General features: G+C 64.0%; 51 protein-coding genes and 2 tRNA genes (2 of these 53 cut by a window edge). 24 read left to right on the top strand and 29 right to left on the bottom strand.

The annotated features are described in order from the left end of the window. From msrP to ACQ5BL_RS15555, 5 genes are all read right to left on the bottom strand, one after another. Positions 1–776, bottom strand: the 5' portion of a protein-coding gene (msrP, locus tag ACQ5BL_RS15575; RefSeq protein WP_207882820.1) for a protein-methionine-sulfoxide reductase catalytic subunit MsrP. 235 nt of this gene lie to the left of the window's left edge; 776 of the gene's 1,011 nt are visible here — the first part of the coding sequence; the start codon lies at positions 774–776; the stop codon falls past the left edge of the window. A gap of 57 nt (positions 777–833) precedes the next feature. Then, positions 834–1,658, bottom strand: a complete 825-nt coding sequence (pssA, locus tag ACQ5BL_RS15570) for a CDP-diacylglycerol--serine O-phosphatidyltransferase (protein WP_207882818.1) — start codon at positions 1,656–1,658, stop codon at positions 834–836. Positions 1,659–1,807: 149 nt separating this feature from the next. Further along, positions 1,808–2,824, bottom strand: a complete 1,017-nt coding sequence (gene ilvC / locus ACQ5BL_RS15565) for a ketol-acid reductoisomerase (RefSeq protein WP_207882816.1) — start codon at positions 2,822–2,824, stop codon at positions 1,808–1,810. 44 nt (positions 2,825–2,868) lie between these two features. Next, entirely contained in the window at positions 2,869–3,360 is a 492-nt protein-coding gene (gene ilvN, locus ACQ5BL_RS15560) for an acetolactate synthase small subunit (RefSeq protein WP_017516326.1), read from the bottom strand. Between the two features lie 2 nt (positions 3,361–3,362). After that, positions 3,363–5,093, bottom strand: a complete 1,731-nt coding sequence (locus ACQ5BL_RS15555) for an acetolactate synthase 3 large subunit (RefSeq protein WP_207882814.1) — start codon at positions 5,091–5,093, stop codon at positions 3,363–3,365. A 403-nt stretch (positions 5,094–5,496) separates the two neighbouring features. Here ACQ5BL_RS15555 and ACQ5BL_RS15550 point away from each other — a divergent pair, with 403 nt between their 5' ends. Continuing rightward, positions 5,497–5,940, top strand: a complete 444-nt coding sequence (locus ACQ5BL_RS15550) for a DUF4124 domain-containing protein (RefSeq protein WP_207882812.1) — start codon at positions 5,497–5,499, stop codon at positions 5,938–5,940. Between the two features lie 15 nt (positions 5,941–5,955). Here ACQ5BL_RS15550 and ACQ5BL_RS15545 read toward each other — a convergent pair whose 3' ends face one another. The 3 genes from ACQ5BL_RS15545 to mrcB are packed head-to-tail and all read right to left on the bottom strand — an operon-like array spanning position 5,956 to position 9,473. Further along, positions 5,956–6,285 carry a YqcC family protein gene (locus tag ACQ5BL_RS15545; RefSeq protein ID WP_207882810.1) on the bottom strand — a complete coding sequence of 110 codons (330 nt, stop codon included), beginning with the start codon at positions 6,283–6,285 and terminating at the stop codon, positions 5,956–5,958. Further along, positions 6,285–7,133 carry a tetratricopeptide repeat protein gene (locus tag ACQ5BL_RS15540; RefSeq protein WP_243809346.1) on the bottom strand — a complete coding sequence of 283 codons (849 nt, stop codon included), beginning with the start codon at positions 7,131–7,133 and terminating at the stop codon, positions 6,285–6,287. Before ACQ5BL_RS15540 ends, ACQ5BL_RS15545 begins: the two co-directional genes overlap by 1 nt. A gap of 15 nt (positions 7,134–7,148) precedes the next feature. Next, positions 7,149–9,473, bottom strand: coding sequence for a penicillin-binding protein 1B (mrcB, locus tag ACQ5BL_RS15535; RefSeq protein ID WP_207882806.1), 2,325 nt, complete (start codon positions 9,471–9,473; stop codon positions 7,149–7,151). Positions 9,474–9,680: 207 nt separating this feature from the next. On the opposite strand from mrcB, the gene ACQ5BL_RS15530 reads away from it, so the two are divergent. The 3 genes from ACQ5BL_RS15530 to ACQ5BL_RS15520 all read left to right on the top strand — a co-directional run bounded on the left by ACQ5BL_RS15530 (position 9,681) and on the right by ACQ5BL_RS15520 (position 12,605). Then, complete coding sequence (locus ACQ5BL_RS15530; protein ID WP_243809345.1) at positions 9,681–11,243, top strand: AAA family ATPase; 1,563 nt, start codon at positions 9,681–9,683, stop codon at positions 11,241–11,243. Between the two features lie 185 nt (positions 11,244–11,428). Continuing rightward, positions 11,429–11,701 (top strand): TfoX/Sxy family protein, encoded by a 273-nt coding sequence (locus tag ACQ5BL_RS15525; RefSeq protein ID WP_207882802.1) that lies wholly within the window; start codon positions 11,429–11,431, stop codon positions 11,699–11,701. 103 nt (positions 11,702–11,804) lie between these two features. Then, positions 11,805–12,605 carry a Crp/Fnr family transcriptional regulator gene (locus ACQ5BL_RS15520; protein ID WP_243809344.1) on the top strand — a complete coding sequence of 267 codons (801 nt, stop codon included), beginning with the start codon at positions 11,805–11,807 and terminating at the stop codon, positions 12,603–12,605. Positions 12,606–13,110: 505 nt separating this feature from the next. Here the strand turns inward: ACQ5BL_RS15520 and ACQ5BL_RS15515 are convergent. From ACQ5BL_RS15515 to ACQ5BL_RS15505, 3 genes are read right to left on the bottom strand one after another with little or no spacing between them, the layout of a single operon-like run. Then, positions 13,111–14,001, bottom strand: coding sequence for a ChaN family lipoprotein (locus tag ACQ5BL_RS15515; protein WP_243804653.1), 891 nt, complete (start codon positions 13,999–14,001; stop codon positions 13,111–13,113). A gap of 11 nt (positions 14,002–14,012) precedes the next feature. Next, complete coding sequence (locus tag ACQ5BL_RS15510) at positions 14,013–14,780, bottom strand: heme ABC transporter ATP-binding protein (protein WP_243804652.1); 768 nt, start codon at positions 14,778–14,780, stop codon at positions 14,013–14,015. Next, the gene (locus ACQ5BL_RS15505; RefSeq protein ID WP_243804676.1) at positions 14,780–15,763 is read right to left on the bottom strand and encodes a FecCD family ABC transporter permease; all 984 of its coding nucleotides are present in this window, start codon (positions 15,761–15,763) and stop codon (positions 14,780–14,782) included. The genes ACQ5BL_RS15510 and ACQ5BL_RS15505 overlap by 1 nt, the downstream gene beginning before the upstream one ends. A gap of 434 nt (positions 15,764–16,197) precedes the next feature. Here ACQ5BL_RS15505 and ACQ5BL_RS15500 point away from each other — a divergent pair, with 434 nt between their 5' ends. Next, positions 16,198–16,527 carry a Rieske (2Fe-2S) protein gene (locus tag ACQ5BL_RS15500; RefSeq protein ID WP_207882794.1) on the top strand — a complete coding sequence of 110 codons (330 nt, stop codon included), beginning with the start codon at positions 16,198–16,200 and terminating at the stop codon, positions 16,525–16,527. 115 nt (positions 16,528–16,642) lie between these two features. On the opposite strand, the gene sfsA is transcribed toward ACQ5BL_RS15500, so the two are convergent. Together sfsA and ACQ5BL_RS15490 are read right to left on the bottom strand one after the other, a co-directional pair. Then, on the bottom strand, positions 16,643–17,350 hold the full coding sequence (gene sfsA, locus ACQ5BL_RS15495) for a DNA/RNA nuclease SfsA (protein ID WP_243804649.1): 708 nt from the start codon (positions 17,348–17,350) through the stop codon (positions 16,643–16,645). Next, on the bottom strand, positions 17,350–18,522 hold the full coding sequence (locus tag ACQ5BL_RS15490; RefSeq protein ID WP_243804648.1) for a pyridoxal phosphate-dependent aminotransferase: 1,173 nt from the start codon (positions 18,520–18,522) through the stop codon (positions 17,350–17,352). The genes sfsA and ACQ5BL_RS15490 overlap by 1 nt, the downstream gene beginning before the upstream one ends. Positions 18,523–18,854: 332 nt before the next feature. Between ACQ5BL_RS15490 and dksA the strand changes: the two genes are divergently transcribed. From dksA to pgi, 11 genes are all read left to right on the top strand, one after another. Next, entirely contained in the window at positions 18,855–19,298 is a 444-nt protein-coding gene (dksA, locus tag ACQ5BL_RS15485; RefSeq protein ID WP_015478905.1) for an RNA polymerase-binding protein DksA, read from the top strand. Between the two features lie 82 nt (positions 19,299–19,380). Continuing rightward, positions 19,381–20,268, top strand: a complete 888-nt coding sequence (gluQRS, locus tag ACQ5BL_RS15480) for a tRNA glutamyl-Q(34) synthetase GluQRS (RefSeq protein ID WP_243804646.1) — start codon at positions 19,381–19,383, stop codon at positions 20,266–20,268. A gap of 84 nt (positions 20,269–20,352) precedes the next feature. Then, on the top strand, positions 20,353–20,529 hold the full coding sequence (locus tag ACQ5BL_RS15475; protein ID WP_015478907.1) for a hypothetical protein: 177 nt from the start codon (positions 20,353–20,355) through the stop codon (positions 20,527–20,529). Next, complete coding sequence (locus ACQ5BL_RS15470) at positions 20,513–23,464, top strand: sensor histidine kinase (protein WP_207882786.1); 2,952 nt, start codon at positions 20,513–20,515, stop codon at positions 23,462–23,464. The genes ACQ5BL_RS15475 and ACQ5BL_RS15470 overlap by 17 nt, the downstream gene beginning before the upstream one ends. 26 nt (positions 23,465–23,490) lie before the next feature. After that, positions 23,491–24,927 (top strand): sigma-54-dependent transcriptional regulator, encoded by a 1,437-nt coding sequence (locus tag ACQ5BL_RS15465; RefSeq protein ID WP_207882784.1) that lies wholly within the window; start codon positions 23,491–23,493, stop codon positions 24,925–24,927. 758 nt (positions 24,928–25,685) lie between these two features. Beyond that, positions 25,686–27,095 (top strand): polynucleotide adenylyltransferase PcnB, encoded by a 1,410-nt coding sequence (locus tag ACQ5BL_RS15460; RefSeq protein WP_207882782.1) that lies wholly within the window; start codon positions 25,686–25,688, stop codon positions 27,093–27,095. Next, on the top strand, positions 27,092–27,577 hold the full coding sequence (folK, locus tag ACQ5BL_RS15455) for a 2-amino-4-hydroxy-6-hydroxymethyldihydropteridine diphosphokinase (protein WP_243804645.1): 486 nt from the start codon (positions 27,092–27,094) through the stop codon (positions 27,575–27,577). Before ACQ5BL_RS15460 ends, folK begins: the two co-directional genes overlap by 4 nt. A gap of 139 nt (positions 27,578–27,716) precedes the next feature. Further along, positions 27,717–28,514: a 3-methyl-2-oxobutanoate hydroxymethyltransferase gene (gene panB, locus ACQ5BL_RS15450; RefSeq protein ID WP_207882779.1), complete on the top strand. Its 798-nt coding sequence runs from the start codon at positions 27,717–27,719 to the stop codon at positions 28,512–28,514. Further along, a complete protein-coding gene (gene panC / locus ACQ5BL_RS15445) occupies positions 28,514–29,365 on the top strand; it encodes a pantoate--beta-alanine ligase (RefSeq protein ID WP_243804643.1) in 852 nt (283 codons plus the stop codon). The genes panB and panC overlap by 1 nt, the downstream gene beginning before the upstream one ends. A gap of 120 nt (positions 29,366–29,485) precedes the next feature. Further along, entirely contained in the window at positions 29,486–29,866 is a 381-nt protein-coding gene (gene panD / locus ACQ5BL_RS15440; RefSeq protein ID WP_045216800.1) for an aspartate 1-decarboxylase, read from the top strand. Between the two features lie 85 nt (positions 29,867–29,951). After that, the gene (pgi, locus tag ACQ5BL_RS15435) at positions 29,952–31,616 is read left to right on the top strand and encodes a glucose-6-phosphate isomerase (protein ID WP_207882775.1); all 1,665 of its coding nucleotides are present in this window, start codon (positions 29,952–29,954) and stop codon (positions 31,614–31,616) included. Positions 31,617–31,658: 42 nt separating this feature from the next. Here pgi and ACQ5BL_RS15430 read toward each other — a convergent pair whose 3' ends face one another. Continuing rightward, positions 31,659–32,633: a GlxA family transcriptional regulator gene (locus ACQ5BL_RS15430; RefSeq protein WP_243804641.1), complete on the bottom strand. Its 975-nt coding sequence runs from the start codon at positions 32,631–32,633 to the stop codon at positions 31,659–31,661. A gap of 101 nt (positions 32,634–32,734) precedes the next feature. Here ACQ5BL_RS15430 and ACQ5BL_RS15425 point away from each other — a divergent pair, with 101 nt between their 5' ends. The 8 genes from ACQ5BL_RS15425 to ACQ5BL_RS15390 all read left to right on the top strand — a co-directional run bounded on the left by ACQ5BL_RS15425 (position 32,735) and on the right by ACQ5BL_RS15390 (position 42,905). Continuing rightward, on the top strand, positions 32,735–33,826 hold the full coding sequence (locus ACQ5BL_RS15425) for a DJ-1/PfpI family protein (protein ID WP_243804640.1): 1,092 nt from the start codon (positions 32,735–32,737) through the stop codon (positions 33,824–33,826). Positions 33,827–33,889: 63 nt separating this feature from the next. Next, positions 33,890–35,827: an acetate--CoA ligase gene (gene acs, locus ACQ5BL_RS15420; RefSeq protein WP_243804639.1), complete on the top strand. Its 1,938-nt coding sequence runs from the start codon at positions 33,890–33,892 to the stop codon at positions 35,825–35,827. Between the two features lie 80 nt (positions 35,828–35,907). After that, on the top strand, positions 35,908–36,786 hold the full coding sequence (locus ACQ5BL_RS15415; protein ID WP_243804638.1) for an oxygenase MpaB family protein: 879 nt from the start codon (positions 35,908–35,910) through the stop codon (positions 36,784–36,786). A 193-nt stretch (positions 36,787–36,979) separates the two neighbouring features. Further along, a complete protein-coding gene (locus tag ACQ5BL_RS15410) occupies positions 36,980–37,594 on the top strand; it encodes a response regulator transcription factor (RefSeq protein ID WP_207882757.1) in 615 nt (204 codons plus the stop codon). A 99-nt stretch (positions 37,595–37,693) separates the two neighbouring features. Continuing rightward, the gene (locus tag ACQ5BL_RS15405) at positions 37,694–40,777 is read left to right on the top strand and encodes a DUF748 domain-containing protein (RefSeq protein WP_243804636.1); all 3,084 of its coding nucleotides are present in this window, start codon (positions 37,694–37,696) and stop codon (positions 40,775–40,777) included. An 11-nt stretch (positions 40,778–40,788) separates the two neighbouring features. Further along, entirely contained in the window at positions 40,789–41,073 is a 285-nt protein-coding gene (locus ACQ5BL_RS15400) for a DUF2845 domain-containing protein (RefSeq protein ID WP_207882754.1), read from the top strand. Next, a complete protein-coding gene (locus tag ACQ5BL_RS15395) occupies positions 41,070–41,384 on the top strand; it encodes a DUF2845 domain-containing protein (protein ID WP_243434423.1) in 315 nt (104 codons plus the stop codon). The genes ACQ5BL_RS15400 and ACQ5BL_RS15395 overlap by 4 nt, the downstream gene beginning before the upstream one ends. Before the next feature lie 57 nt (positions 41,385–41,441). Further along, the gene (locus tag ACQ5BL_RS15390; protein WP_430293178.1) at positions 41,442–42,905 is read left to right on the top strand and encodes a rhomboid family intramembrane serine protease; all 1,464 of its coding nucleotides are present in this window, start codon (positions 41,442–41,444) and stop codon (positions 42,903–42,905) included. Between the two features lie 58 nt (positions 42,906–42,963). Here the strand turns inward: ACQ5BL_RS15390 and ACQ5BL_RS15385 are convergent, their stop codons facing one another. The 15 genes from ACQ5BL_RS15385 to folP all read right to left on the bottom strand — a co-directional run. Next, positions 42,964–43,314: a BON domain-containing protein gene (locus ACQ5BL_RS15385; RefSeq protein ID WP_207882750.1), complete on the bottom strand. Its 351-nt coding sequence runs from the start codon at positions 43,312–43,314 to the stop codon at positions 42,964–42,966. 186 nt (positions 43,315–43,500) lie between these two features. Continuing rightward, positions 43,501–44,916: a hypothetical protein gene (locus ACQ5BL_RS15380; RefSeq protein ID WP_243804633.1), complete on the bottom strand. Its 1,416-nt coding sequence runs from the start codon at positions 44,914–44,916 to the stop codon at positions 43,501–43,503. 93 nt (positions 44,917–45,009) lie between these two features. Then, complete coding sequence (pnp, locus tag ACQ5BL_RS15375) at positions 45,010–47,115, bottom strand: polyribonucleotide nucleotidyltransferase (RefSeq protein WP_243804631.1); 2,106 nt, start codon at positions 47,113–47,115, stop codon at positions 45,010–45,012. 169 nt (positions 47,116–47,284) lie between these two features. Beyond that, a complete protein-coding gene (rpsO, locus tag ACQ5BL_RS15370; RefSeq protein WP_017518939.1) occupies positions 47,285–47,554 on the bottom strand; it encodes a 30S ribosomal protein S15 in 270 nt (89 codons plus the stop codon). Between the two features lie 98 nt (positions 47,555–47,652). Then, a complete protein-coding gene (gene truB, locus ACQ5BL_RS15365; protein ID WP_243804630.1) occupies positions 47,653–48,567 on the bottom strand; it encodes a tRNA pseudouridine(55) synthase TruB in 915 nt (304 codons plus the stop codon). A gap of 3 nt (positions 48,568–48,570) precedes the next feature. After that, positions 48,571–48,960 (bottom strand): 30S ribosome-binding factor RbfA, encoded by a 390-nt coding sequence (gene rbfA / locus ACQ5BL_RS15360; protein ID WP_207882733.1) that lies wholly within the window; start codon positions 48,958–48,960, stop codon positions 48,571–48,573. 106 nt (positions 48,961–49,066) lie between these two features. Next, positions 49,067–51,607 (bottom strand): translation initiation factor IF-2, encoded by a 2,541-nt coding sequence (infB, locus tag ACQ5BL_RS15355; RefSeq protein ID WP_243804629.1) that lies wholly within the window; start codon positions 51,605–51,607, stop codon positions 49,067–49,069. Positions 51,608–51,634: 27 nt separating this feature from the next. Continuing rightward, on the bottom strand, positions 51,635–53,116 hold the full coding sequence (nusA, locus tag ACQ5BL_RS15350) for a transcription termination factor NusA (protein WP_015478930.1): 1,482 nt from the start codon (positions 53,114–53,116) through the stop codon (positions 51,635–51,637). 45 nt (positions 53,117–53,161) lie between these two features. Then, positions 53,162–53,620 (bottom strand): ribosome maturation factor RimP, encoded by a 459-nt coding sequence (rimP, locus tag ACQ5BL_RS15345; RefSeq protein WP_207882729.1) that lies wholly within the window; start codon positions 53,618–53,620, stop codon positions 53,162–53,164. Between the two features lie 127 nt (positions 53,621–53,747). Continuing rightward, positions 53,748–53,824, bottom strand: a tRNA-Met gene (locus ACQ5BL_RS15340). A gap of 91 nt (positions 53,825–53,915) precedes the next feature. Continuing rightward, a tRNA-Leu gene (locus tag ACQ5BL_RS15335) sits at positions 53,916–54,001 on the bottom strand. Positions 54,002–54,017: 16 nt separating this feature from the next. After that, positions 54,018–54,410: a preprotein translocase subunit SecG gene (gene secG / locus ACQ5BL_RS15330; protein WP_207882727.1), complete on the bottom strand. Its 393-nt coding sequence runs from the start codon at positions 54,408–54,410 to the stop codon at positions 54,018–54,020. Between the two features lie 2 nt (positions 54,411–54,412). Then, a complete protein-coding gene (tpiA, locus tag ACQ5BL_RS15325; protein WP_207882725.1) occupies positions 54,413–55,168 on the bottom strand; it encodes a triose-phosphate isomerase in 756 nt (251 codons plus the stop codon). 65 nt (positions 55,169–55,233) lie between these two features. Next, positions 55,234–56,574, bottom strand: coding sequence for a phosphoglucosamine mutase (gene glmM, locus ACQ5BL_RS15320; protein WP_243804628.1), 1,341 nt, complete (start codon positions 56,572–56,574; stop codon positions 55,234–55,236). Beyond that, a protein-coding gene (gene folP / locus ACQ5BL_RS15315) for a dihydropteroate synthase (protein ID WP_243804626.1) crosses the window boundary here: on the bottom strand, positions 56,571–57,355 show its 3' portion. It continues 85 nt past the right edge of the window; 785 of the gene's 870 nt are visible here — the last part of the coding sequence; its start codon lies beyond the right edge, outside the window; its stop codon occupies positions 56,571–56,573. Before folP ends, glmM begins: the two co-directional genes overlap by 4 nt.

Raw genomic sequence — 57,355 nt, 5'->3', positions numbered from 1 at the left:
ATGCGCACGATGGACTTGGCCCCCTTGAAGCCGTACTTCCACGGCACGATCAAGCGCAACGGCGCGCCATTCTGGTTAGCCAGTACCCGCCCGTACATCCCGACGGCAAGAATGGCCAGGGGATGCATGGCCTCGTCCATGCGCAAGCCCTCGACGTAGGGCCAGTCGATCAGGGCAAAGTTGGACTGCACACCCGGCATGTCCTGACGATCCACCAGAGTCTCGAAACGCACGAACCTGGCATTGCTGGTCGGCTCCACCCGCTTGATCAGCTCGGAGATCGGAAAGCCGATCCAGGGAATGACCATCGACCAGGCTTCGACGCAGCGCAATCTATAGATGCGCTCCTCCAGTTGAAAAGGCTTGATGAAGTCTTCCAGCGCGTACTTGCCGGGCTTGCCCACCTCCCCGTCGATCACCACCGACCAGGGCTCGGTCTTCAGCGCTCCCGCATTGGCGGCGGGATCACCTTTATCCGGACCGAACTCATAGAAGTTGTTGTAGTTCGTCGCATCCTTGAAGGGCGTAATCGCCTCATTCTTTACCGTGACGGCATCCCAGCGAGCAGCCGCAAGTTTCTCGCTCAGCCAGGCAGGAGACTGCACCGCTTCGACATCGGCGTAGCGCCCACCCTCGGCAAGGCTCATGCGAGGCAACCCGGAGAGCGCGGCAGCCGCCAACGCGCCAGACATGAACTGACGGCGGGAGAAATAGAGGGATTCGGGCGTGACTTCCGATTCGTGGCAATCGGAAAGGCGGGACGACTTGATCAGCATGACGGGCTCCGCAACGACTGGCTGTATGCGCCAATAGACTGCGGAGCCCGCGGGAAATTACACGGCAGGCGGCTGCTTGCGACGGCGCAATTGCAACAAGTATTGCACCGGGCCGGAGGCGGCGTATGCAAGGAACAGCAGCAGCAGGATACGCGGCGGGTCAGTGAAGACCACGGCGAATGCCAGCACCACCACCAGGATCGCCATGAACGGCACGCGGCCGCGCAGGTCGAGGTCCTTGAAGCTGTAGTACTTGATGTTGCTGACCATCAGCATGCCGGCAAGAGCAACCATCAGGGCAACCAGCAGGGACACCTTGGCCCCCTGGACGTCGAAGTCGGCGAAGGCCCATACGGTACCGGCAACCAGGGCCGCGGCAGCCGGACTGGCCAGACCGATGAAGTAGCGCTTGTCGGCCGTGCCCACCTGAGTGTTGAAGCGCGCCAGACGCAGCGCGGCACCCGCCACATAGATGAAGGCGACCATCCAGCCGACCTTGCCCAGGCTGCTCAGCGCCCACTCGAAGGCCACCAGTGCCGGTGCAACGCCGAAGGCGACCATGTCGGAGAGCGAGTCGTACTCGGCGCCGAAGGCACTCTGGGTATTGGTCAGGCGCGCGACTCGACCGTCGAGACCATCCAGGACCATGGCCACGAAGATGGCGATGGCGGCATTGGAGAAGTCACCGCTCATGGCATTGATGATGGCGTACAGGCCGGTGAACAGCGCCGCGGTGGTGAACAGGTTGGGCAGCAGGTAGATACCGCGGTGGCGGACCTTGCGGCCTTCGGCGTCATGACCCTCTTCGATGTGCTCATCGATGGGCAGCAGACTTTCTTCGGTGTCGGAAGCCTTGTTCGGCTCCTCGTGACCTTCACTCATGGACGATTCCTTGAGAACTCGTTGAGGCTGAGATTCGCCGGGGCACGCTACTGCGCTGACGGCCCTGGCGCCCACGCTTTATACCAGATCACCGCCCCAGAACGAAAAAACGCGGCAAGCGCCGCGTTTCTTCGTATGTCGAAAAGACCTTAGTTCTTGGACTTGTCGACGATCTTGTTGGCAGCGATCCACGGCATCATGGCGCGCAGCTTTTCGCCAACAACTTCGATGCCATGGGCAGCGTTGTTGCGGCGGTAGGCGGTCATCGACGGGTAGTTGGTGGCGCCTTCGGAGATGAACATCTTGGCGTATTCGCCGTTCTGGATGCGCTTCAGAGCATTGCGCATGGCAGCACGGGATTCGGCGTTGATCACTTCCGGACCAGTCACGTACTCGCCGTATTCGGCGTTGTTGGAGATCGAGTAGTTCATGTTGGCGATGCCGCCTTCGAACATGAGGTCAACGATCAGCTTCAGCTCGTGCAGGCACTCGAAGTAGGCCATTTCCGGAGCGTAACCGGCTTCGACCAGGGTTTCGAAGCCGGCTTTCACCAGCTCGACGCAACCGCCGCACAGAACAGCCTGCTCGCCGAACAGGTCGGTTTCGGTCTCGTCCTTGAAGGTGGTTTCAATGATGCCGGTACGGCCGCCGCCAACGCCGCAGGCGTAAGACAGGGCGACGTTCTTGGCATTGCCCGAAGCGTCCTGGTAGATGGCGATCAGATCAGGGATGCCGCCGCCCTTGACGAACTCGGAGCGCACGGTGTGACCCGGGGCCTTCGGCGCGATCATGATCACGTCGAGGTCAGCGCGCGGAACGACCTGGTTGTAGTGGATGGAGAAGCCGTGAGCGAAGGCCAGGGTGGCGCCCTTCTTCAGGTTCGGCTCGATCTCGTCCTTGTACAGGCGGCCCTGGAACTCGTCCGGGGTCAGGATCATGACCAGGTCGGCGGCAGCAACGGCTTCAGCCACTTCGGCGACTTTCAGGCCGTGGTTCTGAGCCTTGGCAACGGAGGAAGAACCCGCACGCAGGCCGACGGTAACGTCGACGCCGGAGTCTTTCAGGTTGCAGGCGTGGGCGTGGCCCTGGGAACCGTAACCGATGATGGCAACTTTCTTGCCCTGGATGATGGAGAGGTCACAGTCTTTATCGTAGAAAACGCGCATTTGGGTAATCCCCTGTCAGTTGGCCTCGTGGGCCGTATTTCAAATCAGATGCTGAGAGTCTTGTCGCCACGGGCAATGCCGGTGACGCCACTGCGGACGACTTCGAGGATCGACGCGGTGCCGATGGCCTGGATGAAGCTGTCCAGCTTGTCGCTGGTACCGGCCAGCTGCACGGTGTAGACGCTGCTGGTGACGTCGACGATCTGCCCGCGGAAGATGTCGGTGGTGCGCTTGACCTCGGCGCGCTGGGCGCCGGTGGCCTTCACTTTCACCAGCATCAGTTCGCGCTCGATGTGCGCGCTCTCCGAGAGATTCACCAGTTTTACCACCTCGATGAGCTTGTTGAGGTTCTTGGTGATCTGCTCGATGACCTCATCCTGACCAGCGGTGGTCAGGGTCAGGCGCGAGAGCGTCGGGTCCTCGGTCGGGGCGACGGTCAGGCTTTCGATGTTGTAGTTGCGCTGGGAGAACAGGCCGACGACGCGGGAGAGCGCGCCGGGTTCGTTTTCCAGCAGCAGGGAAATGATGTGTCGCATGATCAGGTACGCTCCGTCTTGCTCAGCCACATGTCGCGCATCGCACCGCCGCGGATTTGCATCGGGTAGACGTGCTCGCTGGTATCAACCTGGATGTCGAGGAAGACCAGGCGATTCTTCATCGCGAAGGCTTCTTCCATCTTCGGCTTCAGGTCCTTCAGGTCGGTGATGCGCATGCCAACGTGGCCATAGGCTTCAGCCAGCTTGACGAAGTCCGGCAGCGATTCCATGTAGGAGTGCGAGTAGCGGCTGTTGTACTGCATGTCCTGCCATTGGCGGACCATGCCCAGCGCACCGTTGTTCAGGTTGATGATCTTCACCGGCAGGTCGTACTGCAGGCAGGTGGACAGCTCCTGGATGTTCATCTGGATGCTGCCTTCACCGGTCACGCAGGCGACGTCGGCGTCGGGGAAGTTCAGCTTCACGCCCATGGCGGCCGGGAAGCCGAAGCCCATGGTGCCCAGGCCACCGGAGTTGATCCAGCGATTGGGCTTGTTGAAGCGGTAGTACTGCGCCGCGAACATCTGGTGCTGGCCCACGTCGGAAGCCACATAGGCATCGCCATGGGTGACTTCGCAGAGGGTCTCGATCACGGTCTGCGGCTTGATGATGCTGCCGTCGCCCTTGTTGTAGGGGAACAGGCCGCGGTTGCCGCGCCATTCGTCGATCTGCTTCCACCAGGCAGCCTGGGCTTCCTTGTTCGGGGTCTCGCCGATTTCCTTGAGGATCGCGACCATTTCGGTCAGGACGCTGTCCACCGGGCCGACGATCGGGATGTCGGCCTTGACGGTCTTGGAGATCGAGGCCGGGTCGATGTCGACGTGGATGACCTTAGCGTTCGGGCAGAACTTGGCCGCGGTTTCGCCATTGATCACGCGGTCGTCGAAGCGCGCACCGACGGCGAAGATCACGTCAGCGTGGTGCATCGCCAGGTTCGCGGTGTAGCTGCCGTGCATGCCGAGCATGCCGACGAACTGGCGGTCGGTGCCCGGATAGCCGCCCAGCCCCATCAGGGTATTGGTCACCGGCACGTTGAGCATGCGCGCCACTTCGGTCAGCGGCTCGGCGGCGTTGCCCATGATCACGCCGCCACCGGCGTAGATGATCGGGCGCTTGGCGGCCAGCAGCATCTCGGCGGCCTTGCGGATCTGGCCGGAGTGGCCACGAACCGCCGGGCTGTAGGAGCGCAGCTTGACCTTCTTCGGATAGTTGTATTCGAACTTCTGGGTCGGGTCGCCCATGTCCTTCGGAATATCGATCACGACCGGGCCGGGACGACCGGACTGGGCGATGTAGAAGGCCTTCTTGATGACCTCAGGGATTTCCGACGGGTGCTTGATGATGAAGCTGTGCTTCACGATCGGGCGGGAGATACCGACCATGTCGGTTTCCTGGAACGCGTCGGTGCCGACCATGTTGCTCGCTACCTGGCCGGAGATCACCACCATCGGGATGGAGTCCATGTAGGCAGTGGCGATGCCGGTGACGGCATTGGTCGCGCCGGGACCGGAGGTCACCAGCACCACGCCGGGCTTGCCGGTGGCGCGCGCATAGCCGTCGGCCATGTGAGTGGCGGCCTGCTCGTGGCGAACCAGGATGTGGGTTACTTCGTTCTCTTTGAAGAGAGCGTCGTAGATATGCAGGAGGGCACCGCCCGGGTACCCGTAGATGTACTTAACGCCTTCGTCACGCAGGGAGCGGACGACCATTTCAGCGCCGGATAAAAGTTCCACGTTGTCACCTCTAGAACGCTATATACGGACACCCCCATCGTGGGGGACCGACTTGGATGGCTGCCCGGCAGACATGGGCGAATGTAATCGCCGGCTACGTCGACTGCCGAATGAGCAGAACCTGGAGACACTCCTGTTTGTGTTACGGAGAGCCTCCACCCAGCGCGAGGTAACGCGAAACAGGGTGAAACTTTGCGGCGCGGGTAGCACCTCTTGTCTGCCGAGTAAAACCAGCTTGCGGCCGGCCCACTGCAGCGAACCTTGGATTCTTCTGAAACGAAGCGGTCAAGTCAAGCCATATATAGCTTTTGGATGAAGCCGGGATGTGAACTTCTCCAGATGAATAAGCTGGCGATTTGGTTATAGTTACTGGTAGACCCCGCACCCCAAGGATCGACAACGCATGCGACGGACGATTTTCCTGGGCAGCCTGCTGCTCGCTCTGGCCCCGACCGTGATGGCCGCGCAGATCTACAAATGGGTGGACGCTCAGGGAGTCACGCACTTCGGCGCGCAGCCGCCTGAAGGCACCAACGCCTCGGCCGTCAACACCAGCACGGCACCACCCAAGTCGAATTTCCCGCTGCCGCCACCCAAGCCGGTGGTTCCTCCCAGCGCGGACGACAAGCAGAAAGCCGTGGACGACAAGGTGAAGCAGGAGGTCGCCCAGCAGGACGCCCAGCGCGCGCAGAACTGCAGCCAGGCTCGGGAAAACCTGGCTCAGCTGAGGAACAATCCGCGTGTTCGCGTGAAGGAAGAGAACGGCGAGTACCGACGCATCACCGAAGAAGAGCGGCAGGCGCGTATCGGCGAGAACGAAAAGGCGATCCAGGCAAACTGCAACTGAGGCAGCGCGGCAGCGTCAGTGCCCCGCGCCGATCAGCCGGTCGAAGGCGCCAAGTGCCTCCAGCAACACCTGTACACGCGCCCCTTCAGTGGCATAAGCCTCCTCGGCAATTTCCCGGATGCCGGATGCGGCCGGCAGATCAGCTCCACTCTCGATGATCTGTTTCATCCGCGGCAGGAAGATCCACTGCAGCCACTCCTCCAGCGCCAGCGTATCCACGCAGAACGGTTCGTGACTGGAGAGCCGTTCCAGCGAAGGACTCTCACTCCCCCACAGGCCAACGGCACGCATCTCGCGCTCGATCAGCAGCAGCTGGTCGGCAATCGCCGGCAGTCGATCATCCATCACAGGGTCACCTTGGCTTTCTGCCGGGCTTCGGCGGCACCGGCGGCGTCACCCTGCTGCTGACGGCATTTGGCGATCAGGTCCCACAGGCTGGCCTGCAAGGTCGGACGGCCGCCGGCCAGCGTCAGACCACGACGCGCCACCTGCTCGGCCTGCGCGGCATCGCCCTGGGCCAGGCGAACCTGGGCCAGCTTGTAGAGCACCTGCGGTTCGCGCGGAGCAATGCGCTGGGCGCGCTCCAGACTGGCGGCGGCGCCATTGAGATCGCCGCCGCCCTGCTGTTGCGAGGCGGTGGTCAGCAGCGCCAGCACCGGGCCATCGAGCTGCTCATCAGCAGCCAATCCGGTGTTGTTCGACGGAATACCCGACGGCGCCTTGTAGGTGCCGCCCTGATTGTAGGTATTGCCCTGGTAGGTGTTGCCCTGCGCAGCAGGCGGGGTCTGGTACGCCGGCTGCTGGTAGGTCTGCGACTGGAAACCACCGTTCGAGGTGATGCCGCCGCTGGTGGAGATCGGCTGCTGCGAATAATTCGAGCCGGTACTGCCCGGCGCGGTCGTCATCGGCGCGGTGCTGATCGGCGCCGCTCCGGTTTGCGCCGGGAAGGTCTGGATCGGCGCAGCACCTGCATCCTTGGGCACCATCACGGTGACGCCGGAATCGCCCTGGGGAATGCTCTGGCCGGCACTGGCGGAAACCGGTGCCTGATAGTTGCCACCGCTACGCCCCACGCGCTCCGAGTTGGAAACGGAGGTGCCGGAGTCCTGCACCGGGATCGCACCGTGCTGCGGAGTTGCACAACCGGACAGAAGCGCCAGAGTCGCCGACGCTGCAAACCAAGCTTTTCTCACTTCAAACCTCTCGCATCAGTTCAGCCAGCCACGCACCCAGTCCATGACTTCGTTGGCCGGCGCCTGGATTCCGCAACCGGCGCCAGGGGCCGGCTCGCTTCCTCGAATATAAGGCATCTGCACCGCGCCGGGGCAGTTGGCATCGGTGCCCTGCCCGGTATGCGGATCGACCCAGGACTGCACCACATTATCCGGCATCGGCATGTCCAGCGGCAGCGGATCGGCCTTGCGCATGAAGCTGGTCCATATCTGCAGGGCACCGGTAGCACCGGTCAGCGGCGTCTTGCCGTTGTCGTCGCGACCGATCCACACCACCGCCAGCAGGTCCTGGCCGAAGCCGGAGAACCAGCTGTCACGGGAGTCGTTGGTGGTACCAGTCTTGCCGGCCAGGGTCAGCGAGGCCGGCAGCTGGTTGTAGACCGAGCGCGCGGTACCCTCGCGCATCACCCGCTGCATGGCGTTCTGCACCAGGTAGATAGCGCCCGGGTCGAAGCGCTGCTGGACCTGGAACGGGTAACGCTTGAGCGGCTGGCCGTCGGATGCCAGCACACTGCGGATGCTCCGCAGCGGAGTGTTGAAGCCGCCGCTGGCGATGGTCTGGTACATGGTCGCCACCTGCATCGGACTCAGCGCACCGGCGCCCAGCAACATCGACGGATAGGCGGGCCAGTCGGTCGAGACGCCCAGACGCTCCAGGGTCTTCAGCACGTTCGGTACGCCCAGGTCCAGGCCGAGCTTGGCCGTGGACAGGTTCAGCGAGTTGGCCAGGCCCTGGTAGAGGAAGATGGTGCCGCGCGACTGATGATCGTAGTTCTGCGGCTTCCAGACCTGCCCATCCTTGCCCTTCACCTGGAATGGCTCGTCCTGGATGTAGCTGGTCAGGGTGTACTGGCTCGGCTGCTCCAGTGCAGTCAGGTAGACCGCCGGCTTGACCAGCGAACCGATCGGCCGCTTCGCGTCGATGGCACGGTTGAAACCGGCAAAGCGCGGATCGCGACTGCCGATCAGCGCCTGGATCTCACCGGTTTCCGGGTTGGTCACGACCATCGCGGTCTCGGTCTCGGCAACGCCCTTGCGACCGTCGAGACGCTTGAAGGTCTCGCTGACGGCGGACTCGGCCTTCATCTGCAGGATGGGATCGAAGCTGGTGAAGATGCGCAGGCCTTCTTCGGTCAGGTCTTCATCCCGATAGTCCTCGCGCAGTTGACGCTTCACCAGGTCGAGGAAGGCCGGATAGTTGCCGTTGGCCATGCTGCCCTGCTGGGTCACGCCCAGCGGCGCCTGCTTGGCGGCGGCGGCCTCTGCGGGAGTGATCACCCCCTGCTCGGCGAGCACGTCGAGCACCACGTTGCGGCGCTCCAGCGCGCGCTCCGGGTTGCGGCGCGGGTTGTAATAGGAAGGCCCCTTGACCATGCCGACCAGCAGCGCGACCTGCGGCAGCTTCAGCTCCGACAGCGGCTGGCTGAAGAAGTACTGGCTGGCGAGCCCGAAACCGTTCACCGAACGCTGGCCGTCCTGACCGAGGAACACCTCGTTCAGGTAGCTCTCGAGGATTTCGCGCTTGTCGTAATGCAGCTCCAGCAGCACCGCCATCATGGCTTCGGTGAGTTTGCGCGACAGGCTGCGTTCGTTGGTCAGGAAGAAGTTCTTCACCAACTGCTGGGTCAGCGTACTGCCGCCCTGGCGCAACTGTCCGGCGCTGGCGTTGACCCAGACGGCACGGGCGATCGACTTGATCGAAACGCCGTGGTGAGTCCAGAAGTCGCGGTCTTCCACCGCCACCAGGGTATCGATCAGGTACGGCGGCACCTGGTCCAGCTTGATCAGGATGCGGTCTTCGTTGTGCGCCGGGTACAGACCGCCGATCAGCAGCGGCTCCATGCGCGCGACCGCGAGATCGGAGCCATTGGCGCCGCTCAGTCCGGCGACATAGTTGCCGGAGAAGCGCACGCGAATCCGCTGGGCGGGCTCGGCGCCTTCATAGAACTGGAAGCCGCGGGTATTGAGGTCGACGGAGTTGCCGGAGACAGCGGCGGCGCCCGGACCGTTCACCGCACTCTCGCGGCGATAGCCCAGCGCATCCAGCTCGCGCAGGAAGTCGTCCTTGCCCAGTTTCAGGCCGACGAACAGTTCCAGCGGACGGGCATACACCTTGGCAGGAATGGTCCAGCGCTTGCCGGAGAATTTCTCCTGGACAACCGCATCGAGGTATACGGCAAAACCGGCCAGCACCACGAGGCCGACCAGGCCGAGCTTGAGAGCCCAGCCCAGCCACTTGCGCATGGCAGGCGACGATTTGCCGCTTTTTTTACGGGATTTGGAAGATCGGGGACGCGTCATGGCGGCGCATTATACGTACTTTATCCACAGGGGACAGACACCGTTCCAGACGGTATCCGGGTTCTTGCCGGGTACTGGCGCGAAGTGGCGCCGGGACTGCCGAGCTTCGACCTCGGCGCGACGGATTGGTTGCCGGGCGGTGTTTGCACCACAGGACCCAGCGGCCATAATGCCTGCCTCTCGAAAATAGACAGACAAGGACAAAACGTGAGCCAGACTCTCATCGCTGCGCTGCAGAACCCGGCGCTCTATCCTCATCCGGTCGAAAGCTTCCGGGTCATCGAAACCCATATTTCCTGGGTCCTGCTCACGGGCTCCTACGTTTACAAGATCAAGAAACCGGTCAACTTCGGCTTCCTCGACTTCACCGACCTGGCCGCGCGCAAGCACTTCTGCGAGGAAGAACTGCGCCTCAACCAGCGCCTCACCGAGGGCCTGTACCTCGACGTCCTGCCGATCACCGGCAGCGAGAGCGCCCCGCGCCTGGGCGGCGAAGGTCCGGCCATCGAGTACATGATCCAGTGCCGCGAATTCCCGCAGACCCAGCTGCTCAGCGAAGTGCAGGCCCGTGGCGAACTTGGCGCCGCACACATCGACGGCCTGGCCAAGCAGATCGCCGACTTCCACCTGCGCACCCCGCAGGTCCCGGCCGAACACCCGCTGGGCACCCCGGATGCCTGCATGGCGCCGGTACGGCAGAACTTCGAACAGATCCGCCCGATGCTCTCGGACAAGGCCGACCTGCTGCAGCTCGATGCCCTGGAGGCCTGGGCCGAGTCCAGCTTCGAACGCCTGCACGGCGTGTTCGAGGCGCGCAAGGCCAACGGTTTCATTCGTGAGTGCCATGGCGACATCCACCTGGGCAACGCCGCCATCATCGACGACAAGGTGGTGCTGTTCGACTGCATCGAGTTCAACGAACCGTTCCGTTTCACCGACGTCACCGCCGACTACGCCTTCCTCGCCATGGACCTGGAAGACCGTGGCCTGAAATGCCTGTCGCGGCGCTTCGTCAGCCAGTACCTGGAATACACCGGCGACTACCAGTCCCTGGACCTGCTGAATTTCTACAAGGCTTACCGCGCACTGGTCCGCGCCAAGATCGCGTTGTTCAGCCTGGCGCACCAGACCGACGCCGTGCAGAAGGCCGCGACCCTGCGCCAGTACCGCAACTACGCCAACCTGGCGGAAAGCTATAGCGCCATCCCCTCGCGCTTCCTCGCCGTGACCCTTGGCGTGTCGGCCGTCGGCAAGAGCCAGGTAGGCTTGCGTCTGGTAGAGGCCCTGGGCGCCATCCGCCTGCGCTCCGACGTCGAGCGCAAGCGCCTGTTCGGCGAGCAGAGCGCAGAGCAGCGCGGCCAGCACCAGAGCGGCATCTATTCCGCCGATGCCACGACTGCGACCTACCAGCGCCTGAATAGCCTGGCGGCGGACATCCTGCGCGCCGGCTACCCGGTGGTGATGGACGCCACCTTCCTCAAGCGCGACCAGCGTGCAGCCGCCTGGAAGATGGCCGAGGAAACCGGCGTGCCCTTCCTCATCCTCGACTGCCACGCGCCGGAAAGCGTTATCGCCGGCTGGCTGGCACAGCGCGAGAGCGAAGGCAACGACCCCTCGGATGCGACCCTGGAGACCATCCAGGCCCAGCTGGCCGCCCGCGAGCCGCTCAGCGACGAAGAGCAGCAACACAGCAAGCGCGTCGATACCCCGGACGCCGCCAGCCTGGACGCCCTGGTCGCCAGCATCCGCCAGCGCCTGCCGGGGCTCTGACCCTCGCGATCGGAGCCGCCAGCACGGCGGCTCCGATCCGAGCCTCCAGGCCCTCTGCCGCCCTGCCGCTCGCGCAGGGCGATATCACAAAGCCACGCTACACTTGCCTTGTGTATAGCCGGCCGCTATGAGCAGTTCTCGGCCGCGCGCCCCTGTCCGATCGTGCCGCATCGCAAGGACCGACGATGAACGACGAACTGCTGCACCTGAAGAATCTTGGCAAGACCTCCGCTCAATGGCTGCATGCCGTCGGTATCCACAGTGCCTCCGACCTGCGCCGCCTGGGCGCCGTTGGCGCTTACCGGGCGGTCAGGGCCCGTGGTTTCCGAGCATCGAAGGTACTGCTGTACGCCATTGAAGGGGCATTGCTCGACGTGCACTGGAATGACCTTCCTCCTGCGCACAAAGCCGCGCTTCTGGGCGAGCTTGAGACTTTCCCGATGAGGAACAAGAGCTAGCTCACAAGCTCCGTGGGAAAATCTTTACGCAAAAGTACCTGCCCGCTTATGGTCTCAGGGCCCTTCGTGCGCCCTCGACTGCCGCCATTCAAGGATTACGGCCATGTACCTACTCGGTGAACAACCTGCCTATGCCGATGAGCTGATCAACCGCCTGCAGGGAATTCCGGTGCAACTGCTCGCTGGCCTGGCCCCCTGCGGCGAACCGATCCGCCTCGAGCGCTCCGATGATCTCGAGGCCGAACTGCCCGACCAGCAACTGTTTCTCATCGAGAATGGCCTGGTCCATGCCCTGGTCGACGAGCGACCGCTGTTCTATCTGCAGGAAGGCGACCTGATCGGCCTGCGCGCGGGCATCGATCTGCCGCCCTGCCGTTACGTCACCGAAGAGCCGCTGTGCCTGATCCCGTACTCGCGCAGCGAGGTGCTCGGCCATATCCATGCCGATGGCCCCCGCCAGGAATTGCTCCTGCACTACCTGATCGGCCATACCGCCCTGCTCTCCGACGCCCTGGCGCATCTGAAGCAGCCGGAAATCCGCCCGGCCACCGGCTTCCAGCACTTCGCCGCCGGCGCGCAGCTGATCCAGCAGGGCGATGACGCCGAGCATGTGTTCATCATCATCGAGGGCCACGCGGAAGCCTTTGTCGACGGGCAGAAGGTCGGCGACGTACAGAAGGACGAGATTTTCGGCGCCATGGCCGTGTTCACCCGCGAGAAGCGCAGCGCCTCGGTCATCGCCAGCGAGCCGTGCACAGTAATGGTCATCCCCAAGGACCAGTTCCTCAGCCTGATGCAGAGCAACCCGCGTATCGCCCACAGCCTTATCGAAGGCATGGCCCGACGCATCGACCTGCTGAACAAGGAAGTCACCCAGCTGCGCGTGCAGCGCCAGGGCAGCTGAGGTCAAGCCTCTGCCAGAAGCCCGGCCCTGCGCCGGGCTTTTCGTTTTTCGGGAGGATGTTTCGCAATCGCGAAAAACTCCGCGAAAAGAGGTTGACTCTCAAATGATAATGATTATTATTGAGTCATCTGGTCGCGAGGCCAGACGATAAGCTCAAGAGACCACGCAGTCGGACTCTTCAGGTTATCTCCTCATCAGGCTAATCACGGTTTCGACCCGGCACTTTGCCGGGTCTTTTTTTTGCCTGCGTTTTTATGCGCAACCTCGAACCTCGACCATGGGAATAAAAAAGCATTGACTCTCAATTGATAATGGTTATTATTAACTCACTGGCCGCGAGGCCAGTCGGATAAGCTCAAGAGACCACGCAGTCGGACTCTTCGGATTATCTCCTCATCAGGCTAATCACGGTTTCGACCCGGCACTTTGCCGGGTCTTTTTTTGCCCGCATGAAAACCGTCCATGGAGACGGGCCCGAAGACCCCATCCATGACTGCGGCTTGCGTTACCGACGAAGCGCCGCGCAATAGTCCGTCGGCGGCAGCGCCGGTGTGTACCAGACAAAATCCGCCTGCCCCGGCGCCACCGCCTTGCCCACTTCCGCCAGCATCAGCACCTGCAGCCCCTGCTCCGCGCCCAGGTCCTCAAGGTGCAGCGGCACACCCAGATCGCGCCGCGCATGGAAACCACCGGCAATCATCAGTGCCGGGCCAGGCGCCGCCTTCAGGCGCTCGGCCATGCGCCGGTCGCGCTGCTGCTGTACCGCCAGCATCGCCGGCAACTGGCTGTCCGGCAGCAGGCCGCAGTGGGATTCGCGGATGTCATCCAGCAGGCTGTCGCGCACGGTATTCGTCGTGGAGCGCGAGCCCTCCAGCCGTGGCTGCTCGGAATAGATGCGCATGATCTCGCTACGATCCAGGTTGGCCGATAGCAACGGCGCCGGCTGCTTTACCAGCCAGGTCACCAGCGGGCCGTAGAGCGACCAGTCCCAGCCCGGCTGCCAGGCGAGTGCGCCGATCAGGTCCGTCGGCGCCTCGCCCCTGGCCGCGGCGGCCTGCGCGGCGGCAACCCGCGACTGCTGGTTCGGATTGAGCATTTCCATCAGCACGCTGCCACTGGGGCGGCGCTCCGCCAGGGCGCGCGCCAGCCAGAGCTCCAGGGCATGATGATCCGGATTGTCGTGCTGCTCCCCCACCAGCACGCGCGGCGCCGCGGCTAGCCGGTCGAGCAATTGTTGCGGGGTGAGCTGCTCGCCGCTGTGCAGGTTGCGAATGACGCCGAGTTCGGCACTGTCACGCCCCTCCGGGCTCTGCCAGGCCGGCAGCGGCGGCGGCGCGGAAGTGTGGCTCTGGCAGGCAGACAGCAGCGCCAGCAACGTGATCAGCAGGTACTTCACTTGAGCTCCATTCAGCGGGCGATGATCAGCGGATGGCCGCGCTCGGGATGGCGCTGGACCAGCACGTCCAACCCGAACACCGCGCGCAACGGCTCTGCGCGCAGCACCTCCTCGGGCGTTCCCTGCAGTTGCGGCCGCCCCTGATGCAGTAACAGCAGGCGATCACAGTAACGCGCGGCCAGGTTCAGATCATGCAGGATCACCAGCACCGCCGCGCCGCGATTGGCGAACTCGCGCACCGCGTGCAGCGTGGTGTGCTGATGCAGCGGATCGAGCGCCGAGGTGGGCTCGTCCAGCAGCAGGACCTGCTCCGCCCCGCCCGGCCAGAGCTGCGCCAGCACGCGCGCCAGGTGCACACGCTGGCGTTCTCCCCCGGAGAGCGCCAGGTAGCTGCGTCCGGCCAGATGGGCGGCATCCGCGGCCTCCAGTGCCGCTGCCACGATTTCGCCATCGCGCTGGCGGCCGCTGTCGTGGGGCAGGCGCCCGAAGCCGACCACCGCTTCGACGGTGAACGCGAAATTCAGCGTCGACGACTGCGGCAACACCGCCAGCCGGCGCGCCCGATCAGTACCTCGCCATGCAGACAGCGGACGCCCATCGAGGCTCACCGCACCAGCGGACAGCGGCAGATCGCCATTGAGAGCCCCCAGTAAGGTGCTCTTGCCGGCGCCATTGGGGCCCAGTACGCCCAGCACTTCACCCGGCCGCAAGGCCAGGCTCACGCCCTGCAGGACAGTCTGCGCACCACGCTTCACCAGCAGGCTTTCCGCCGTCAGCATCAGGAGCGCCCCCTTATCAGCAGGTAAAGGAAGAACGGCGCACCGATCAACGCGGTGACGATACCGATCGGCAGCTCCGCCGGCGCCAGCGCCAACCGCGCCACCAGATCGGCGAGCAACAACAGGATGGCACCGCCAAAGATCGAAGCCGGTAGCAGCACCCGGTGATCGGGCCCGACGATCAGGCGCAACAGGTGCGGCACCACCAGGCCGATGAAACCGATCATGCCGGCCGCCGCCACCGCCGCGCCAACGCCCAGTGCCGTGCAAAGGATCAGCTCGACCTTCAGGCGTTCGACGTCGAAGCCCAGATGGCGCGCCTCCGACTCGCCGAGCAGCAGCGCATTGAGCGCATCCACCCGGCGCGGTAGCCAGCAGGCCACCGGCAGCGTGATCAGCAGCAACGGCCACAGCCGGGGATAGCTGGCACCGTTCAGGCTGCCGAGGTTCCAGAAGGTCAGTGAACGCAGCGTGGCGTCATCGGCCAGGTAGGTGAACAGGCCGATCAACGCTCCCGCCAACGCGGTGAGCGCAACGCCTGCGAGGAGCATGGTGGCCACGTTGGTCTGCCCGTTGTGCCGCCCCAGGCGATAGACCAGCGCCGTCACCAGCAGGCCGCCGGCGAAAGCGCAGACGGAGAGCAGGTAGGGAGCGAAGGCTTCCGGCAACCCGCCGATGGACGCACCGAAGACGATGGCGATCGCCGCGCCCAGTGCCGCACCGCTGGAAACGCCGATCAGGCCGGGATCGGCCAGCGGATTGCGGAACAGCCCCTGCATCGCCACGCCGGCCAGCGCCAGCACCCCGCCGGCGGCAACGCCCAGCAGGGTACGCGGCAGACGAATCTGGCCGACGATCAACTCGGCCTGGCCCGACTCGCCAGCGGCCACCGGCAGCCCAACCAGGCGCGCCAGTGCCCGCAGCGTATCGCCCAGGGGCAGGCTCACCGGCCCGAGGGCCAGCGACAGCCAGACAACCAGCAGCAGGAGAAAACCGAGTAGTAGGAACAGCGGTCGAGCAGCAACGATCCGAGTCAAGGACGACCTTCCGGGTTCAGGGCCTGCGCGGAAGGATAAAAGGCGCGGGCGAGACTGGCCAATCCATCAACGATGATTCCGCCTGAGGTATTATGTCGCCCCGCGATGGCGTCGGCAGCGAAGTGCTCCGGCCATGGCTGCGCCCCTGGCACAACATCGACGAAACCATTCTCCCCTGCACGTCTGGCGACTGCGCCTCGCTGGCCCGAGCGGCGGGCGACGAGCATTTCCGACGCCCCGCTCCGACTAAAGCCCTACCTGGGGTCCACTTGCCCTGTCATGGCCAACCGGACCGCCCCCTCTTCTGCACACGGACGTGCACCCTCTTCCGGTCCCGCCATCCGCGCACGGATAATGCCCGCCCTGGATGGAGAACCCGGATGATCCTGCTCTGCTCCCCGCATGAACTGGCCGAAGGCCAGAGCCGGGGCTTCAAGGCCGCCGGCCTGAACCTTTTCGTGGTGCGCCGCCAAGGCCGCGCCTACGCTTATCGCAACCATTGCCCGCACCGGGAAATCCCGCTGGGCTACGACGCGGAGAACTTTCTCGATGCCAGCGGCCGCCTGTTGCAGTGCGGCCACCATGGGGCGTTGTTCCTGATCGAGACCGGCGAATGCATCCAGGGACCATGCCTCGGGGATGTGCTGGAGGCCCTGCCCTGCCATGAGGATGAGCAGGGCATCTGGCTGGATGAGCTGGACGAGGCCTAGCGCGGAAGCCGTGCCTGGGCCGGTTCGCGAGCAAGCTCGCTCCTACGAAGAGCAGCACAGCGCAGACCTGTAGGAGCGAGCTTGCTCGCGAACAATCCCCGCAGCGAAATCCGGGCTACAACAACACCTTCAACGGCCGCTCCAGGCAAATCTCCTGCGTATCGATCCGTGCCCCATAGGCCAGCACTTCCACCCCGGCGTTACGCGCCTCCGCCAACGACGCGGCGTAGACCGGGTCGATCTCCGCCGCCGGGCGCACCGCCTCGATGCCGGACAGGTTCACCGCGTACAACAGCACTGCACGCATGCTCTCGCGAGCGTGCGCCGCCAGCTCGCGCAGATGCTTGGCGCCACGCAGGGTAACGGCATCCGGGAAAGCGGCGACTGCGGTGCCGTCAAAGCCCAGCGTCACGCTCTTCACCTCCACATACACCGGCTTGCCGGCATACATCAGCCGGAAGTCGGCACGGCTGTTTTCCTGCCCATAGGCCACTTCTCGGCGCAGTTCATCGAAGCCTGCGAGTTCGGTCACGACACCAGCGAGCAACGCCTCCTCCACCAATCGATTGGCACGCCCGGTATTCACGCAGGCCAGCCGCCCTTGCGGGGTTTCCGCCAGCTCCCAGGTGCCCGGCAGCTTGCGCTTGGGGTCATTCGAGCGACTGAACCAGACCCGGCATCCTTCGCTCATGCAATTGAGCATCGAACCGGTGTTCGGACAATGGATGGTCAGGCGTTCGCCACTGGCGGTCTCGATGTCCGCCAGGAAGCGCTTGTAGCGTTTGATCAGGCGCGCCTCGATCAGTGCCGGCTCGAAACGCATCAGGGACGCCAGCTCTTCAGGCCACGGGCGATCCGTTCAACGGCCTGCTGCAGGCGTTCGACGCTCTGGGTGTAGGCAAAGCGCACATGGTGCGAGGCCTGGTAGCGGCCGAAGTCCACGCCGGGGGTGAAGGCAACGTGCTCGGTTTCGATGAAGTGCTGGCAGAACGCGTAGGCGTCGCCGCCAAAGGCACTGATGTCCGCATAAAGGTAGAAGGCGCCTTCGGGTTCCACTGCGATGCCGAAGCCCAGTTCGCGCAGCGCCGGCAGCAGGTAGTCGCGACGGCGGGCGAACTCGGCACGGCGCGCCTCGAAGATCGCCATGGTTTCCGGCTGGAAGCAGGCCAGCGCGGCATGCTGGGCCATGCTCGGCGCACTGATGTAGAGGTTCTGCGCCAGCTTCTCCAGCTCGCCGACCGCATCAATGGGCGCCACCAGCCAGCCCAGGCGCCAGCCGGTCATGCCGAAATACTTGGAGAAGCTGTTGAGGACGAAGGCGTCGTCATCCACTTCCAGCACGCTGGTGGCGTCGGTGCCATAGGTCAGGCCATGGTAGATCTCGTCGACCACCAGGTGGCCGCCACGCGCCTTCAGCGTGGCCGAAAGCGCAGCCAGTTCATCGCGATGCAACACCGTGCCCGTAGGATTCGCCGGCGATGCCGCAAGAGCGCCTACACTGTCATGATCCCAGTGCCGCTCGATGAGGTCGGGCGTGAGCTGGTAGCGGCTCTCCGGCCCCACGGGCACCAGCTGCGCGGCGCCTTCCACCAGGCGCAGGAAGTGGCGATTGCACGGATAGCCCGGATCAGCCAGCAGCCAGTGCTTGCCCGGGTCCACCAGCAGGCTGCTGGCGAGTAGCAGCGCACCGGAGCCGCCGGGTGTGATGAGGATGCGCTGCGGGTCGATCGACAGCCGATAGCGCTCGGCGTAGAAGCCGGCAATGGCCTCGCGCAGCGCCGGTATGCCGCGCGCCGCGGTGTAGCGGGTGTGCCCATTGGCCAGCGCGGCCTGGCCGGCGGCAATGATCGGTGCGGCGGTGGTGAAATCCGGCTCGCCGATTTCCAGGTGAATGACGTCGTGGCCCGCGGCCTGCAACTCGTTGGCGCGCGCCAGCAGCGCCATGACGTGGAAGGGCTCGATGGCGCGACTGCGTGCACTGTAGGAAGTAGCCATAGGTTTTCCGAACTTTACGACAAGGCGAGGATTCTAACAGGCCACCGAGCGACACAGGTGGACCACCGAATACCGGCGGCCTTACCTGGAAAATGCACGATCTACCAGCAAAAGCGGAGGATCGTGCAGAGGTTTGCAAAAAACTCGACAACAGCGTCCATCGAGTCGGCGACCAGGTCGCCAGGTCATGTGCGGGAACTTGCAGGCTCGACAACCGGGAGTAGCGTCCCGGGAATCGTTCTGGTAAGTTCGCCCGCTTGCGAGCGCGGGGCCGGCAGTGCCGGAGAAGGACCATCCGCGAGAGGATTAGCGAGAGTGAGAGGCGGTCATCCATGCCCACCAAAGCAAAACAACAGAGCAGCCAACTGATTCGTGGCTTCGAGCCCTACCAGGAAACCAAGGGCGAGGAGTACATGAGCGATCGCATGCGCGCGCACTTCACCTCCATCCTCAACAAGTGGAAAGTTGAGCTGATGGAAGAAGTGGACCGCACCGTGCATCACATGCAGGACGAAGCGGCGAACTTCCCGGATCCGGCCGACCGTGCCAGCCAGGAAGAAGAGTTCAGCCTCGAGCTGCGTGCCCGCGACCGCGAGCGCAAGCTGATCAAGAAGATCGACGAGACCCTGCAGCTGATCGAAGACAACGATTACGGCTGGTGCGACTCCTGCGGCGTCGAGATCGGCATCCGCCGTCTGGAAGCCCGCCCCACCGCCACCCTGTGCATCGACTGCAAGACCCTGGCGGAAATCAAGGAAAAGCAGCTGGGCTCCTGAGCCTGGTTGATCCCGAACGGGGCGCTGCGGCGCCCCGTTTCGTTTCTGCGCCCCGCTCCTAATAGAAAGCCAAAGAGACGCCATGCCCGCCTCCCGCTACGTCGGACGCTTCGCCCCCACGCCCAGCGGCTACCTGCACTTCGGTTCACTGGTGGCTGCGGTGGCCTCCTATCTGGATGCGCGCGCAGTGGGCGGCACCTGGCTGGTGCGCATGGAAGACCTCGACCCACCACGGGAGATGCCGGGGGCCCAGGCAGCGATCCTGGAAACGCTCGAACGCTACGGCTTCGAATGGGACGGCCCGGTGGAGCGCCAGAGCGAGCGTGGCGGCGCCTACGCCGCACAGGTCGAGCAATGGCTGCGCAGCGGCCTGGCTTACGCCTGCACCTGTTCACGCAAGCAGCTCGAAGGCACCCATGGCATCTACCCGGGCACCTGCCGCGATGCACAGCATGACTGGCATGGCGACGTCGCCATCCGCATCCGCGTGCCAGAGCTGGAGTACCGATTCACTGACCGCCTGCAGGGCGAGTTTCGCCAGCACCTGGGCCGCGAGGTGGGCGACTTCATCATCCGCCGCCGCGACGGGCTGTTCGCCTACCAGCTGGCGGTGGTGCTGGACGATGCCTGGCAGGGTGTTACCGATATCGTCCGCGGCGCCGACCTGCTGGACAACACGCCGCGCCAGCTCTACCTGCAGGAACTGCTCGGCATTGCCGCGCCGCGTTACCTGCACGTGCCGCTGATCGTCCAGCCTGACGGCAACAAGCTGGGCAAGTCCTACCGCTCGCCACCGCTGGAGGCCGAGCAGGCCGCCCCGCTGCTGGTACGCGCACTCAAGGCGCTGGGCCAGAATCCGCCCACAGACCTGCTCATGGCCGCGCCGCGCGAGGTGCTCGCCTGGGGCATCGCGCACTGGGATGCCAACGCCATCCCCCACAGCCTGACACTGGAAGACGCGCAGCTCTAGACTGGTAACTGTCCCCAGTGGCAGCCGGCTTGCCGGCGACTGTGCGCGCAGGTAGCCTGCCCGCCGAACAAAGAGAGAGACGACATGTACATCTACCGACTGGTGTTGCTCCTGGTCGTGGGCATCTACCTGTTCTCGCCGGCCATCATGGACTGGTGGATAGATCCCCACGGAGCCTGGTATCGCCCGTATCTGCTGTGGCTGATCCTGATCGTCGTCACCTTCATCCTGCAGAGCCAGCGCGATGCTGACGAGCTTTAGCCTTACCCAGCTGATCCTGATCAGCGCCTCCTACCTGATGGTTCTCTTCGGCGTCGCCTGGATCACCGAGCGTGGTTTCGTGCCGCGCCGGCTGGTGCGCCATCCGCTGATCTACACCCTGTCGCTGGGCGTGTACGCCAGTGCCTGGGCCTTCTATGGCACGGTCGGGCTGGCCTACCAGTACGGCTACGGCTTCCTGGCGATCTACCTGGGCGTCTCCGGCGCCTTCCTGCTGGCGCCGGTGCTGCTCTACCCGATCCTGCGCATCACCCGCGCCTACCAGCTGTCATCGCTGGCCGACCTGTTCGCCTTCCGCTTCCGCAGCACCTGGGCCGGCGCGCTGACCACGGTGTTCATGCTGATCGGCGTGCTGCCGATGCTGGCGTTGCAGATCCAGGCGGTAACCGACTCGATCAGCATCCTCACCCGCGAGTCCGAGCCCAACCGCGCGGCGCTGGCCTTCTGCGCGCTGATCACCCTGTTCGCCATCCTCTTCGGCGCGCGCCACATCGCCACCCGCGAGCGCCACGAAGGGCTGGTGATGGCAATCGCCTTCGAGTCGCTGGTGAAGCTGATCGCCCTCTGCGCCATCGGCCTGTTCGCCCTCTATGGCGTATTCGGCGGACCAGACGGCCTGGAGGTCTGGCTGCTGCAGAACCAGGAAGCGCTGAGCACCCTGCACACCCCGCTGGCCGAAGGACCGTGGCGCACCCTGCTGCTGGTGTTCTTCGCCGCGGCCATCGTGATGCCGCACATGTTCCACATGACCTTCACCGAGAACCTCAACCCGCGTGCGCTGCTCAGCGCCAGCTGGGGCCTGCCGCTGTTCCTGCTGCCGATGAGCCTGGCGGTGCCGCCGATCCTCTGGGCCGGCCTGCACCTGGGCGCCTCGACCAACCCGGAATACTTCACCCTGGGCCTGGGCATCTCGGTGGACAGCCCGGCCCTGGCGCTGACCGCCTTCGTCGGCGGCATCTCCGCCGCCAGCGGCCTGATCATCGTGATGACCCTGGCACTCTCGGGCATGGTGCTCAACCACCTGGTGCTGCCGCTCTACCAGCCGCCGGCCGAGGGCAACATCTACCGCTGGCTGAAGTGGACCCGCCGCGCGCTGATCGCCGCGATCATCATGGCCGGCTATGCCTTCTACCTGCTGCTGGGCGCCGAGCAGGACCTGTCCAACCTGGGCATCGTCTCGTTCGTCGCCACCCTGCAGTTCCTCCCCGGCGCGCTGGCCGTGCTCTACTGGCCGACCGCCAACCGCCGCGGCTTCATCGCCGGTCTCGTGGGGGGCATGCTGGTCTGGGGACTGACCATGCTCACCCCGCTGGTCGCGAACATGCAGAGCATCTACCTGCCGCTGTTCGATTCGCTCTACGTCCTCGACGACACCACCTGGCACCTCGCGGCGCTGGCCTCGCTGGCGGCCAACGTACTGGTGTTCACCCTGGTCTCGCTGTTCACCGAAGCCAGCGATGAAGAGAAAGGCGCTGCCGAAGCCTGCGCCGTGGACAACGTCCGCCGCCCGCAGCGCCGCGAACTGATTGCCGTCTCCCCGCAGGAGTTCGCCAGCCAGCTGGCCAAGCCGCTGGGCGCCAAGACCGCCCAGCGCGAAGTGGAACAGGCCCTGCGCGACCTGCACCTGCCCTTCGACGAACGCCGCCCCTATGCCCTGCGCCGACTGCGTGACCGCATCGAAGCCAACCTCTCCGGCCTGATGGGCCCAAGCGTGGCGCAGGACATGGTGGAAACCTTCCTGCCCTACAAGGCCAGCAGCGAGAGCTACGTCACCGAGGACATCCACTTCATCGAGAGCCGCCTGGAGGACTACCACTCCCGGCTCACCGGCCTTGCCGCCGAACTGGACACCCTGCGCCGCTACCACCGCCAGACCCTGCAGGACCTGCCGATGGGCGTGTGCTCGCTGGCCAAGGACCAGGAAATCCTCATGTGGAACCGCGCCATCGAGGACCTCACCGGGGTCAGCGCGCAACGCGTGGTCGGCTCGCGCCTGGCCGCCCTGCCCGAGCCCTGGAAGGGCCTGCTGGAAGGCTTCATCGATGCGCCGGACGAACACCTGCACAAGCAGCGGCTGTCCATCGAAGGCCAGACCCGCTGGCTGAACCTGCACAAGGCGGCGATCGAGGAACCCCTGGCGCCGGGTAACAGTGGTCTGGTGCTGCTGGTGGAAGACCTCACCGAAACCCAGTCCCTGGAAGACAAGCTGATCCACTCCGAACGCCTGGCCTCCATCGGTCGCCTGGCGGCGGGCGTCGCCCACGAGATCGGCAACCCGATCACCGGTATCGCCTGCCTGGCGCAGAACCTGCGCGAAGAGCGCGAGGGCGACAGCGAACTGACCGAGATCAGCGGCCAGATCCTGGAACAGACCAAGCGCGTGTCGCGCATCGTGCAATCGCTGATGAGCTTCGCTCACGCCGGCGGCAAGCAGGTGGCGGCCGAGCCGGTGTGCCTGGCCGACGTCGCCCAGGAGGCCATCGGCCTGCTGTCGCTGAACAAGCGCAGCGTCGACGTGCAGTTCTTCAACCTGTGCGACCCGGCGCACTGGGTCGAGGGCGACTCCCAGCGCCTGGCCCAGGTGCTGATCAACCTGCTCTCCAACGCCCGCGACGCCTCGCCGCCCAACGGCGCGATCCGCGTGCGCACCGAGGCGTCGGAGCAGACCATCGACCTGATCGTCGAGGACGAAGGCAGCGGAATTCCCAAGTCCATCATCGAGCGCCTGTTCGAGCCCTTCTTCACCACCAAGGACCCCGGCAAGGGGACCGGCCTGGGCCTCGCACTGGTCTATTCGATCGTGGAAGAGCATTATGGGCAAATCACCATAGACAGCCCGGCTGACCCCGAACGCGAATGCGGCACCCGCATCAGCGTCACTTTGCCGCGGCATCCTGGCCCGACGGCCGAGCAGTAAACGAGCACGTCGAGAGAGCTGAATACATGGCACATATCCTCATCGTCGAAGACGAAACCATCATCCGTTCCGCCCTGCGACGGCTGCTCGAGCGGAACCAGTACCAGGTCAGCGAAGCTGGCTCGGTGCAGGAGGCCCAGGAGCGTTACAGCATCCCGACGTTCGACATGATCGTCAGCGACCTGCGCCTGCCGGGCGCGCCGGGTACCGAACTGATCAAGCTGGCCCAGGGCACCCCGGTGCTGATCATGACCAGCTACGCCAGCCTGCGTTCGGCGGTGGATTCGATGAAAATGGGCGCGGTGGACTACATCGCCAAGCCCTTCGACCACGACGAAATGCTCCAGGCCGTGGCACGCATCCTCAAGGACCGCCAGGAGAACCGTAACGCCCCGGTCGAAGCTCGCGGTAACGCCAAGGCCGCCGAACGCAGCAGCGGTAACACCGCCCCGGCGGACGGCGAGATCGGCATCATCGGCTCCTGCCCGCCCATGCAGGAGCTGTACACCAAGATCCGCAAGGTCGCGCCCACCGATTCCAACGTGCTGATCCAGGGTGAATCCGGTACCGGCAAGGAACTGGTTGCCCGCGCCCTGCACAACCTGTCCAAGCGCACCAAGGCGCCGCTGATCTCGGTGAACTGCGCCGCGATCCCGGAAACCCTGATCGAGTCCGAACTGTTCGGCCACGAGAAGGGCGCGTTCACCGGCGCCAGTGCCGGCCGTGCAGGCCTTGTGGAGGCCGCTGACGGCGGCACCCTGTTCCTCGACGAGATCGGCGAGCTGCCGCTGGAAGCCCAGGCGCGCCTGCTGCGCGTGCTGCAGGAAGGCGAGATCCGCCGGGTCGGCTCGGTGCAATCGCAGAAAGTGGACGTGCGCCTGATCGCCGCGACCCACCGCGACCTGAAGATGCTGGCCAAGACCGGCCAGTTCCGTGAAGACCTTTATTACCGCCTGCACGTCATCTCGCTGAAACTGCCGCCGCTGCGCGAGCGCGGTGCGGACGTGATGGAGATCGCGCGCGCCTTCCTGGCGCGGCAGTGCTCGCAGATGGGGCGTCCGGCGCTGAGCTTCTCCCACGAGGCCGAACAAGCCATCCGCCACTACCCGTGGCCGGGTAACGTGCGCGAACTGGAGAACGCCATCGAGCGCGCGGTGATCCTCAGCGAAGGCCTGGAGATTCCCGCCGACCTGCTGGGCATCGACATCGAGCTGGACGATCTGGAAGACGACTTCGTCGAAGAGATGGAAGCGCGTCCGACCAACGGCAACACCAGCAACCACGAGCCCACCGAGGATCTGTCGCTGGAAGACTACTTCCAGCACTTCGTCCTTGAGCACCAGGATCACATGACCGAAACCGAACTGGCCCGCAAGCTGGGTATCAGCCGCAAATGCCTGTGGGAACGCCGCCAGCGCCTGGGCATCCCGCGCCGCAAATCCGGTGCCTCGGCTGACTCGTAGGACGTTTCACACTGTTACCGGAGACATGCTCCGTAACAAAAGCCGGGTTCATCGGTAACGGAAACCCGGCTTTTTTGTGCCTGCCGCCCAGGGGGCACTCCTCGCAAACCCTTGAAAAATAAGGATTTGCAAAAGTTGGCACGGCATCTGCTTTGTTATTGGCACAACAACAATAACAAGCACGACAACTCAAAATAAGAACAAGACGAAACGACTCCAGCACAACAAAAACAAAATCGCGGAGGCGCAGCTAACTGATTCTTTTGGAGAAGAGTAGCCGTCGGGACCAGTCCCGCAACCAGTCAGAGAAGAATAAAACTGCTTGAAGGCAGCACGAGGACTGGTTGGATCGCAAGATCATCGCTTACTCAGCGACCAAACAAATCCGTTTGCTATTGGATCCCCTCATGGGGAACATCCCCGAAGCAACTGGCTTCGAGGGACGGGTCAACAAACAAAAACAACAAGCCCGGCATCATAATAAAAACAAAGCACGCACCTATTTGGGGGGGAGCCTCGGCTCCCCCAGTAGCTTTCGCTACACCCTCTCCCCTTCTCCCCGCAAGTCCTTTTTCCTACTTTCCTTCATCATCCCACCCCACGATGCTAGAATCGCCGCGGCGCAGACGGCACCCGATTTGCTGCCATTTGTTTCCAGGCAGCAGAATACGCCCGGCATCCGCTCGAAAAGCCCAGGCTACAGGGCTGACCGGAGCCTGCGTTGGCTACCCCCACATTCACTCCCCGATAGTGCACACATGCTGAAAAAGCTGATCCAGTCCATCCGATCCCCACTGCGCCGTCCGCGCGCCGTCCGCACTACCCCGGAAGTCATTGGCAACCATCAGCATTCGCTGCGGCGGGATCAGTTCAGCAGGAACGCGGTGAATGTCGTGGAGCGCCTGACCAGGGCCGGCTACCAGGCCTACATCGTCGGTGGTGGCGTACGCGACCCGCTGCTGGGCATTGCGCCGAAGGACTTCGATGTCGCCACCAGCGCAACCCCCGAGCAGGTTCGCGCCGAGTTCCGCAACGCGCGGGTGATCGGCCGCCGCTTCAAGCTGGTCCACGTCCACTTCGGCCGCGAGATCATCGAAGTCGCCACCTTCCGCGCCAACCATCCGCAGACCGATGACGACGCCGACAGCGCCCACGCCTCGCGCAACGAGGCCGGCCGCATCCTGCGCGACAACGTCTACGGCACCCTGGAAGACGACGCGCAGCGCCGCGACTTCACCATCAACGCCCTGTATTTCGATGTCACCGGCGAGCGCATCCTCGACTACGCCCATGGCGTGCATGACATCCGTAACCGCCTGGTGCGCCTGATCGGCGACCCGGAGCAGCGTTACCTCGAAGACCCGGTACGCATGCTGCGCGCCGTGCGTTTCGCCGCCAAGCTGGACTTCGAGATCGAGAAGCACAGCGCCGCGCCGATCCGCCGCCTGGCACACCTGCTCAACGAAATCCCGTCGGCACGTCTGTTCGACGAAGTGCTCAAGCTGTTCCTGAGCGGCAAGGCCGAACGCACCTTCGAGCTGCTCAACGAGTACGACCTGTTCGCCCCGCTGTTCCCGGCCAGCGCCAAGGCGCTGAAAGCCGACCCCGAATACGCCGGCAAGCTGATGCGCCAGGCCCTGGCCAACACCGACGAGCGCATCCGCATGGGCAAGCCGGTTACCCCGGCCTTCCTCTTCGCCGCGTTGCTCTGGCCTGCACTGCCCGCGCGTGCGCTGAAGCTGCAGGAGCGCGGCATGCCGCCGATCCCGGCGATGCAGGAAGCCGCCCACGAACTGATCATCGAGCAGTGCAAGCGCACCGCGGTGCCCAAGCGCTTCACCATCCCGATCCGCGAGATCTGGGACATGCAGGAGCGCCTGCCACGCCGCCAGGGCAAGAAGGCCGATCTGCTGCTGGAAAACCCGCGCTTCCGTGCTGGCTACGACTTCCTGCTGCTGCGCGAGAGCGCCGGCGAGGAAACCGGTGGCCTTGGCGACTGGTGGACCGACTACCAGGACGCCAGCGATGGCGAACGTCGCGGCATGATCCGCAACCTGGCCAGTCAGCAGGAAGAAGGCGGCGCCGCCCCGCGCAAACGCCGTCGCGGCGGCGCCAACCGTCGCCGTCGCGGCCCGCGTAACAGTGGCGAAGGCGCCGGTAACGAATGAGCGAACGCGTCTACATCGGGCTCGGCAGCAACCTGGCCGAGCCGCGCCAGCAACTCGAAGCGGCGCTGAACGCCCTGCGGCAGGTGCCAGCCACCACGCTCGCCAGTGTTTCCCCCCTCTACGCGAGCGACCCGCTGGGCCCGCCGGACCAACCGCGCTACGTCAATGCCGTGGCCGCGCTGGATACCGATCTGGAGCCACTGGCGCTGCTCGATGCCCTGCAGGCCATCGAGCTGGAGCAAGGCCGTGTGCGCAAGGACGAACGCTGGGGCCCGCGCACGCTGGACCTGGACATCCTGCTGTTCGGCGAGCGCCTGATCGACGAGCCGCGCCTCACCGTGCCGCACTACCACATGCACGCCCGCGCCTTCGTGCTCTACCCGCTGGCAGACCTCGCCCCGCAGCTGCAATTGCCCAATGGCCAAACGCTGTCCAACCTGCTCACCGCCTGTCCGTTCACCGGCCTGGAGCGGCTGTCCTGAGGCATCCTGCGCCCCAGGTGGGGTGCAGTGGCAGTAACGCCGTAACAGTCCGGTAACACCTGCAATTGACTTCGGTCCGCCCCATCCGGACTATAGGTGCCCGTTTGCCCCTGCCCGGCGCAGAACTGAGGACACTTTCATGCCTGATGTCACCCTGACCACCCTGCAAGGTCTCAAGCAAAGCGGCGAGAAGATCGCAATGCTGACCGCCTATGACGCCACGTTCGCGCACGTTGCCAGCCAGGCCGGTGCCGACGTGCTGCTGATCGGTGACTCCCTGGGCATGGTGCTGCAAGGACACGACAGCACGCTCCCGGTCACCATCCAGGACATGGCCTACCACACTGCCGCGGTGAAGCGCGGCAACAAGGGTTCGCTGATCCTCACCGACCTGCCGTTCGAATCGGGGACTTCCCTGGACCGCCTGCTGCGCGACTCGGTAACGGTCATGCAGGCCGGCGCGCACATGGTCAAGCTCGAAGGCGGCGCCTGGCTCTCCGAGCCGATCGTGCGACTTGCCCAGCTCGGCATCCCGGTGTGCGCGCACCTGGGTCTGACCCCGCAGTCGGTCAACCTGTTCGGCGGCTTCAAGGTCCAGGGCCGCCAGGAAAACCAGGCCCGCCAGCTGCGCGCCGACGCCATCGCCCTGGAACAGGCCGGTGCCGCCATGCTGCTGCTGGAATGCGTCCCCTCGGCACTGGCCCAGGAAATCAGCGAAGCGGTGAAGATCCCGGTCATTGGCATCGGCGCCGGTGCCGGCACCGACGGCCAGGTCCTGGTCATGCACGACATGCTCGGCCTGTCGCTGACCGGCCGCGCGCCGAAGTTCGTGAAGAACTTCATGGAGGGCCAGCCGGATATCGCTTCGGCCATGGTCGCCTACGTCAAGGCCGTGAAAGACGGCTCCTTCCCCGGCCCGGAACACGGATTCGCCTGATGAACACGGTAAAGACAGTCCGCGAGCTGCGCGCCGCGGTGGCTCGCGCACGCAGCGAGGGTAAGCGTATCGCGCTGGTCCCGACCATGGGCAACCTGCACGCCGGTCATGCCGCGCTGGTGACCAAGGCCGGCCAGCGCGCCGATTTCGTCGTCGCCAGCATCTTCGTCAACCCGTTGCAGTTCGGTCCCACCGAAGACCTGGACAAATACCCGCGCACCCTCGCCGCCGACCAGGAGAAGCTGCTGAATGCCGGCTGCCACCTGCTGTTCGCACCAACCGTCGAGGAGATGTATCCCGACGGCATGGATGGCCAGACCCGCCTGCACGTGACCGGCGTTTCCGAAGGCCTGTGCGGTGGCAGCCGTCCGGGCCACTTCGACGGTGTCGCCACCGTGGTGTGCAAGCTGTTCAACATGGTCCAGCCGGACATGGCGCTGTTCGGTGAAAAGGACTTCCAGCAGTTGGCGGTGATCCGCAAGCTGGTGCGCGACCTGAACCTGCCGATCCAGATCTTCGGCGAGCCCACCGTGCGTGCCGAGGACGGCCTGGCGCTGTCGTCCCGCAACGGCTACCTCACCGATGAGCAGCGCGCCGTTGCACCCGTCCTGCAGCGCACGCTGAAACAACTGGCCGAGCGCATCCGCCAGGGCGAACGCGATTTTCCCGCGCTGCTCGGCGAAGGGCAGCAGCAGATCGAGCAGGCCGGCCTGCGCATCAACTACCTGGAAATCCGCGAAGCCGCCGGGCTGCGTCCCGCCACGGCAGACGATCGTCAGCTGGTGATTCTGGTGGCAGCTTTCCTCGGTACCACTCGCCTGATCGACAATCTCGCCTTCCACATCGACTAATCCCCGCACGACTACCGAGAATTCGCCTCAAGGCCGCATCAGTCGCGGCCTTGAGCGATTTTCCGGTGCTCGGGCATACTCGCACCGCACTCCCACTCCCAGAAAAAGAGGAGCCACGCCATGCAGAGCATCATGCTCAAAGCCAAACTGCACCGCGCCGAAGTCACCCACGCCGTGCTCGACTATGAAGGCTCCTGCGCCATCGATGGCGAATGGCTCGATCTCGCGGGCATCCGCGAGTACGAACAGATCCAGATCTACAACGTCGACAACGGCGAACGCTTCACCACCTACGCCATCCGTGGCGAGGAAGGTTCGCGGATGATTTCGGTCAATGGCGCCGCCGCCCACAAGGCCAAGGTAGGTGACCGGGTGATCATCTGCGCGTACGCTCAGTTCAGCGATGCCGAGCTGGAAGGCTACAAGCCGCGCATGCTGTACATGGCGCCCGGCAATGAACTCAGCCACACCAGCAACGCCATCCCCGTTCAGCTCGCCTGACCCCAAAAAGCCCGGAACCACCGGGCTTCTTTCAAGGTCGAGAGCACAGGTTCAAACACGCACGTCACACCCCCGAAGGTACGTCATGGAACACCACCTCACTCCGCTGGATGCCACCCGACTGGCGAGCTGGCAGGCATTGGCCGCCCATCGCCAGGACATGCAGAGCTTCACCATGCGTGAGGCATTCGCCCAGGACCCTGAGCGTTTCAAGCGCTTCTCCCTCAGCGCCTGCGGCCTGTTCCTCGACTTCTCGAAGAACCTGATCCGCCAGGACACCCTCGAGCTGCTGGTGAAGCTCGCGGAAGAGGCCAGGCTGGGCGAGGCCATCCAGTCGATGTTCCGCGGTGACGTGATCAACGCGTCCGAGCGTCGTCCGGTGCTGCACACCGCGCTGCGCCGCCCCATCGGCGACAAGGTGCTGGTGGACGGCGTGGACGTGATGCCCGAGGTGCACCGCGTGCTGCACCAGATGACCGAACTGGTCAGCTACGTGCACAACGGTCTGTGGCGCGGTTATACCGAGAAGCCGATCACCGACGTGGTCAACATCGGCATCGGCGGCTCCTTCCTCGGCCCGCAGCTGGTTTCCGAGGCCCTGCTGCCGTTCGCCCAGAAAGGCGTGCGTTGCCACTACCTGGCGAACATCGACGGCAGCGAATTCCGCGAGCTGTCCAGCCGGCTGAATGCCGAAACCACGCTATTCATCGTCTCCTCCAAGTCCTTCAGCACCCTGGAGACCCTGAAGAACGCCCAGGCCGCCCGTGCCTGGTACCTGGCCCAGGGTGGTAACGAAGCCGAGCTGTACCGCCACTTCATCGCCGTCTCCAGCAACAAGGAAGCCGCGGTGGCCTTCGGCATCCGCGAAGAGAACATCTTCCCGATGTGGGACTGGGTCGGCGGCCGCTACTCGCTGTGGTCGGCCATCGGCCTGCCGATCGCCATGTCGGTGGGCATCAACAATTTCAAGGAACTGCTGTCCGGTGCCTACAACATGGACCAGCACTTCCTCACCGCGCCGTTCGAGCGCAACATCCCGGTGCTGCTGGGTCTGCTGGGCGTGTGGTACGGCGACTTCTGGGGTGCGCGCAGCCACGCGATCCTGCCGTACGACTACTACTTGCGCAACATCACCGACCACCTGCAGCAGCTGGACATGGAGTCCAACGGCAAGAGCGTGCGCCAGGACGGTACTCCGGTTTCCGCCGGCACCGGTCCGGTGATCTGGGGCGGCGTAGGCTGCAACGGCCAGCACGCCTACCACCAGCTGCTGCACCAGGGCACCCATCTGATTCCGGCGGACTTCATCGTCCCGGTATCCAGCTACAACCCGGTGGCCGACCATCACCAGTGGCTGTACGCCAACTGCCTGTCCCAGAGCCAGGCGCTGATGACCGGCAAGAGCCGCGCCGAAGCCGAGGCCGAGCTGCGCGCCAAGGGCCTGGACGAAGCGGAAGTGCAGCGCCTGGCGCCGCACAAGGTGATCCCGGGCAACCGCCCGAGCAACACCCTGGTGATGGAGCGCATCAGTGCCCGCCGCCTGGGCGCGCTGATCGCCATGTACGAGCACAAGGTCTACGTGCAGAGCATCCTCTGGGGCATCAACGCCTTCGACCAGTGGGGCGTGGAGCTGGGCAAGGAGCTGGGCAAGGCGATCTACGGCCGGCTGGTCGGCAGCGAGGAAAGCTGTGCGGAAGACGCCTCCACCCAGGGCCTGATCGACTTCTTCCGCGGTCGTCACCGCGGCTGATGGCGATACGGACGGATGCGCGCCTGCGCATCCGTTACCGCTCTACCGGCAGAAACGCTGCCGATACTCCCCGGGCGTCACGCCCAGCGCCTGCACGAAGGCGCGCCGCAGGTTGTACTCGTTGCCGAATCCCGTGTATTGCGCGACGCGCTTGAGCGATGGCTCACCACTTTCCAGCAACTGACTGGCCCGCTCCAGGCGTAGCTGCAACAGCAGTCTGGCCGGCGTCATGCCCATCTCAGCCTGGCAGTGCCGGTGCAGGGTGCGCGACGACATTGCCAGATACGCCGCCATCGCCTCCACGTCCACCGCCTGCGCCAGCCGTTGACGAAGCCAATCCACCAGTTGCGCCACCGGCCCACCCACCGGCGCTTGCTGTGCCAGCAGCTCCGCACTGAATTGTCGCTGTCCGCCGGGACGCCGCAGGTACATGACCAGTCCGCGGGCAACGCGCAGGGAAAGGGCGCGGCCATGGTCCTCCTCCACCAGGCTCAGGCAGAGGTCCATGCCGGCGGTCACGCCCGCGGAGCTGTAGAATTTGTCGTCACGCACGAACAGCGCGTCGGGCATGACCTGCAGACGAGGGAACAGCCGTTGCAGCAACTCGGCGTAACGCCAGTGGGTAACGACCGGCCGCCCCTCCAGCAAGCCGGCCTGCGCCACCAGGAAGGCGCCGGTGCACACCGAGGCGCAGCGCGCGGCGAAGGGGGCGGCCTGAACCAGCCAGCTCGCGATACCGCCCTGCTGCATCGCCGCCTGAACACCGTGGCCGCCAGCGACCAGCACGGTGCAGCCGGCCGCCTCTGCCGGCCCGGGTAGAGGTCGGGTGGCCAACTCAAGCCCGGTGCTGGAGCGAACCAGCCCGCCGGCCAGCGACAGCGCCTCCAGTCGATAAGCCGGCCGGGCGGAGGGAGGCAGATGCTCGTCGACCGACGCGAACACATCCGCCGGGCCGGTGGCATCCAGCAGCTGGAAGTCGGGAAAGACCAGCAGAAGTACGCGATGTGGAGCTTCCATCGGAGAGTCTCGTGGAGGGCGACTGGCAGATATTCATCCATTACTGTCATAAGTGACAGCCAGCCCATCGGCAAGCTGGAAATCCCATTCCGGAGATGACCATGCGAGCCTCCCTGCTTTCGCTGATCCTGCTGCTCATGGGCAACACCCTGCTCGCGGCAGAAGACACGCTTCCCCGCTACCAACCGCGCATGGGCCGGGAACGACCGGTCATCGCCGTCATCGCCCAGAACCGCATGACCGAGCTGGTGGACTACGTGGTGCCACTGGGCGTCCTGCGCCGCTCCGGCGTGGCCGATGTATGGGCGCTATCGATCGAGCCCGGTCCGGTGCGACTGATGCCGGCCCTGACGCTCCAGCCACAGGCCACCCCGGAAGCTTTCAGCAGGCGTTATCCACAGGGCGCCGACTACCTGATCGTCCCCGCCGTGCATGACAGCGAAGACGCCGCGCTGCTTGCCTTCATCCAGGACCAGGCGGCGAAAGGCGCTACCGTCGTCGGCATCTGCGACGGTGTGCTGGTGCTCGCTCATGCAGGCCTGCTGCAGGGTCGACGCGCCACCGGCCACTGGTACTCGCGCGGCCAGCGGCAGGGTGACTTTCCCGATGTGCAGTGGCAGGAGAACCGTCGCTACGTGGTCGACGCCAGAGTGATGAGCACCTCCGGTGTCACCGCCGCGCTCCCTGCATCCTTGGCACTGGTGGAAGCCATCGCCGGAACCGCGAGGGCTGCGGCGCTGGCAGAAGAGCTGGGTGTAAAGGACTGGTCCCCGCGGCACGACAGCCGGCGCTTCGCTCTCGGTGTGGACGGCTATCTGACCGCCGTTTCCAACTACCTCGCCATGTGGCGCCATGAGCGCTTCGCCGTCCCTCTGCAGCCAGGTTTCGATGAAGTCAGCCTGGCCCTTCGCGTGGATGCCTGGGCTCGAACCTTCCGCACCGAGGTGGTGGCCGAAGCCGAGCAGCCCGTCACCAGCGCCAGCGGCCTGATGTTCCTGCCCGACGCTACGCAAGACCTTCCCAGGCTGCCGCTACCCGCGAGTAATGCCGCGCAGGGCCTGGAACAGGCGCTCGACGCCATTGCCTGCCGCTATGGTCAGTCCACCCGCCAGTTGGTCGCCGACCAGCTGGAGTACAGCGCGTCGGAACGATCCACCGCGCCGACGCGTCGAAACTGCATGGTCAACCCTTGAACCCGCCAGGCCTTGGATGCACCCTTGTGGGCATCTCGCCTCACACAACAACAAGGATTTCCCATGTACGAGATCAGCCTTCATCCTGTCCCGGAGGCCGTACGCCAGCGTGCCTACCTCGACAACGACGCCTACCAGCGCCTCTACCAGCAGTCGGTAGACGACCCGGAAGCCTTCTGGGGCGAACAGGCCAAGGCCTTCCTCGACTGGTTCAAGCCCTGGCACTCGGTGCACCACGGCGACCTGGCGAAGGGCCAGGCCACCTGGTTCAAGGGCGGCCAGCTCAACGTCACCTACAACTGCATCGACCGCCACCTGGAAACCCGTGGAGAACAGGTCGCGATCATCTGGGAAGGCGATAACCCCGCCGAATCCGCGCACATCACCTACCGCAAGCTGCACAGCCATGTCTGCCGCCTGGCCAACGTGCTCAAGAGCCGTGGCGTGGAGAAAGGCGACCGGGTGTGCATCTACATGCCGATGATCCCCGAGGCCGCCTACGCGATGCTCGCCTGCGCGCGTATCGGTGCGATCCACTCGGTGGTGTTCGGCGGCTTCTCCCCCGACGCCCTGCGCGACCGCATCCTCGATGCCGATTGCCGCGTGGTGATCACCGCCGATGAAGGCGTGCGCGGCGGCAAGTACATCCCGCTCAAACAGAACGTGGAAAAGGCCCTGAAGGACTGCCCGAACGTCTCCAGCGTGGTGGTGGTCGAGCGTACCCAGGGCGAGATCCCGTGGGTGGAAGGCCGCGACATCTGGTACCACGAGGCCCTGCGCGGCGCCAGCGAGGACTGCGCCCCGGAGCCGATGGACGCGGAGGACCCGCTGTTCATCCTCTACACCTCCGGCTCCACCGGCAAACCCAAGGGCGTGCTGCACACTACCGGCGGCTACCTGCTCGGCGCGGCAATGACCCACAAGTACGTATTCGATTACCACGACGGCGACATCTACTGGTGCACCGCGGACGTGGGCTGGGTCACCGGCCACAGCTACATCGTCTATGGTCCGCTGGCCAACGGCGCCACCACCCTGATGTTCGAGGGCGTGCCGAACTACCCGGATGCCTCGCGCTTCTGGCAGGTGATCGACAAGCACCAGGTGAACATCTTCTATACCGCCCCGACCGCCATCCGCGCGCTGATGCGCGAAGGCGAGGAACCGGTCAGGAAGACCTCGCGCAGCAGCCTGCGCCTGCTCGGTTCGGTGGGCGAGCCGATCAACCCGGAAGCCTGGGAGTGGTATTACAACGTGGTCGGCGAGAAGCGCTGCCCCATCGTCGATACCTGGTGGCAGACCGAGACCGGCAGCATCCTGATCAGCCCGCTGCCCGGCGCCACCGCGCTCAAGCCCGGCTCGGCGACCCGTCCGTTCTTCGGCGTGCAGCCGGTGCTGCTCGATGAGCAGGGCAAGGAAATCGACGGTCCCGGCTCCGGCGTACTGGCCGTCAAGGCCAGTTGGCCGAGCCAGATCCGCAGCGTCTATGGCGATCATCAGCGGATGATCGATACCTACTTCAAGCCCTACCCCGGCTACTACTTCACCGGCGACGGCGCGCGCCGCGACGAGGACGGCTATTACTGGATCACCGGCCGCGTGGACGACGTGATCAACGTGTCCGGCCACCGCATCGGCACCGCCGAGGTAGAAAGCGCACTGGTGCTGCACGACTCGGTGGCTGAAGCCGCGGTGGTCGGCTATCCGCACGACCTCAAGGGCCAGGGCATCTATGCCTTCGTCACCCCGATGAATGGCATCCAGCCCAGCGATGCGCTCAAGCAGGAACTGCTGTCGCTGGTGAGCAAGGAAATCGGCAGCTTCGCCAAACCGGAGATGATCCAGTGGGCGCCCGGCCTGCCGAAGACCCGCTCGGGCAAGATCATGCGCCGCATCCTGCGCAAGATCGCCTGCAACGAGCTGGAGAACCTCGGCGATACCTCCACCCTGGCCGACCCCAGCGTGGTGCAAGGGCTCATCGACAACCGCCTGAATCGTTGATCCCGCTTCAGGCCCCGAGGGCAAGCCGTTAGGGTTAACCTACAGACCTGACGTACTTGCCCCGAGGCCTGTCTGCCGCAATGGAAACCGTTCGCCGCCATATCGAAAGCCAGGTGCTCAGCCTGACCGGCCTCGCCCTGGGCGGGATCGACTTCGAGTCGCCCAAGGGCGATCCGGGCCTGTTCGGTCCGGACTCGATCTGCTGGAAAGTCCACGGCGACTTCAGCTCGATGCTGATCGGCGGCATCACCGCCCTGCTCCTGCAGATGCTGCATCCCGGCGCGCTGGGTGGCGTCTGGGACCACTCCAACTTCCGCAGCGACATGCTCGGCCGCCTGCGGCGCACCGGCCAGTTCATCTCCGCCACCACCTATGGTTCGCGGGCAGACGCGGACAAACTCATCGAGCGCGTGCGGCGCATCCACGACAGCGTCCAGGGCACGCTCCCCGATGGCACCCGCTACTCGGCCAACGACCCGGACCTGCTCACCTGGGTCCATGTCGCCGAGGTCAGCAGTTTCCTCGCCTCCCACCTGCGCTATCTCAATCCCAATCTGTCCGGCGAGGATCAGGACCGCTACTACGACGAGATCGCCCTGATCGCCGAGCGGCTCGGTGCGCGCGATGTGCCACGTTCCCGTGCGCAAGTGACCGCCTACCTGCAGCGCATGCGGCCGCAACTGCGCTACGACGAGCGCACCCGGGAAGTCGTGCAGGTGCTGTTCAACGCGCCCGCACCCAGCTTCCTGGCCAAGCCCTTCGGCGCCCTGATGATGCGCGCCGGTGTCGACCTGCTGCCGGAGTGGGCTGCCGACCAGCTCGGCCTGAGCCAGGGCCACCTGCAGCGCCAGCTGATCCGCAGCAGCGTCAAACGCAGTGTGCCGCTGCTGCGCTGGGCCGTACGCAACGGCTCGCTGCACCGGGCCCGTCGACGCATGGGCTTGCCAGCACCGCGCTGACCCGGCCCTTCATAGGCAGAGTTCCCCTTGTAGGGCAAGTCTCTGCTCCCGCGTCCTGCGGCATGGAATCGATACTTGACCCCGAGCATGGTTTTCGCTGGGAGCCTAGGATTTTTCCGTGCGGCCATGAACATTTGGGCTATCTTCAAGCTCAATTCGCGCCAGTTGCCACACTCAGGGAGTGAAATTACCTATGAAGAAGCGTGTCGTGCTGATCGAAGATCACCCAGCGATGCGTTTGGCGATCCGCTCGCTACTCGGGCAGGACTCGCAGTTCGAAGTCGTTCGTGAAGCCGCCGATGGCCATGGGGGCCTGGATGCCGTACGCAAGGAGCGTCCGGACCTGGTGATCCTCGACCTCAACCTGCCGGGCATGGACGGCCTCGACCTCCTCGCACGCATTCACATCTTCGATGAGAACATCCGCCTGCTGGTGCTCAGCTCCCAGGACGAAAGACTGTACTCGAGCAAGGTAGAGGCGGCGGGAGCGCATGGCTTCGTCAGCAAGAACAATGACACCAGCGCCATACTCAACGCGGCGCGCATGCTGGTTTCCGGTTACCGCTGCTTCCCGGAAAAATCGCTCAACATCGCCAGCCATACCGACCCCGTCGCCAGCCTCACCCCGCGTGAACTGGTCGTATTGCGCAGCCTCGTGCGCGGCATGAGCAACAAGGACATCGCCGAGGAGCTGTTCCTCAGCCAGAAGACCGTCAGCACCTACAAGACCCGCATCCTGGAGAAGCTCAACCTGGAAAGCGTGGTGGACCTGGTTGAGTTCGCCCGCACCCATCGCCTCAACGACTGATTCGCGCGCGAACAACGCCCGGTAGGGCATTCGTGTGATCGCAAACGCTCAGCCGTGCCATACTTCAACGGCACGTCACGACGGAAAACGACACCCGCCATGCCCAAAGGATTGATACGCGCAATCGGCGCACTGTTGCTGCTGTTCCTCTTCTACTGCCTGCTGGGCTTCCTGATCCTTCCCGGGGTCGCCCTGCGTGTGGTCAATCAGCAGTTGGCCCAGTATGCGAACATTCCAGCGCACCTGGAACGCATCGAACTCAACCCGTTCAGCCTCGAACTGACCCTCTGGGGGCTTCAGTTGGGCCAGAGCGGCGACGAGCAGGTGCGCTTCAAGCGCCTGTACGTCAACCTCGAAGCCGACAGCCTGTGGAAGCGCCATCTGCACCTGGCAGACGTCGAACTGGATGCAGTGCACACGGAGCTGCTGTTCGCCGAAAACGGCACGCTGAACCTGACCCAGCTGTTCAAGCTGCCGCCGAGCGAGCCCGCTCCGGCACAGGAAGAGCCCAGCCAACCCTTCCCCTTGCTGATCGATCGCATCCGCCTGGCCGAAGGCAGCCTGCACTTCCGCGACAGTCGTCCGAGCGAGCCGGTCGAATTCCTGTTCAACCCGATGAACTTCGAGCTGGACCATCTCAGCACACTGCCGGACGACGATGCCAAGGCCAACCTGGTGGCTATCGGCCCCCACGGCGGCAAGCTCGATTGGGAGGGCAACCTGAGCCTGGTTCCGCTGGCCTCCAAGGGCACCTTCTCGCTCCAGGGCGTCCCCCTCAAGGCGTGGTGGCCCTATGTTCGGGACAACACCCCGCTGAACCTTGATAGCGGCACTCTCGGCGTCGCCTCCGAGTACCATCTGGATCTGTCCAAGGGCACCCAATTACTGCTCGACAAGGCAGCCGTGAACCTGCGCGATCTCAGCCTCAAATCGCCCGACGGCAAGCCGCTGGCCAAGCTCGCCAGCCTGGACGTCAGCGAAACCAGCATGGATCTGGTCAAGCGCGAAGTGGTTGTCGGGCAGATTCACAGCCAGGGCCTGGAAGCCTGGGCCGCGCGGGAAAAGGACGGGCAGCTGGACTGGCAAAAGCTGTTCGCCAACTTCCACCCCTACAAGCGTCCGCAGGAACCGGTCCCCCAGGCCGACAGCGCACCGCCGCCTCAGAACACCGAGTCGCCCGCCGAGGCCAAGGCAACTGCACCCAACACAGGGAAGCCGGCTGAGGCGACCGCCAAAGCGCCGGTAGAGGCCGCCCCCACAACGGCTCAACCCTCCCAGACTCCGCCCCCTGCCGCCGAGCCTGCCAAACCGGCCCCAGCCGCCGAACCTGAAAAGGCCTGGCACGTGGTGCTGCGCGATACCCAATTGCGTGGCTACAAGGCCCACCTGGCCGATCGCGCGCCGGCCAAGCCGGTGGCACTGGAAGTCGGCCCACTGGACCTCGACCTGCAGAACATCGACAGCCGGCTCACCTCGCCCCTGCAGCTCAAGCTCAAGACCGGCCTCGGCCAACGCGGTCAGGTCGAAGCCAGCGGCCAGGTCAACCTCAGCCCGGTCAATGCCAAGCTGAAAGTCGCCACCCGCGACATCGACCTGCGCATCGCCCAGGCCTACCTCGATCCGTTCATTCGCCTGGAGTTGCGCAGCGGCTTCCTCGCCAGCGACCTCAATGTCGACCTGAAGAGCACCGAACCGCTGGCCTTCGGCATCGACGGCAGCGCCCAGGTCACCCAGTTGCACACCCTGGACACCATCAAGGATCGCGACTTCGTAAAATGGACCAAGCTCACGCTGGACGGCCTGGCCTACCGCCATGGCGACAGCCTGGCAATCCAGAGCGTGTCGCTCGAAGAGCCCTACGCCCGCTTCATCATCAACGAAGACCGCACCACCAACGTCAGCGAGCTGATCATCCCGCAGCCTGCCTCGGCTCCGAGTTCGACCGGCAAATCAGGCAGCACGGGCAGCGCTGCCGGCAAGCCGATGGGTATCCACATCGGTGGCGTGAAGGTGAACAACGGTTCGGCCAACTTCGCCGACCTGACCCTGCGTCCGGACTTCGCCACAGCCATCCAGCAACTGAGCGGGGAAATCGGCACCCTCGACAACCGCAACCCGCAACCCGCCTCGGTGGACATCAAGGGCAAGGTCGACAAGTACGCGCCGGTTACCATCAAGGGCAGTCTGAACCCCTTCTCGCCGCTGGAGAAACTGGACATCGCCACCAGCTTCAAGCGCGTCGAGCTGACCACCTTGACACCCTATTCAGGCAAGTTCGCCGGCTACCGCATCCGCAAGGGGCGGCTGAACCTGGACCTGCACTACCAGATCACTCAGGGCAAGCTCAAAGCCGACAACAAGGTGCTGGTGGAACACCTGCAACTGGGCGAGAAGGTCGACAGCCCGGACGCCGTGGACCTGCCGGTGAAGCTGGCGGTCGCCCTGCTCAAGGACGCCAACGGCAACATCGATATCCAGCTGCCGGTGGAAGGCGACCTGAACAACCCGCAGTTCAGCGTCATGCCCATCGTCTGGCAAACCCTGCGCAACCTGGTGATCCGCGCGGTCCAGGCGCCCTTCAAGTTCATTGCGGGCCTGGCTGGCGGCGAAGGTCCCGACCTCAGCAACGTGACCTTCGCCCCGGGCTCCAGTGAGCTGGACCCGGAGGCACAGGCCAACCTGGACAAGCTGGCCGACGCGCTCAAGCAGCGCCCGGCGCTCAAGCTCGAGGTCGAAGGCGTCAGCGCGGCGGCCAGCGACGGCCCGCTGCTGGCCAGGAAGCGTCTGCAGGAGGAATACCGCAAGAACTACTACAGCATGCTGCAACGTCGCGGCGAGAAGGTGCCCAGCGACGCCAGCAAGCTGGAAGTCCCGGAAGACGTGCAACCCGCCCTGCTGGAAGGGATCTACCGTACCCGCCTGAAGAAACAGCCGCCGGCTGAATGGAAGGACCTGAGCCAGGCCGACCGCACCGTGAAGCTGGAGCAGGCGGTGCTGGCCTCCTGGAGCGACAGCCAGCTGCTGCTGCGCAAGCTCGGCCAGGAGCGCGCCACCCAGATCAAGGACTATCTGGTGTCCAAGGGCGGCCTCGGCGACGACCGCGTCTATCTGATCGACGTCAGCCTCGGCGAGGCGGAGAATGGTGGCAACGTGGCTACCCAGCTCCACCTGGACAGTGAATGAGGAATCGCACCATGAAAGCCCTCGCGGCCTGCACACTGCTGCTCTGCGCCGCCACCGCGCAGGCCGAGAGCATGCGGTGCGGCAGTGCCCTGGTCAACGCGGGCGACCGCGCCTGGGAAGTCGAGCAGAAGTGCGGCGCGCCTGAGCATCGCGATGAGGTCGGTTACTCCCTCGGCAGTTACGACAATCGCGAGTACCGCATTGAGGAATGGGTCTACGGGCCGCGCAACGGCACGACCTATATCCTCACCTTCGAAGCCAACCGGCTCAAGACCATCGAGTTCAAGCGCAATTGACCCCATGCATTAACCTGCGCCCGGCGCTGCTGGTGCTCCTGCTGCTCGCCGGGCAGTCCGAAGCCGCCAGCCTGCGTTGCAACAGCAAGCTGATCAGCACCGGCAACCTCACCAGCGAGGTGCTCGATCGCTGCGGCCCCCCTGTCGACCGCTCGTTCCTCGGCTACAAGGAAGTGGTCGGCGACTGGGGCCAGCGCAACGAAGTCGCTGTGGAGGAATGGATCTACGGCCCCTGGAACGGCATGGTTTATTTCGTGCGCTTCGAGGGCAACCGCCTGACCACCATCCAGAGCAAACGCAGCGGCAACTGACATCCCCGCCTGAGCAGTGCTAGCCTGCAGCCTCTTCGCGCCAAGGACCGGTCGCCCATGCTCATCGTCCCCGCTGAACACCCGCTGGACTGGAAGAAGCCTCCAGTCGTCACGCTGCTGCTTATCCTGCTCAACGTCCTGATCTACTTCGGCTACCAGAGTGGCGATGACCAGCGGCGCGAGCAGGCCATCCAGGTCTATCTCGATCAGGACCTGCTGAGCCGCGAGCGACCGCTGTTCAGTGCTGCCCTGGAGCGTCGCGAGCGCATCCAGCCGGATCAACGCCAGGCGCTGGAAGCCCTGCCTCGCACGCAACTCGCCTGGCTCATCCTCAGCGACCTCGAATTCGGCCACGACCTGCGCAGCCTGCCGGCCTACGAACAAGACCGCGCCTGGCAAGCCGCCCGTGGAAAGGCGGAAAGCGCAAGGGACCGCCTGAGCAGCCTGCGCTTCGGCTTCGTACCGGCGCGCTTCACCGTCGAAGGGCTGTTCGGCTCGATGTTCCTCCATGGCGACTTCTGGCACCTGGCCGGCAACATGGTGTTCCTGTTCCTCTTCGGCTTCGCCCTGGAAATCGCCCTGGGCCGCTGGATGTACCTGGGCCTGTACCTGTTCTGCGGACTCTGCTCGGGGCTGCTCTGGTGGGCACTGGACCCGGCCTGGGTGCCGGGCATCGGCGCCTCGGGCGCGATCTCCGGGCTGATGGGCATGTACATCGGCGTCTATGGGCTGCGGCGCATCCGCTTCTTCTATTGGCTCGGCCCCCTGATTGGTTACTTCAGTGCGCCGGCGTTGTGGATACTGCCGCTGTGGCTGGGCAAGGAATTGTTCGGGTTGCTGCGCGCCGCGGATCACGTCAATTACTACGCGCACATCGGCGGCCTGGTGTCGGGATTCATCGCCGTCTGGCTGCCGCGCCAGCTGGGTGGATTGAAAGTCGATCATGCTTACCTCGCCAAGGAAGACCCCGACGCCCCGTTCAAGCGCGCCCTGAACAGCCTCGACGAACAGATCGGCCGATTCGCGCTTGACCAGGCAGCAGTGCGGGGAAGCGAACTGCTCGACCTCTACCCTGGCCGCCTTCCATTGATCGAACGCCTCTATGGAGTCGCCAGGGCACGCCAGGACCGCGCCTTGATGGGGCCCGTGCTCAAGCAACTTTTCGCCCTGCCCCGCAGCCAGGAGACCGATGCACTGGTTCGCCGGCTGGCCGACGAGAGCGACACGAACGACCCGAACCTGCTGAGCCATCCGGCCATCCAATTGCACCTGCTGCGCAAACTGCTGCAACTCGATGAGCCAACCCGTGCGCTGGGCTGTTGGCGCAGGCTGGTTGCGTCCGGACAACGGCCAGAACAATTGCCGGCGCTGACCCTCCAGCTGGCCAAGCGCCTGAACCCGCGACAGGACGCCCGAAGCATTGCCGAGATGACGCACTTCCTGCGTCGGCACTTTCCCGATGCCGACCCGACCCGGCAGATCCTTCTCTACCAGCAACATCTGGCCCCTCGCACGCCCTGAATGAAAAAGCCCCGCCATGACGAGCATGGCGGGGCTTCGATCGACGCAGGCCGTGCGCCTAGTCCACCGCCTTCAGTCCGTCGGCGGAAACGGCTTTCACACCCTTGATGTCCTGGGCTGTCTTGATGGCCAGTTGGCGTTCAGCGTCGGTCTTGACGTTACCGGAAAGGGAAACCACACCCTGGTTGGTTTCGACCTTGATGTTGGTGGCGCCGATGTCCTTGTTGGCGATCAGCATGGATTTCACCTTGCTGGTGATCCAGGTGTCGGAAACCGCCTGTTCGGTCTTCTGAACCGTATCGTTCGCGGCCAGCGTCGTCGGCTGGGCGAACACCGAGTTGGCGAACGAGAAGCTCAGGGCGGTTGCTGTGGCGGCGGCAAGGGCCAGTTTGCTGAAGCGATGTTTCATGGCGGTCTCTCCTGATGGTTGAAGACTGCTGCCTCCTCCTGGCGGCAGTTGCATCAGGAGTCTCGCAAGCGCCGTGCCAGCCTCAGCGAGACATTAAATTCGATAAAAATCAGATAGTTATAAAAATCAGCATTATGCAGATTGCATAGTCAGCCCAGGACCGCCATGCAACTTGCACGGCGGTACTCAGGCACTTTTACCAAGACTCGCCAGTACGGCTTCCAACTGCACGACCTCACTCATCCGCTCGAACAGCGGATAGCGCTGGCGGATGAATGCCAGCAGTTGTCGAGCCGGTTCGACCTGCCCAAGCGCTTCGGAGAAGCCCCGCGCCGCCAGCAGATAGGCACTCGGGATGCCTGGGTAGTCCGGAAAGCGCTTGTGCAGATTGCGCAGCAGGCTCAGGGCCTCTCGCGCCTTGTGCCGCTCCAGCAGCAGTTCGGCGATGCGCTCGCACACCAGCGGATCGTCCGGCAGATAATCCGCCTGCAGTTGGCGGGCATTGAGGAACGCCGTGACGGCCAAGGGCGTATTCAGGCGAACCGCCAGCGGCAGGTAATGAGGCAGATGCTTCAGGAACTCGCTGCGCGCATTCAACGAGAACAGCAACTGGTGATAGCGCTCGTTCAGCTTGAGGTCCTGCGCGCCTTCGCGCAGTGCCTCCTGCAATATCTCCAGCGCGGCGCCACCCTGCCCTTCCTTGACCCGGATCTCGGCCTCGGCCAGTGCCTTGCGACGACGCCACTCCGGCGCAGGGAAACCTGCAGGCGCATCGTCACCGGCGGCCACATAGCCCAGTTCGCCCTGATACTGGAACACCGCATAGCCCATCATGGCGCACATCACCACGCCGAAGTAACCGCTGAGCAGGGCCACCACCGGCACCATCACCACCCGGGGCAGGCCCTGGGCCAGGAACCAGCCGACATAGCTGGGCGACTGCCAGAGGATGAACAGGAACACACAGAGGATCAGGTAGCGCCAGCCCATGGCGCTCATGACCTGGCCGATTTCCGCCGGGCTCAGCGCCGAGCCAAGGCTCTTGTCCAGCGACAGGCGGATGATGCTCGCCGGCAGCGCCAGCATGAGGGCGATATTGACGCCCCAGTAGATCGCCTCGCTGTGGAAGTCCTCCGCCAGCCACAGCAACACCAGCACAATGACGAACACCGCCAACTGTTGAAAGAATGTCTGCAAACTCTCCAGGCGGAAGGCTTCGACCAGGCTCGGAGCCTCCTGGCCGCCGAAACTGGCTGTCTCGATCACGCTATGCAGGTATTTGGTCGCCACCGCGAACAGCGCCAGCCAGAGCAGCAGAACGCCAGGCATGAACACGCACGCCAACGCCAGCAACGCGGCAAAGGCCAGAGGGCCACGTTGCAGGCCATAGGCGAAGAAGCGCGGCAGGCGCTCCCAGAACGGCTGGGCGGTGTTGGCGGCGCCGAGATAGCGCAACGCACCCCGGCACAGTGGGCAGGCCGGCGCGTATTCCGGCGCATCGGAGTTCAGCGGTACGCAACAATCCCCGTAATGACGCTCGCATGGCGGGCAATGCCAGGTCGCGGGCTGGGCACTGTGGTAGTGGCAATGACGCTTGTCCATCTCGGGCATCCTTGGTACGAGATCGGCGAATGGCGCATTCTCAAGGCAAAAAAAGAGGGCCCGCAAGGGGCCCTCTTCTCTTTCACCGGTTGCTTACACGCCAGAGGCTTCAGCAGCGGCTACGTCCTTGATGGACAGCTTGATGCGGCCACGGTTGTCCACGTCGAGAACCAGGACTTTGACTTCCTGGCCTTCCTGCAGAACGTCGGTGACCTTGTCGATGCGCTTGTCGCTGATCTGCGAGATGTGCACCAGACCATCCTTGCCCGGCAGGATGTTGACGAAGGCACCGAAGTCCACGATGCGCTCGACCTTGCCGACGTAGATCTTGCCGATCTCGGCTTCCGCGGTGATACCCAGGACGCGCTGCTTGGCGGCCTCGGCAGCTTCCTTGGTTTCGCCGTAGATCTTCACGCTGCCATCGTCCTCGATGTCGATCGAGGCCTTGGTCTCTTCGCAGATGCTGCGAATGGTGGCGCCGCCCTTGCCGATGACGTCGCGGATCTTGTCGGTGTCGATCTTCATCTGGATCATGGTCGGCGCGTTTTCCGACAGCTCGGCGCGCGGAGCGGCGATGATCTGGTTCATCTGACCGAGGATGTTCAGGCGAGCTTCCAGGGCCTGGCCCAGGGCGATCTCCATGATCTCTTCGGTGATGCCGTTGATCTTGATGTCCATCTGCAGGGCGGTAACGCCCTTGTCGGTACCGGCAACCTTGAAGTCCATGTCGCCCAGGTGGTCTTCGTCACCCAGGATGTCGGTCAGGATGGCGAACTTGTCACCTTCCTTCACCAGACCCATGGCGATACCGGCAACCGGCGCCTTGACCGGAACACCGGCGTCCATCAGAGCCAGGGAAGCGCCGCAGACCGAAGCCATGGAGCTGGAACCGTTGGACTCGGTGATCTCGGAAACCACGCGAATGGTATAGGGGAACTCGTCCTGGCTCGGCAGCATGGCAGCGACGCTGCGACGGGCCAGACGGCCGTGGCCGATTTCACGACGGCCCGCGCTGCCCATGCGGCCACACTCGCCTACCGAGAACGGCGGGAAGTTGTAGTGCAGCATGAAGGGGTCTTTGCGCTCGCCTTCGAGGGTGTCCAGCAGCTGGGCATCGCGGGCGGTGCCGAGGGTGGCAACGACCAGGGCCTGGGTTTCGCCACGGGTGAACAGCGCCGAGCCGTGGGTCTTGCCCAGTACGCCGACTTCGATCTTCAGCGGGCGAACGGTGCGGGTGTCGCGGCCGTCGATACGCGGTTTACCGTTGACGATGTTTTCGCGAACGGTGCGGTACTCCAGCAGGCCGAAGACTTCTTTGACTTCACTCGCGGAGAACTGGCCTTCGCCTTCGCCGGCGAACTTGGCGACGATCTGCTCGCGCAGGGCGTCCAGGGCCGCGTAACGGTCCTGCTTGACGGTAACGGTGTAGGCCTCGGAGATGGCAGCACCGAACTCGGCCTTGATGGTGTTGACCAGGGCGGTGTTCTCGACCGGCGCGGTCCAGTTCCAGCTCGGCTTGCCGGCTTCGGTTGCGAGTTCGGCAACGGCACGGATAACGGCCTGGAATTCTTCGTGGGCGTACAGAACGGCGCCCAGCATCTGGTCTTCGGTCAGCTCGTCGGCTTCGGATTCAACCATCAGCACGGCATCGGAGGTACCGGCCACGACCATGTCGAGGCTGGAGCTCTGCTGCTGCTCGTAGGTCGGGTTGAGGATGTAGCCGATTTCCGGGTGGAAGCCAACGCGGGCAGCGCCGATCGGGCCGGCAAACGGAATGCCGGAGATCGCCAGGGCGGCGGAGGTGCCGATCATGGCAGCGATGTCCGGATCGGACTTCTTGTTGGTGGAAACGACGGTGCAGACAACCTGCACTTCGTTCATGAAGCCTTCCGGGAACAGCGGGCGGATCGGACGGTCGATCAGGCGCGAGGTCAGGGTTTCCTTCTCGGAAGGACGGCCTTCACGCTTGAAGAAACCACCGGGGATGCGGCCAGCTGCGTAGGTCTTCTCCTGGTAGTGCACGGAGAGCGGGAAGAAGCCCTTGCCCGGGTCGGCCTGCTTGGCGCCGACAACGGTGCACAGCACGGTGACGTCGTCCATGGTGACCAGGACGGCACCGGTGGCCTGGCGGGCAATGCGGCCAGTCTCGAGGGTTACGGTCGACTGACCGAACTGGAATTTCTTGATTACCGGGTTCACGGTTTCTCTACCTTCTCTTTAGTTGCCTTGGGGGAAATCGTGGAAATGCCGGGAGTCGGACCCGAATTCATTCCCTATAAAAGCGAGAAAGCCGGGAGCCAGAGCCGTTGAGCGGTATGAACCGCTCAACGACTCCGGACTCCCAGCTTCCCACTTCAGGCTTGCCGTCTTAGCGACGCAGACCCAGGCGACCGATCAGGGCGCTGTAACGAGAGGTGTCCTTGCTCTTCAGGTAGTCCAGCAGCTTACGACGCTGGTTAACCATACGGATCAGGCCACGACGGGAGTGGTGGTCTTTGCCGTTGGCCTTGAAGTGGTCCTGCAGCTTGTTGATGTTGGCGGACAGCAGTGCAACCTGCACTTCCGGGGAACCGGTGTCGCCTTCAGCTTGCTTGTACTCGTTAACGATCTGGGCTTTTTCTTGGACGCTCAGTGCCATGATGGGGCTTCCTCTGAGGTAACAGGCCAGGGACTTCTCCCTGTGTTCATAGTAAGAGGAGTGACCGTGCCTGCTGACAGCCACCCTCGGTTTCGGCCTTAAGACCGAATCAGTCGACGCGGCGCCAAGCGCCCGTCTTCGGTCACTTCACCGATACCGATGAAACGACCTTCGTGATCCTGCACCCGCAACATGCCGAACTTCGGCATCTCGGGAGCGCGCACCGGCTGCCCGTGCAGCCAGTAGTAGGCGCTGTGCTCGGAAAGCTGCAGCAGCGGCCAGTGCTCCAGGCCGGCGTCCACCGGCAGCAGGAAGCGGTCGAGGGCTTCGTTGCCGCCCTCGGCATGGATTTTCTCGAGTTCTTCCAGCGTCACCGACTGGTTCAGCTGGAACGGCCCGGCCTGAGTCCGGCGCAGGGCGGCGACGTGAGCGCCACACCCAAGCTCGCGGCCGATATCTTCGACCAGGGTGCGAACGTAGGTGCCCTTGCTGCAGGAAACGGCCAGCGTCGCACAGGGCGACTCGAAGGCGAGCAAATCCAGGCGCGCAATAGTAACAGAACGCGCCTCGCGCTCCACTACCTCTCCTGCACGCGCCAGCTTGTACAGCGGCTGGCCATCCTTCTTCAGGGCCGAATACATCGGCGGCACCTGCTCTATGTCGCCACGGAAGCGCGGCAACACGGCCTCGACGGCTTCCCGACCGACGGTCACCTCGCACTGATCGACCACTTCGCCCTCAGCATCGCCGGTGGTGGTGGTAACGCCCAGCTGGGCAACGGTCTCGTAGGCCTTGTCGGCGTCGAGCAGGTACTGGGAGAACTTGGTCGCCTCGCCGAAGCACAGCGGCAGCACGCCGGTGGCCAGGGGATCGAGGCTACCGGTGTGACCGGCCTTCTCGGCGTTGAGCAGCCAGCGCACCTTCTGCAGGGCCTGGTTGGAGCTCATGCCGCGCGGCTTGTCGAGCACCAGCACGCCGTTGACCGCACGGCGGATTCGTTTTACCTGGGCCACGCCTTACTCCTCGGAGTCGCCGCCGTGGCGGCGATCTTCGGCTACCGCCCGCTCGATCAGCGCCGACAGCTCGGCGCCACGGCGGATGCTGGCGTCGTAGCTGAAGTGCAGTTGCGGCACGGTGCGCAGCTTCATTGCCTTGCCCAGCTGCATCCGCAGGAAGCCCGCGGCATCGTTGAGGATGCTGGTGTTCTGCTTCACAACCTCGGCGTTATCGTCCTGGCCCATCACGGTGACGAACACCTTGGCATGGGACAGATCGCGCGCCACGTCGACGCCGGTGATGGTCACCAGACCCAGGCGAGGGTCCTTGATTTCACGCTGGATCAGCAGCGCCAGTTCGCGCTGCATCTGGTCGCCGATACGCTGGGTACGGCTGTACTCTTTAGCCATTTTCCTAACCTGCTTACCCGAGCCGAAAGGCTCCGGGCCTGAAAGCGGCAAACGCCCGGGGCAGTTTTCAAACTGGCCCGGGCGCTGCGTTCACGCTCGAATACCCTTACAGAGTACGAGCGACTTCGACCTTCTCGAACACTTCGATCTTGTCGCCGACGCGGACGTCGTTGTAGCTCTTCACGCCGATACCGCATTCCATGCCGGCACGGACTTCGGCGACGTCGTCCTTGAAGCGACGCAGGGATTCCAGTTCGCCTTCGAAGATCACCACGTCGTCGCGCAGTACGCGGATCGGACGGTTGCGGTGTACCAGACCCTCGGTGACCATGCAGCCGGCGACCGCGCCAAACTTCGGCGAACGGAACACGTCACGCACTTCGGCGATACCCAGAATGTTCTCGCGAACATCGCTGCCGAGCATGCCGGTCAGGGCTTTCTTGACGTCTTCGATGATGTCGTAGATCACGTTGTAGTAACGCATGTCGAGGCCTTCGGACTCGACGATCTTGCGCGCACCCGCGTCAGCACGGACGTTGAAGCCGAACAGCACCGCGTTGGAGGCCAGCGCCAGGTTGGCATCGGACTCGGTGATACCACCGACGCCGCCGCCGACCACGCGAACCTGCACTTCGTCGTTGCCCAGGCCAACCAGCGAGCCCTGCAGGGCTTCCAGAGAACCACGAACGTCGGCCTTGAGGACGATGTTGAGGGTCTTCTTCTCGTCCTGGCCCATGCTCTCGAAGATGTTCTCGAGCTTGGCGGACTGCTGGCGAGCCAGTTTGACTTCGCGGAACTTGCCCTGACGGAACAGAGCGACTTCGCGGGCCTTCTTCTCGTCGGCGACCACAGTCATCTCGTCACCGGAATCCGGGGTGCCATCAAGGCCCAGGATCTCGACCGGAATGGACGGACCGGCTTCCTTGATCGGCTTGCCGTTCTCGTCGAGCATCGCACGGACGCGGCCGTAGTTGACGCCGACCAGGACCATGTCGCCCTGACGCAGGGTACCGTCCTGGACCAGCACGGTGGCTACCGGGCCACGGCCCTTGTCCAGGCGGGACTCGACCACCACGCCACGGCCCGGGGCCGACGGAGTGGCTTTGAGTTCCAGTACTTCAGCCTGCAGCAGCACGGCTTCGAGCAGCTCGTCGACGCCGGTACCCATCTTGGCGGATACGTGGACGAAGGGAGCATCGCCGCCCCACTCTTCCGGGATCACATCCAGAGCGGCCAGGCCGTTCTTGATGTTGTCCGGGTTGGCGTCCGGCTTGTCGATCTTGTTCACCGCGACCACGATCGGCACGCCAGCCGCTTTCGCGTGCTGCACGGCTTCCTGGGTCTGCGGCATCACGCCGTCGTCCGCCGCCACCACGAGGATGACGATGTCGGTCGCCTGGGCACCACGGGCACGCATCGCGGTGAACGCGGCGTGGCCGGGGGTGTCGAGGAAGGTGACCATGCCGCGGTCGGTTTCCACGTGGTAGGCGCCGATGTGCTGGGTGATGCCGCCGGCTTCGCCCGCAGCCACCTTGGCACGACGGATGTAGTCGAGCAGCGAGGTCTTGCCGTGGTCGACGTGACCCATCACGGTCACTACCGGTGCACGCGGTACGGCTTCGCCTTCGAACTTCAGGGACTCGGCCAGCTGTTCTTCCAACGCGTTCTCGCTGACCAGCTTGACCTTGTGGCCGAACTCTTCAGCTACCAGTTGGGCAGTTTCCTGGTCGAGCACCTGGTTGATGGTGACCGGGCTGCCCATCTTGAACATGAACTTGACGACATCGGCGCCCTTGACCGCCATCTGCTGAGCGAGCTCAGCCACGGTAATGGTCTCGCCGATACTGACTTCGCGCACAATCGGTCCTGTCGGGCTCTGGAACCCGTGCTGGTTACGCTTCTTGAGCTTAGCCTTGCCACGACCACCGCCGCGACGACCGAAACTGTCCTCGTCGTCGACGCCTGCGCGGACGACGCGTGGAGCGCTGGTCTTTTCCTTTTCCTTGATCGACGGGCGATGCTGGGCATGCTTGCGATCACGGCGCTCGTCCTCGTCGTCGCGCTTGGGCACACGACGCGGCTCTTCCTTCTTGCGGTCATCCGCGGCCGGAGCCGGGGCTGCTGCAACGGCGGCAGCCGGAGCCGCTGCCGGAGCGGCGGCACGCGGGGCTTCCGCAGCGGCCGACGGGGCGGCGACTGCAGCAGTCTCGCTAGCCTGACGGGCAGCTTCGGCCTGACGGCGGGCGTCCTCGGCAGCGGCGCGCTGACGGGCCTCTTCCTCGGCCTTCAGACGAGCAGCTTCCTCGGCGGCACGCTGCTCTTCCAGCTCGCGCTGGCGCTCGGCCTCGAGCTCAGCGGGGTCACGCTTGACGTAGGTTTTCTTCTTGCGAACCTCGACGCTGACGGTCTTGCTGCCAGCGACTTTCAAGGTCGAGGTGGTCTTGCGTTGCAGGGTGATCTTGCGCGGCTCTTCCGCGCGCTCACCATGGCTGCCTTTCAGATGGGCCAGCAGCGCTTGCTTCTCGCTGTCGGTTACCACCTGCTCGGCATTGCTATGCGGCAGACCGGCTTCGCGCATCTGCTGCAGCAGGCGTTCTACCGGCGTATCGACCGTCTTGGCCAGTTCTTTCACCGTGACTTGCGTCATGCACTTCTCTCCTCAGGCCGCGAATGCTTACTCGAACCAATGGGCCCGGGCGGCCATGATCAACTTGCCGGCACGCTCTTCGTCCATGCCGTCGATGTCGAGCAGATCGTCAATCGATTGCTCGGCCAGATCTTCACGGGTGGTTACGCCACGCAGCGCCAGATCCACCGCCAGCTCTTTGGTCATCCCATCGAGGCTGAGCAGGTCTTCGGCCGGTTGTGCGTCGGCAAGTTTCTCTTCGGTGGCGATGGCTTTGGTCAGCAGGCGATCCTTGGCGCGCGAGCGCAGCTCATTGACGATGTCCTCGTCGAAGCCGTCGATGCTGAGCATCTCTTCCATCGGTACGTAGGCGATTTCTTCCAGGGTGGTGAAACCTTCTTCCACCAGTACCTGGGCCAGTTCCTCGTCGACATCCAGCTCGTCGACGAAACGCTGCAGGATGTCGCCAGTCTCAGCCTGCTGTTTGGCCTGGATATCGGCCTCGGTCATCACGTTCAGGGTCCAGCCGGTGAGTTGGCTGGCCAGACGTACGTTCTGACCGCTGCGCCCGATAGCCTGGGCCAGGTTGTCTTCAGCGACGGCGATATCCATGGTGTGGGTATCTTCGTCGACGATGATCGCCGCCACTTCGGCCGGAGCCATGGCGTTGATCACAAATTGCGCGGGGTTGTCGTCCCACAGGACGATGTCCACTCGCTCGCCGCCCAGCTCGCCGGAGACGGCCTGGACGCGGGAACCGCGCATACCGATGCAGGCGCCCTGCGGATCGATACGCTTGTCCTTGGAACGGACGGCGATCTTGGCGCGCGAGCCCGGATCACGAGCGGCGGCCATCACGTCGATCAGCTGCTCGGCGATTTCCGGCACTTCGATGCGGAACAGCTCGATCAGCATTTCCGGTGCAGTACGCGACAGGACCAGCTGCGGACCACGGTTCTCGCTGCGGATTTCCTTGAGCAGGGCACGCACGCGGGTGCCGACGCGGAAGGTTTCGCGCGGGATGATCTGGTCGCGGGCCAGCAGCGCTTCGGCGTTGTTGCCCAGATCGACGATCACGTTATCGCGAGTGACCTTCTTGACGGTGCCGGAGATGATCTCGTTGACCTTTTCGCGGTAGGCGTCGACCACCTGTGCGCGCTCGGCCTCGCGGACCTTCTGCACAATGACCTGCTTGGCGGTCTGCGCGGCGATACGACCGAACTCGATGGACTCGATCTTCTCTTCGATGACCTCGCCGGCCTTCATGCCGGGGTGCTCTTCCTGCACGTCTTCGACGGTCAGTTCCGATGCCGGATTGGAGTAGTCCTCGTCCTCGACGATGGTCCAGCGACGGAAAGTTTCGTAGTTGCCGTTGGCGCGGTTGATCTCCACACGCAGGTCAACCTCGTCCTCGAAACGCTTTTTGGTCGCGGTCGCCAGGGCCAGCTCCAGCGCTTCGAAAATCACGCCAGGCGGTACACCCTTCTCGTTGGATACCGACTCAACAACCAGCAGTACTTCTTTGCTCATCGTACGCCTCGCCTTTCAATCCATTGGAATCCGCGCTCTGGCGGCTCACTCAAATCGGGGAATGATGTTGGCCTTGTCGATCGAATCGACCGGCAGCAGGTATTCATGGTCGTCTACCAGGACCACCACATCCTGCTCCTCCACACCACGGAGAATGCCCTGGAAATTGCGCCGCCGTTCGAAAGGCGTACGCAGCTTGATCTTTACCTGCTCGCCGACATAGCGGGCGAACTGGTCAAGCGTAAAGAGAGGCCGATCCATGCCGGGGGAGGACACTTCCAGGGTGTACTCACCACTGATCGGGTCTTCCACATCCAGGATGCCGCTGACCTGACGACTGACGATCTCGCAGTCATCGATCAGGATGCCTTCCGGACGGTCGATATAAACCCGGAGCAGGGAATGACGACCTTGGGAAATGAACTCCAGGCCCCAGCACTCATAGCCGAGCGCTTCTACTACAGGGGCCAACAAGGCCTGCAACTGTTCTAGCTTGCTCGACACCTGATCGCCTCGCGTATGCTGTAGAAACAAAAAATGGGCGAAACGCCCATCCCTTAAGGACCGCCCTGACCTGGCGGTGCGGACTGTCCAGCTAGCAAAAAGCCCCTGAAAAGGGGCTCTGCCAAACTGGTTGCGGGAGCAGGATTTGAACCTACGACCTTCGGGTTATGAGCCCGACGAGCTACCAGACTGCTCCATCCCGCGTCAAAGCTGGTGCGAAATTATACGGTTGAGCCCCTTGAAGGTCAACCGAAACTCCGGAACGAAAAGGCCCGCACAGCGGGCCTTTCGTATATGGTACCGAGGAGGGGACTCGAACCCCTACAGCCTATGGCCACTACCACCTCAAGGTAGCGTGTCTACCAATTCCACCACCTCGGCAAAAACTCTTGCCTGCTTACTTCTGCTCAGGAGCCGCCGGAACATCGCTGTTACCGGTCGCAGGAGCCTGTTGCTGCCCTTGCGAGCCCGGCACATCGTTAGCTGCCGGAGCCTTTTCCTGCTTTTGCTCCATCACTACCGGATCAGGAAGGCCGGCATGACGAATCATATCAGCTTTTTCTTTAGCAAAATACGCTAAACCCAAGCTGGTAATGAAAAAAACTGCAGCGAGTATACCAGTAAAACGACTCAGGAAGGTAGCAGAACCTTGGCTACCGAAAACGGTGGCCGAAGCACCAGCGCCGAACGACGCACCAGCGTCGGCACCCTTGCCATGCTGAAGCAGGACCAGCACAACCAGACCCAGCGCCATCAGCAGGTGAATCACGATTACAACTGTTTCCAGCATCTTCAGTTTCCTGCGGCGCGACAGATCGCACCGAACTCATCCGCATTCAGGGAGGCACCACCAATGAGCCCCCCATCGATATCCGGCATTCCGAACAGCTCGACAGCATTAGCTGCCTTGACGCTGCCGCCGTACAGGAGACGAAGGCCGCGAGCTACTTCAGCGTTTTCCGCCGAAAGCTGCGCGCGAATCGCCGCGTGTACTTCCTGGGCTTCTTCAGGAGAGGCCGTCAGCCCCGTCCCAATCGCCCACACCGGCTCGTAAGCCACTACAGCGCGGGAAAACGCCCCGACGCCCAGATCTTCGATCACCGAGCCCAACTGGCGCCCGACGACTTCCAAAGTCTTGCCTGCCTCGCGCTGCTCGCGGGTCTCACCCACGCACAGCACCGGAACCAGGCCACACGATTGAACCGCTGCAAACTTGCGACTGATCACGCCATCGCTTTCACCCAGTATCAGGCGACGCTCGGAGTGACCAACCAGCACCAGAGAGCAACTCGCATCCGCCAACTGGCTGGCTGCGACCTCACCCGTCAAGGCGCCCTGCATCGGCTCTACCGCGCAATTCTGCGCACCGACGGCAATCGCCTTACCCTCCAGACCATGTTTGACCTGGTTGATGTACAGACAGGGCGGAAACACCGCCACGTCGACACCCGTAGGAAGAGCCAGTTGCCGCAGGCCTTTGATCAGCTCCGTTACACTGGAGCGGGTACCGTGCATTTTCCAATTACCGGCCACCAGGGGTCGACGCATGCTGTACCTCGCTGAGCAAAGTGGGCGCAGATATTACTCGACAGTTTTGGTACTGACAAGAGAAATCAAGCACATACCTCAGTCACGACTTTCGCCAGCTGCTCGGCGTACGCCCGCACCCGGCTCTCTTCGTCACCTTCGACCATCACCCGCACCAGCGGCTCGGTGCCCGATTTGCGCAACAATACGCGCCCACGGCCGGCCATCTCTTCAGTGACCTTGGCACAAGCCTCCTTGACTGCCAGATGTTCCAGCGGGTCAACATTGCCACCGGCAAAGCGCACATTGATCAGCACCTGCGGACACTTGCGGATGCCCATGCGCGCCTCGGCCAGATTCTGCCCGCGCGTCTTCAGCGCCATCAGTACCTGCAGCGCAGCAATGACAGCGTCGCCCGTCGTCGTATGCTGGCAGCAGACGACGTGACCGGAGTTCTCGCCGCCCAACTGCCAGTTCCGCGCGAGCAGCTCGGCCATCACATAACGGTCACCCACCTTGGCGCGCACGAACGGAATGTTCAGGTCCTGCAGCGCCAGCTCCAGCCCCAGGTTGCTCATCAGCGTGCCAACCACACCACCATGCAGCTTGCCGCGATCGAGCAGGTCGCGAGCGATCAGGAATAGAATCTCGTCGCCGTCGACCACCGCGCCGGTGTGATCCACCATCATCACCCGATCGCCGTCGCCATCGAAGGCGATACCGAGATCGGCCTGCTCGGCCAGCACCGTTTGCTGCAGCACCTCGATATGGGTCGAGCCGCACTTGTCATTGATGTTCAAGCCGTTCGGCTGCGCACCGATCACCGACACCTCGGCACCCAGCTCGCGGAATACGCTCGGGGCGATCTTGTAGGTTGCGCCATGGGCGCAATCGAGCACGATGCGCAGCCCGGCGAAATCGGTATTGGACGGCACGCTGCTCTTGCAGAATTCGATGTAGCGACCTGCGGCGTCGTTGATGCGCGACACCTTGCCCAGGCGCGCCGACTCGACGACTGTCATCGGCGCATCGAGCAGCTCCTCGATGATCAGCTCGACCTCATCGGGCAACTTGGTGCCCTGACCGGAGAAGAACTTGATGCCGTTGTCGTCGTGCGGGTTGTGCGACGCACTGATAACGATGCCGGCTTCGGCATGGAAGGTGCGAGTCAGGTAGGCAATACCCGGCGTGGGCATAGGGCCAAGCAGCATGACATCGGCGCCCGCGGCAGAGAGCCCTGCCTCCAGCGCGGATTCGAACATGTATCCGGAAATCCGGGTGTCCTTGCCCACCAGCACACGGCACTTACCCTGCTGACGGAACGCCATGCCGACCGCCCAGCCCAGCTTGAGCACGAAATCCGGCGTGATCGGCGGCGTGCCTACACGGCCGCGAATACCATCGGTGCCGAAATATTTCCTGCTCATGCGAATCTCCCCTCTTCCTTTGCACTTTCCACTGCGTGAATCATTTGAACCACGTCCACCGTCTCGGCGACATCATGGACGCGAATAATGCTGGCCCCCTTGGCCACCGCCAGCGCCGCCAGGGCCAGACTTCCATAGAGACGTTCATCGACCTCCCGACCCAGCGCGCGGCCGACCATGCTCTTGCGGGAAACCCCGACCAGCATCGGACAGCCCAGCTCCAGCAACCGCTCCATCTGCCGGAACAGGTTGAGATTGTGATTCTGGGTCTTGGCGAAACCGAAGCCAGGATCGACGATGATCTTTTCCCGGGCAATGCCCACCGCTTCGCACACCGCAATGCGCTCCCCAAGGAAGTCGAGAACCTCCTGGAGGATGTCGGGATAGCGCGGGTCGTCCTGCATGTTCCCCGGCTCACCCCGCATGTGCATCAGGCAGACCGGCAGGCCGGTATCGACTGCGGCATCCAGGGCGCCATCGCGCTGCAGGGAACGCACATCATTGATGAGGCCAGCACCGAGACGAGCGGTCTCGCGCATCACGGCCGGCGTGGAGGTATCCACTGAAATCACCACATCCAGTTCACGGGCGATCGCCTCGACCACCGGAGCGACTCGTTCCAGCTCCTCGGTGGGCGACACCACTCGAGCACCCGGACGGGTCGACTCGCCGCCGATATCGATCAGCGTGGCACCGGCTGCCACCATCTCTGCCGCATGACGCAACGCAGCATCCTGCTGATTGAAGCGTCCGCCATCGGAGAAGGAGTCAGGGGTGACGT

Origin of the sequence: Pseudomonas sp. B1-22, from assembly GCF_050474425.1 — a bacterium.
GTDB lineage: Bacteria > Pseudomonadota > Gammaproteobacteria > Pseudomonadales > Pseudomonadaceae > Pseudomonas.
Note: the sequence above shows the minus strand (reverse complement) of the source record. Positions and strands in the feature narration are given on the sequence as shown.

Excerpts from the sequence above, each read along its gene's own strand:
- pssA (WP_207882818.1), bottom strand. The coding sequence starts at position 1,658 with ATGAGTGAAGGTCACGAGGAGCCGAACAAGGCTTCCGACACCGAAGAA.
- ilvC (WP_207882816.1), bottom strand. The coding sequence starts at position 2,824 with ATGCGCGTTTTCTACGATAAAGACTGTGACCTCTCCATCATCCAGGGC.
- ilvN (WP_017516326.1), bottom strand. The coding sequence starts at position 3,360 with ATGCGACACATCATTTCCCTGCTGCTGGAAAACGAACCCGGCGCGCTC.
- ACQ5BL_RS15550 (WP_207882812.1), top strand. The coding sequence starts at position 5,497 with ATGCGACGGACGATTTTCCTGGGCAGCCTGCTGCTCGCTCTGGCCCCG.
- ACQ5BL_RS15545 (WP_207882810.1), bottom strand. The coding sequence starts at position 6,285 with ATGGATGATCGACTGCCGGCGATTGCCGACCAGCTGCTGCTGATCGAG.
- mrcB (WP_207882806.1), bottom strand. The coding sequence starts at position 9,473 with ATGACGCGTCCCCGATCTTCCAAATCCCGTAAAAAAAGCGGCAAATCG.
- ACQ5BL_RS15525 (WP_207882802.1), top strand. The coding sequence starts at position 11,429 with ATGAACGACGAACTGCTGCACCTGAAGAATCTTGGCAAGACCTCCGCT.
- ACQ5BL_RS15520 (WP_243809344.1), top strand. The coding sequence starts at position 11,805 with ATGTACCTACTCGGTGAACAACCTGCCTATGCCGATGAGCTGATCAAC.
- ACQ5BL_RS15510 (WP_243804652.1), bottom strand. The coding sequence starts at position 14,780 with ATGCTGACGGCGGAAAGCCTGCTGGTGAAGCGTGGTGCGCAGACTGTC.
- ACQ5BL_RS15500 (WP_207882794.1), top strand. The coding sequence starts at position 16,198 with ATGATCCTGCTCTGCTCCCCGCATGAACTGGCCGAAGGCCAGAGCCGG.
- sfsA (WP_243804649.1), bottom strand. The coding sequence starts at position 17,350 with ATGCGTTTCGAGCCGGCACTGATCGAGGCGCGCCTGATCAAACGCTAC.
- ACQ5BL_RS15490 (WP_243804648.1), bottom strand. The coding sequence starts at position 18,522 with ATGGCTACTTCCTACAGTGCACGCAGTCGCGCCATCGAGCCCTTCCAC.
- dksA (WP_015478905.1), top strand. The coding sequence starts at position 18,855 with ATGCCCACCAAAGCAAAACAACAGAGCAGCCAACTGATTCGTGGCTTC.
- gluQRS (WP_243804646.1), top strand. The coding sequence starts at position 19,381 with ATGCCCGCCTCCCGCTACGTCGGACGCTTCGCCCCCACGCCCAGCGGC.
- ACQ5BL_RS15475 (WP_015478907.1), top strand. The coding sequence starts at position 20,353 with ATGTACATCTACCGACTGGTGTTGCTCCTGGTCGTGGGCATCTACCTG.
- ACQ5BL_RS15470 (WP_207882786.1), top strand. The coding sequence starts at position 20,513 with ATGCTGACGAGCTTTAGCCTTACCCAGCTGATCCTGATCAGCGCCTCC.
- ACQ5BL_RS15465 (WP_207882784.1), top strand. The coding sequence starts at position 23,491 with ATGGCACATATCCTCATCGTCGAAGACGAAACCATCATCCGTTCCGCC.
- ACQ5BL_RS15460 (WP_207882782.1), top strand. The coding sequence starts at position 25,686 with ATGCTGAAAAAGCTGATCCAGTCCATCCGATCCCCACTGCGCCGTCCG.
- folK (WP_243804645.1), top strand. The coding sequence starts at position 27,092 with ATGAGCGAACGCGTCTACATCGGGCTCGGCAGCAACCTGGCCGAGCCG.
- panB (WP_207882779.1), top strand. The coding sequence starts at position 27,717 with ATGCCTGATGTCACCCTGACCACCCTGCAAGGTCTCAAGCAAAGCGGC.
- panC (WP_243804643.1), top strand. The coding sequence starts at position 28,514 with ATGAACACGGTAAAGACAGTCCGCGAGCTGCGCGCCGCGGTGGCTCGC.
- panD (WP_045216800.1), top strand. The coding sequence starts at position 29,486 with ATGCAGAGCATCATGCTCAAAGCCAAACTGCACCGCGCCGAAGTCACC.
- pgi (WP_207882775.1), top strand. The coding sequence starts at position 29,952 with ATGGAACACCACCTCACTCCGCTGGATGCCACCCGACTGGCGAGCTGG.
- ACQ5BL_RS15430 (WP_243804641.1), bottom strand. The coding sequence starts at position 32,633 with ATGGAAGCTCCACATCGCGTACTTCTGCTGGTCTTTCCCGACTTCCAG.
- ACQ5BL_RS15425 (WP_243804640.1), top strand. The coding sequence starts at position 32,735 with ATGCGAGCCTCCCTGCTTTCGCTGATCCTGCTGCTCATGGGCAACACC.
- acs (WP_243804639.1), top strand. The coding sequence starts at position 33,890 with ATGTACGAGATCAGCCTTCATCCTGTCCCGGAGGCCGTACGCCAGCGT.
- ACQ5BL_RS15415 (WP_243804638.1), top strand. The coding sequence starts at position 35,908 with ATGGAAACCGTTCGCCGCCATATCGAAAGCCAGGTGCTCAGCCTGACC.
- ACQ5BL_RS15410 (WP_207882757.1), top strand. The coding sequence starts at position 36,980 with ATGAAGAAGCGTGTCGTGCTGATCGAAGATCACCCAGCGATGCGTTTG.
- ACQ5BL_RS15405 (WP_243804636.1), top strand. The coding sequence starts at position 37,694 with ATGCCCAAAGGATTGATACGCGCAATCGGCGCACTGTTGCTGCTGTTC.
- ACQ5BL_RS15400 (WP_207882754.1), top strand. The coding sequence starts at position 40,789 with ATGAAAGCCCTCGCGGCCTGCACACTGCTGCTCTGCGCCGCCACCGCG.
- ACQ5BL_RS15390 (WP_430293178.1), top strand. The coding sequence starts at position 41,442 with ATGCTCATCGTCCCCGCTGAACACCCGCTGGACTGGAAGAAGCCTCCA.
- ACQ5BL_RS15385 (WP_207882750.1), bottom strand. The coding sequence starts at position 43,314 with ATGAAACATCGCTTCAGCAAACTGGCCCTTGCCGCCGCCACAGCAACC.
- ACQ5BL_RS15380 (WP_243804633.1), bottom strand. The coding sequence starts at position 44,916 with ATGGACAAGCGTCATTGCCACTACCACAGTGCCCAGCCCGCGACCTGG.
- rpsO (WP_017518939.1), bottom strand. The coding sequence starts at position 47,554 with ATGGCACTGAGCGTCCAAGAAAAAGCCCAGATCGTTAACGAGTACAAG.
- rbfA (WP_207882733.1), bottom strand. The coding sequence starts at position 48,960 with ATGGCTAAAGAGTACAGCCGTACCCAGCGTATCGGCGACCAGATGCAG.
- infB (WP_243804629.1), bottom strand. The coding sequence starts at position 51,607 with ATGACGCAAGTCACGGTGAAAGAACTGGCCAAGACGGTCGATACGCCG.
- nusA (WP_015478930.1), bottom strand. The coding sequence starts at position 53,116 with ATGAGCAAAGAAGTACTGCTGGTTGTTGAGTCGGTATCCAACGAGAAG.
- secG (WP_207882727.1), bottom strand. The coding sequence starts at position 54,410 with ATGCTGGAAACAGTTGTAATCGTGATTCACCTGCTGATGGCGCTGGGT.
- tpiA (WP_207882725.1), bottom strand. The coding sequence starts at position 55,168 with ATGCGTCGACCCCTGGTGGCCGGTAATTGGAAAATGCACGGTACCCGC.
- glmM (WP_243804628.1), bottom strand. The coding sequence starts at position 56,574 with ATGAGCAGGAAATATTTCGGCACCGATGGTATTCGCGGCCGTGTAGGC.